Raw genomic sequence first — 57,671 nt, forward strand, 5'->3', positions numbered from 1 at the left:
TTTGAGAACGGAAAGATGGATTGTTGATTGGATAGATATAAGATCTTTGTATGGAGTTCTGAAGGTACAGAAAGAAAAGACCGATACGGTCTTTTTTTTGTGCCATTTAAGTTGACAGTACGTAGTGAATTTTATAAAATAATATTAGATATTTTTAAAATATGAAATGATATGATTTGGGGTGTTTATATTGAAATATATATTCTTTGGGAGTTTGGTCATCTTATTGATTCCCCTCTTATCTTGTATATATACAGTACAACGGATAGAAAAAAACGCTTTACGGAATTCGGTGTTTGGATTACTGCTTTCACAGACAGGAACGGTTATGCTGTATGGTATGGCGTTGATGACAGTCGATGAGAAGCTGGCATTGTTTTTTTATGCGCTTTTTTATTTTTGTGTTGATTTTATGACGTTGTTGCTTTTTATTTATAGTCGTGTATATGCTGACACCTATCGGCATAAAGCATGGATGCGTCCGGTAACGTATATCCTGTTGCTTACAGATGCGATTGTGTTATTTTCAAATCTTAGAGTGCAGAATGTATTCCATGTGGCTCCGATGACAGACCGGTTTGGTAATGTTTATTATGGTGTAAAAAGCTATGGTATCTTGTATGGGGGTCATACATTGATTTGTTATGCATTTGCTGCGGCATGTCTGATTGTTCTGCTTGTCCGCAGGTCAAAATGCCCAAGAATTTTTCAAGTAAATTATTCTTCAATCATTGTTACGCTTATATTGACCGCAATTGCAAATATTATGTTTTTCAAGTTTGAATGCATTTACGATTTTTCATTGATCGGATATACCGCATTATGTTGTGCAATCACTTATTTTACATTCTTTCATATTCCGTCAGGGCTTGTAGAAAAAATGCTGGCCTTGTTTATTAAGACTATCGATGACGGAGTTGTCTGTTATGATGTAAAAGGAAAATGCATTCATGCAAATGAACAGGCAAAGAAGATTCTTCATGTGTCTGAGCTTTCTGTACTTGATAAAAAGCTGCAGGGCTGGCTGAATGGAAAAAATCTTCGGGATATTCATGATATTGCATGGAAAGAACAATTTCGAATAGACGGAAAAGTACATTTCTTTCAGTTTCAATATAAGAAGATGATATATGAGAATCACGAGATTGGAAGCTTTTTTTTGTTACATGACCGAACGGAAGAAGTGGAGCGTGTGAAATCCGAACAGTATAAGGCAAACCATGATGCATTGACAGGTATTTATAATCGGGAATATTTTTATGAGTGCGCAGAACAGATGTTACGGGAGAATTCAGATACAGCGTTTTATATTGTTTGTAGTGATATCCGTGATTTTAAGATTGTGAACGATGTATATGGAAGTAAAAAGGGGGATGATATTTTAATAAAACAGGCAGAAAGTCTGAAACAGAAAACTCCGGCAGGTTGTATTTATGGGCGGTTGGAAGGCGACCGGTTTGCACTGCTTTTGCCAAAGGAATTATTTCAGGAAAACATATTTCGACGGGAGATTTCGCGAATTGAGCAGATAGAAGGTAATTCCAGTTTCAGGTTGCGTATGTATATGGGAATCTATGAAGTAGATGATAGGAATACACCGGTTGCAGTTATGTGTGATCGGGCTATTATGGCAATCAAAACCATCAAGGATGATGTTGCAAACCGTATCAGCTATTATGATAAGGAACTGCGGGAGACGGTATTAAAGGAACAGGAAATTATTAGTCAGTTCCATGAGGCATTAGAAAGTGGGCAGTTCTGTTTTTATATTCAGCCGCAGATCTTGTCCGATGGTGTTGTACGCGGAGGAGAGGCGTTGGTGCGTTGGATTCATCCGGAACATGGAATGATTCCGCCGGGAGAATTCATTGAGTTATTTGAACGCACGGGGCTGATCAGTGAACTGGATCTCTATATCTGGGAGAAAGCCTGTATTCAGTTACGTGACTGGTGCAGACAGGGACATGCAGATTTTTATTTGTCAGTAAACATTTCACCACGTGATTTTTATTATATGGATATCTATAAAGTGTTTACCCAACTGGTACAAAAGCATGGCTTCGAAGCGAAGAATCTTCATCTGGAAATCACGGAAACGGCAGTCATGTCGGATACGAAAAAAGTAATCCGTCTGGTAAACAAACTGCGGCAGTATGGGTTTAAGGTGGAGATGGATGATTTTGGAAGCGGATATTCTTCTTTGAATATGTTGAAGGATATCAAGATGGATACAATCAAACTGGATATGGGATTTTTACGTAAGACCAGAAATAATGAACGAAGTATGTCAATCGTAAGCAATGTTATTCATTTGTCGAAACGACTGGGGATGGAGGTTGTTACCGAGGGAGTAGAAACCAGCGAACAGGTGGATGCATTAACCATGATGGGGTGCGATGTATTTCAAGGATATTATTTTGCAAAACCAATGTCGGTTTGGGATTATGAAGACAAATATATTTCAACCGAAGGATAGGGGAGATAGGATTGAAGAGTGCGATGTTAGCGATTATGCTGATTATGATTGTTTTGTTGGTATATCGCATTATTATGATCAAGCAGATAGAACAGACACAGGTTGCGAAGGATGTGGTACGGCTTCATATTGTAGCTGCATCAACCATTTTGTTTTATGCCATGACGATTCTGGATATCAATGATACAGTTGCATTGGCGTCGTATGGCTTGTATTTTTGGTGCAGTGATTTCCTGTTGATATGCTTTTTTATTTATATTAATGATTTTACACAGGAGACGTTTGTCAACAAACGTGGAGGTTTAATCCTTGGGATATTGATAGCGATTGACGGGATTCTGTGTGGCATTAATGTATATAATCAGATGTTATTTTCGGTTGTATTATCCGGAGATAAAGCAGAGGGATATTATTACAAAGTCACCTCAAGAACGTGGCTATATTCATATCACAAGTTGTTCGTGTATATGTTTGCAGTTATGACATTTCTGCTGTTAGCCTATGAAATCTATAAGGCGGCACGAATTTATATGAAACAGTATTATGCAATTTTGTATTGCTTTTTGCTCATGATTGCAACAAATGTTGTTTATGAGGTGCTCAACCTGGAGTTTGATTACTCTGTGTTATTTTACGGAATTACCGCTGCCGGCATCTATTATATTACATTTCAGTATGTGCCGAAGGGGTTGGTGGAGAAAACACTTGTTATGGTGGTACAAAACTTCACAGATGGTGTTGTCTGCATGGATATCAAAGGACGATGCATCTATGCCAATGTGTATGCCAGACAGGTATTTCATGTAGATAAAGATACTCGTGTGATCGAGAACTATTACCGGTCGTGGAAGGGTGATCGTAAACCGGAAGAAATCGAGGAATGCAGTTGGCAGGGCGAGACAGAAATCAATGGTAAACAGAATTTTTTTGCTGCACGATATCGGGGAATCTGGGATGAAGACAATCGTTTTATTGGTTGTTATTATGTACTGCATGATGAAACAGAACATCGGAAAAAACTGGAGGAAGAACGCTACAGGAGTAATTATGATTCGCTGACAGGTCTGTTCAACCGTGAGCATTTTTATGAAACTGTTGAGCAGCAGATCGTCGCAAATCCAAATGTGAAGTATAGCATTTTGTGTGCTGATATACAGAATTTTAAAATTATCAATGATGTGTTTGGAATTGAACGCGGGGATGCGGTGTTACGGTCATTGGCAAATATGTTCCGGAATCTGGCAACGGGCGATACCTTACTGGCGCGACTTTCCGCAGACCGGTTTGCAGTTTGCGTACGTGATGAAAAACTGAACCATGAGCGGTATCTTGAAGAACTGGATATGATCAGCCGTATTGGAGATAATAATTCTTACCACGCACGGATTTATACCGGAATCTGTCCAATCCGGAACATCAAAACACCGATATCTGTCTACTGTGACAGGGCATTTCTGGCAATTGAATCGATTAAGGGGGATTATCAGCAGTCCATTGCATATTATGATGATGAATTGCGAAAACAGATGCTGGAGCGACAGCATATGGTCAGTGATTTTCGCTCTGCAATAGCAAAACAGGAATTTCGGCTATATTTGCAGCCACAGGTGGATGAGCAGGGAACAATGCTTGGTGCGGAAGCACTGGTTCGTTGGTTCCGGCCGGTACATGGAATGATGTTACCGGAGGAGTTTGTGGATGTATTTGAGAAGTCGGGGCTTATCAGTGCGATGGATCAGTATGTATGGGATTTAGCCTGTAAGGAGCTGCAACGCTGGAAAGCACAGGGGAAAGAACAGTATTACATATCGGTAAATGTGTCGCCGAAGGACTTTTATTTTCTGGATATTTATACAACTTTGACAACCTTGGTGGAGTGCTATGAAATCAATCCGGATAAGCTGCATCTTGAGATTACCGAGACTTCAGTCATGAAGGATGCCACAAAGCATCTGGAACTAATTGATAAACTCAGGCAATATGGCTTCCATGTAGTGATGGATGATTTTGGACGGGGCTATTCGTCCTTGAATATGCTGCAGGATATGAATCTGGATGCAATCAAGATAGATATGGAATTTTTGCGTAGAAATGAAGATCCGGAACGGAGCCGGATGATTTTGGAAATGGTGCTGAATCTTGCAAAGGAGCTGGATATCCACGTAGTGACGGAGGGCGTCGAACAAAATGACCAGCTTCAGTATATGCGCGAGCTTGGATGTACGTTGTTCCAGGGCTATTATTTTGCAAAACCGATGCCGGTCGATCAGTTCGAAAAAACATATTTTTAACCTAAGCGAGCAGGGCCTCCCAGGCCTCGTAAAGTGCGGAGAGCGTTTCTTCCAGCTCTTCGCGCTTTTTTGACAGCTCGCCTAATTTTGCGGAGTTCGTTGCATATTCAGGATTTAAGAATTCCTCATCAATCTGTGCAATTGCTGCCTCTGTTTCTTCAATCTTTCGTTCTGTTTTTTTGATATCATTTTCTTTTTTACGAAGTCGTGCCTGTTCTTCCTTTTGTTTTTTGTAATCATCCTTGCCGGAAGGAGCGGCAGATGATGCTGTTACTATATTTGCCGAAGCATCCGTCTGTTTCGGCGCAGCTGCCTCGTACACTTGATCCTTGTGGCTTTCATAATAATCGTAATTTCCGATAAAGCTGTAAAGCTGTTCGTCTTTTAATTCCAAAATCCGGGTTGCAATCCGGTTGATGAAATAACGGTCATGGCTGACAACAAATACGGTTCCTGTATAACTGCGGATTGCATCCTCTAAGATACCCTTGGACTGGATATCCAGATGATTTGTCGGCTCATCTAAGATTAAGAAATTGGCAGGGGAGAGCATAAGCTTGGCGAGAGATACACGTCCTCGCTCTCCACCACTTAGATCTTCAATCTTCTTAAATACGTCATCTCCGGTAAATAAAAAGGCTGCCAGTACATTACGGATTTTTGTGTTTGTCAGATCCGGGTAAGCATCGCTGATTTCCTCGAAGATAGTCTTATGCAGAGAGAGTACCTGATGCTCCTGGTCGTAATAACCAATATGGACACGTGAGCCAAGGGCAATCGTTCCGGCATCCTTTGGCACAAAATGATTGACCATCTTTAAGATCGTTGTTTTTCCGGTTCCGTTTCCGCCGATTAAGGCAACTTTTTCGCCACGCTTGATATCGAAATCGAGATCTTTGAACAGACAGTTTGTGCCGAAGGATTTTGCCAGATGGGTGACAGTTAAGACGTCATTTCCGCTCTCGACGGATGGCTCCAGTGTTAATCGCATCTCAGATGCAACTTCGGTTGGTTTATCTAAAACTTCAATTTTATCCAGCATCTTTTCCCGGCTTTCCGCACGCTTGATAGATTTCTCCCGGTTAAACTGTTTTAGCTTTGTGATGACTGCTTCCTGATGCTTGATTTCCTGTTGCTGGTTTAAATAGGCTTTCATCATATTGGCACGGATTTCCGCGCGCTTGGACGCAAAGAAGGTGTAGTTTCCGTGGTAGATGGTCGCTTTTTTGTTGTCGATTTCAACGATCTGTGTCGCAATCCGGTCAATGAAATAGCGGTCGTGACTGACAACAATCACGCTGCCAGGATAGGATGACAGGAAGGATTCTAACCACGAAATACTTGGCATATCCAGATGGTTTGTCGGCTCATCAAGGATGATGATATCCGGCCGTGTCAGAAGCAGACGTCCAAGTGCAATCCGCATTTTTTGTCCACCGGATAATGTATTGATGTGACGGTCATAGTCCTCCGGACCAAAGCCGAGTCCTTTCAGGACGCCTGTGATTTCGCTCTCATAGGAATAACCGTTGTCCCGGTCGTATTTGCTGCTCAAACGGTTGTAGGTCTCCAAAATCTTTTCTAATTGCGCACCTTCGGCATGCTTCATATCCTGTTCCAGACGACGGATGTTCGCCTCTAAATCAAGGATGTACTGTTTGGTTGCAAGCATTTCACCATAGATGGTATTGTCAAAGGAGATATCCTGATGCTGGGACAGATAACCGATCGTTGTATCTTTGGCGATAACAATCTGTCCGCTGTCAGCCGATTCTTCCCCCATGATGATTTTAAGGAGCGTCGTCTTCCCGGAACCATTGATACCGACAATCGCAATCTTTTCTTTTTCGTTGACATGGAAGTTGATATCTTTTAAAACTTCCTTTGTGCCGAATGCTTTTGATATATTTTGGCATGCTAACAGCATGATAAATTCCTCCTGCGTGTTTCAAACAAATTCTACCAGAGCATTTTATCAAAAAGCAGGGGGACTTTCAATCATACATTGAAATAAGGACTAAAAAATGGTATACTAAAACATAATTATGCGAACAAATGTTTTGAAATTCCCGGGAAAAGGAAGTGAATGTTTTGTTATTTGGAAAAACGAGTCAGGCAAAAAAAGAGATAGAGGCGCTATTTCATGAAGTCCAGATCAATCTGGAGAACAACTATAAGGATCTGGCGATTACCGCGCGGAAGCAGGCTGAGATAAAGCTGGCAGAATATCAGACAGCAGGGGAGTTAAAGGAGAAGGAATATAAGAAGTTAAAAGAACAGCTCGACGAATATACAAAACGAATGGAAGGATATCATCATTGATATGCAGCAGGGAATTGGTAGAAAAATAGCAGTTGCGATTGGCATGTTTGCTGTAGCCGGACTTTTGATTGTACTGTATCGTTGGATGAATGTACGTGAGGGTATATCGAAAGGGGATTCGCTTGCGGATGGACAGACAACGTACAGTTTTGCGATGGGAACATCTGTGTCGGTCAGTCTGTATGGGGCACAGGATACAGAGTATGCGAAGCTTGAACAGGCAATCAAAGAGCTGGATGAACAGGAAATCTCGTGGCGGCAGGAGGGTAGTGCCCTGTATAAGCTGAACCACACATATATGGCAGGGAAGGCTACGGAGGTTTCGGATACTTTGTATCTGGCATTGACGCAGGCGAATAACATATGCCGGGACAGCGGGGGCGCATTAGATATTACAATTCGTCCGCTGGCAAACCTCTGGAATATTGAGTCGGCAACCGAGGAAGATTTTCGTGTCCCGACGGATACAGAGATAGCGGAGATACTCGCAAAGACCGGATATGAGGCAGTGACGATTGATGCATCGAAGAATGTGACGATTGACAGGCCGGATATGGTGCTTGATCTTGGCGCAGTTGGCAAAGGATTTGCGCTTGATATTGCGGAACAGATATTAAAAGAGGATTCTGTAAGCGGCGGAACGATCAGTGTTGGTGGAAGCGTGCTCGTGTATGGAGCAAAACAGGATGGCAGTGCATTCCGGGTTGGTATCCGTGATCCGCAGGGTGACGCGGAGGATAGGATCGGATATCTGGAGTTTGCTTCGGACAGTAACACCTGTGTATCTACCTCCGGTGATTATGAGAAATATATTGAAAAGGATGGTACACGGTATCATCATATTTTAGACCGCAAAACCGGATATCCGGCGGAGTCAGGACTTTCTTCCGTGACGGTTGTATGTCAGAATGGCCTGTATAGTGATGCATTGTCGACGGCGTGCTATGTGCTCGGTTATGAGAAGTCCTTGCCACTGTTACAGAAGTACAAGGCAGAGGCAGTATTTATTGATAAGGAAAACCAGGTGACCGTGACGGATGGACTGAGGGAACAGTATCATTCGGCTCAGGCTGCACAGAAATAAGATAGAAGGCGAAAAGAGATGTTAAAAATGAAGTGGCTGGAACATTTGAAAACGATTACCGCACATAAGATCATGGTAATGCGACATTGCTTTGCGGTTGGATTATACAAGCAGGGGCTGTTGCATGACCTGTCCAAATATTCGTGGACGGAGTTTTCGATGGGTGCGAAATACTATCAGGGAAACCGCAGCCCGAATGATGCGGAGCGTGAGGACAAGGGATATACCTCTTCGTGGCTGCATCACAAGGGAAGAAATAAGCATCATCTGGAGTACTGGGTGGACTATAATGTAGATAAGAGTGATACGGAGCATTTGCTGGTTGGCTGCAAGATGCCAAAGGAATATGTAATTGAGATGTTTTGTGACCGTGTGGCAGCCTGCAAGATTTATAACAAGGACAAATATTATGAGAAACAGCCTCTCGATTATTATATGAATGGCAGATCGAGACGCCTGTTGCACCCGGATTCCGCGAAGCTTCTGGAGAAGTATCTGAACATGCTTGCGAAAAAGGGAGAGGCATACACGTTCCGTTATATTCACAATTACGAGGTAATTCCGCTGCGTCGGAAGAAACTGGCGAAATACCTGCCATTTTTGAAATATTTGTTTCCATATGGAGAAGATTACTAGGAGATAAGATGAAATTTACACATTTACATGTGCATACGCAGTATAGTCTGTTGGATGGTTCCGCAAAGATCAAAGAGCTGGTTCCACGTGCGAAAGAGCTTGGCATGGATGCTCTTGCAATCACAGACCATGGTGCGATGTACGGCGTGATCGAATTTTATAAGACATGTAAGGCAAATGGAATCAAGCCGATCATCGGCTGTGAGGTGTATGTGGCACCGGGTTCCCGGTTTGACCGAGAGGTGGTAAAGGGAGAAAACCGATATTACCATCTGGTACTGCTTGCAAAAAACAACGAAGGATATCACAACCTCTGTAAGATTGTGACACGTGGCTATACAGAGGGTTATTATTATAAACCGCGTGTGGACATGGAGGTGCTGGAGAAATACCATGAAGGTATCATTGCACTTTCGGCATGTCTGGCTGGTGAGGTCGCGACAAATCTGCGTCAGGAGCAGTATGAGAAAGCAAAGGAAGCAGCGTTGCGCCATCTGAAGATCTTTGGCGAGGGAAACTATTATCTGGAAATGCAGGATCACGGGATTCCGGATCAGCGTACGGTCAACATGGGTGTGATGCGGTTGTCTAAGGAAACCGGTATCCCGATGGTTGTTACGAATGATTCCCATTATATCAACAAAGAGGACTGGGAGGCACATGATATCCTGCTCTGTATCCAGACAGGAAAGACGGTCAATGATGAGGATCGTATGCGCTATGAGGAAGGACAGTTTTATCTGAAATCCCCGGAGGAGATGGAAGCACTGTTTCCGTATGCAAAGGAAGCACTGGAGAACACGAACAAGATTGCAGATATGTGTAATGTCGAGATCGTGTTTGGCGAGCGCAAGCTTCCAAAATATGATGTGCCGGATGGATATGATTCCTTCTCTTATTTGACGATGCTCTGCGAGGAGGGTGCAAAAAAACGATATCCGGAGGTTACAGATGAGGTAAAGAACCGTCTGCATTATGAGCTGGATATGATCAGGCAGATGGGCTTTGTTGATTACTTCCTGATCGTGTGGGATTTTGTCAATTATGCGAAAAGTCATGATATTCCGGTAGGACCGGGACGAGGTTCGGCAGCGGGCTCAATCGTGTCTTATTGCCTGTATATTACAGATATCGAGCCGCTCAGGTATGAGTTGCTTTTTGAACGGTTTTTAAATCCGGAACGTGTATCGATGCCCGATATAGATATTGATTTCTGCGTCAACCGAAGGCAGGAGGTCATTGATTACGTTGTACAAAAATACGGTAAGGAAAAGGTTGTCCAGATTGTCACGTTCGGTACGATGGCAGCGAAGATGTGTGTGCGTGATGTTGGACGTGCGATGGCACTTCCGTATAGTCTGTGTGATAAGGTTGCAAAAGCAATTCCGAACAAGGTTCCGGGCGTGAAGGATGTTACCCTTCCGGTGGCACTTAAAGTAAGTCCGGACTTAAAGGAAATGTATGAGAATGAGCCGGAGGTGACAAAGCTGCTTGACATGGCGATGAAGCTGGAAGGTCTGCAGCGGCATACCGGTGTACATCCGGCAGGTGTGATCATCGGTCAGAAGCCGATAGAGGAATATGTACCGCTCGCACGAAGTGTGGATGGAGGTATAGTCTGTCAGTATGAGAAGGATCCGGTAGAAGAGCTGGGACTTTTGAAGATGGATTTCCTGGCACTGCGAAACCTGACGGTTATCAAGGATGCACTGGATCGTATCGAAGCTGATCATGGTGTGAAGATCAATATGTCTGAGCTTGATCTGACGGATCCGGCAGTTTATGAGTTATTATCGGAAGGAAAGACCGACGGTGTATTCCAGCTGGAGAGTGCTGGTATGAAGTCTTTCATGAAGCAGTTAAAACCAAAAAATCTGGATGAAGTAATCGCTGGAATTTCGCTGTACCGTCCGGGACCGATGGATTTTATCCCGAAGTACCTGGCAAACAGGGAGCATCCGGAAAGTATTGTTTACGATACACCGAAGCTTGAGAAAATCCTGAAATCAACCTATGGTTGTATGGTATATCAGGAGCAGGTTATGCAGATCGTAATGGAGCTTGCCGGATATTCGATGGGACGTTCTGATCTGGTGCGCCGTGCGATGGCAAAGAAAAAAGCGGATGTCATGGATAAGGAACGGCAGTATTTTGTATATGGTAACGAGGAGTTAAACGTGCCGGGCTGTGTCAAAAACGGCATTCCGGAATCGGTAGCCAATAAAATCTTCGACGATATGGTCGATTTCGCAAACTATGCATTTAACAAGTCTCATGCGGCAGTGTATGCGGTTGTCGCATATCAGACGGCATATTTAAAGATTTATTACCCGGTTGAATACATGGCAGCGTTGATTTCATCTGTCCGTGAAAATACAGAAAAGATGAGTGGCTATATCCAGACCTGTAAATCACTGGGAATTAAGATTCTGCCACCGGATATCAACAAGGGAAGCGGAGATTTCCTGGTCGATGGAAATGCAATCCGGTTTGGACTATCGGGATTGAAAAGTATCGGCGATGGTGTGACGGAGGTTGTGCATCAGGAGGTTGTTGCAAACGGTCCTTTTACAAGTCTGGAGGATTTTTGTACCAGACTTTCAGGAAAGGAAGCCAATAAGCGTACGATTGAGAGCTTCATACTGGCAGGGGCATTTGACTGCTTCGGACATAACCGCCATCAGATGATGATGGTTTATCCGGCAGTGTTAGAGCAGACAGCGAAAGAAAAGAAAAATGCCATGAACGGACAGATGTCATTGATGGATTTCCTTGGAGAGGAAGAAAAAACAGAGTTTCAGGTACGTTACCCGGACGTGGAGGAATATCCGAAGGATGAGCTGCTTGCAAAGGAAAAGGAGATTCTTGGTATCTATGTAAGCGGACATCCGCTTGAGGATGATCTGGATATTATAGAAGAATATACAACCGCGAAGTCGACAGCATTTCTGGCAGATACCGATGAGGACGAGAATCCGGAGGCAGACGTGGAATTTGATGAACGTGAGCGTGTTGTGGATAAATCCGGCTACACGATCGGCGGTCTGCTCACAGAGATTACAAAAAAGACAACACGCAATGGTGATGAGATGGCATTTCTGACAATCGAGGATTTGTATGGGACGGTTGAGGTTGTTGTGTTCGCCAGAGATTACCGGCAGAATAAAAACCGGTTTGTGAAGGATGCAAAGGTACTGATCAAGGGAAATGCATCGGTCGATGAGCGGGGCGGAAAGCTGCTTTTTTCAAAGATGACGACCTTTGATGAAATCCGTCAGGAGCGCATGGCAGTTGGTAAGGAACTGTGGCTTCGTTTCACAGAAATGGAGAAATATATGCAGCAGGAGCAGGCACTCTATGCGACGCTCCGGCAGTATCCGGGACGGGTGATCGTGAAAGTATTGATCAAACCAAACGGAGAAGGACAGGAGCAAAATATCAAGCTCAAGCAGCTTCCGGATTTATACCGGGTTGATGCCAGTGAGGATTTGGTAGAGAAATTAAAGCAGATCTATGGAGAGGCAAATGTCATTCTCTTAGATAAGGAAGGAAACGGAGAAAAATCGTGATAACGTCAGCGTCTAATGATAAAATCAAAGAAATTAAAAAGCTGATCAAATCCGCCAGCAGGCGCAGAGAAACTGGGCTTTATATCGTTGAGGGCATTCGTATGGTACGGGAGATCCCGGCAGGTGCGATCCGGACACTGTATGTGGCGGAGAGTATGACAGACAAATTCGCTGATATCTGCAATCAGACACATGCAGATGTAGAGATTGTAAGAGATTCCGTATTTCAGAGTATGTCAGATACGAACACACCACAGGGAATTCTCGCAGAGGTGTACCAGACATCCAGAACCGAGGAGGATTTATTTGTAGGCAATGTGGAACCATTTTTACTGATTATTGAACGCTTGCAGGATCCGGGAAATCTTGGTACAATCATACGAACCGCAGAGGGTGCTGGTGTAAACGGAATTATTCTAAGTGCAGATACGGTTGATATGTATAATCCGAAGGTGATCCGCTCTACGATGGGCTCTGTTTTCCGGATGCCAATTGTGGTGGCAGACGATCTGGCGGCTGCGATTGATCGTGTGAAAACACGTGGAATCCCGGTTTACGGGGCGCATTTGAATGGAGCGGCTTTCTATGAGAAAGATTTTTCTGGTGGATGTGCGTTCCTGATCGGAAACGAGGGAAATGGTCTGTCGGATGAAATCAGCGCAAAAGCGGATGATCTGATCCGGATTCCGATGTGCGGGCAGGTGGAATCGTTAAATGCGGCGATTTCAACTGCGGTGATCGCATACGAGGTATTGCGACAGCGAAGCACAGGAAAAAAATGAAAAAGTTTGGAATATTACAATATAGGCACGCATATATTGTAAATGTACAATATTAAAAATTCACAGTTTATATGGGGATATAAACGAGGCTGTGAACATTGACAAGAGGGAGGAAAAAATATGACAGAGAAGATTTTGAACAACAATCAGGTGGTAGTAGCAGGAGAAATCGTATCAGATTTCCGATTCAGCCATGAGATATTCGGTGAGGGATTCTATATGGTGGATTTGGTAGTCAGCAGATTAAGCGATGCGCATGACGTGATTCCGTTGATGGTTTCTGATCGCCTGTTTGATGTAGAAAAATCCCACATAGGGGAAAAGGTACTGGCGAAGGGGCAGTTCCGGTCGTATAACAAGCACGAGGAGAACAAGAACCGTTTGATCCTGTCTGTGTTTGTACGTGAGATCGAGGTAATCGATGCGGTGGACGACAAGGAAAACAAACCAAATCAGATATACCTGGATGGATACATATGTAAAGAACCGATTTACCGTATGACACCACTTGGCAGAGAAATCGCGGATATTCTGCTCGCTGTGAACCGTGCGTACGGAAAATCAGATTATATTCCATGTATCTGCTGGGGCAGAAATGCCAGATTTGCAGGGAAACTTGCAGTTGGCGAACATGTGGCAATCTGGGGGCGCATCCAGAGCCGGGAATATCAGAAAAAAGTTGGAAATGATGAGATAGTAAATAAGGTCGCATATGAGGTGTCAGTCAGTAAGATGGAATGTTTGGAATAATGATTGACAGACCTGTATAACGATGATATACTATCCTTGATTTTGATTGAGTAGAGGTGCGGAATTCAAGAGTACTTTGCGGGATGACTTAGAGCAGTGGATCGCATGGAAAAGGGGAAACCGCCGAAGGACGACAGATGTCTAAGCACTGGAATCCTGGTTGTGCAATGAAGAGTTGTATGACTGTCATTTGTAAGCATGCAGATGGAGCGCTACCGGAATTGAGACATTTCAAGCTGGCACTTTATCGGGGTGCCAGCTTTATTTATGGTTATACCTTATAAAATTTAGGAGGAAGAGAAAGATGTCAATTTTTACAGGTTCAGCAGTTGCGATTGTTACACCATTTAAGAAAAATGGTTCGGTGGATTATGATAAGTTTCGTGATGTGATCGAGTACCAGATTGCAGGTGGAACAGACTGTATCGTTGTATGTGGAACGACAGGCGAGTCCTCAACATTATCCCATGAGGAGCATCTGGATTGTATCCGTTTCTGTGCAGAGGTTGTCAATAAGCGGATCCCGGTTGTTGCGGGCACAGGCTCTAATTGCACAGAGACAGCGATTTATCTGTCTCAGGAAGCAGAAAAGTTTGGTGTGGATGGTCTGCTTGTTGTAACACCATATTACAACAAGGCAACACAGAAGGGGTTGATCGCACATTATACAGCCATTGCGAACAGTGTCACACTTCCAATCATCATGTATAATGTACCAAGCAGAACCGGTACGAACATTCAGCCGGAGACAGCTGTTTATCTGGCAAAGAATGTAAAGAATATCGTAGCAATCAAGGAGGCAACTGGTAATCTGTCACAGGTTGCACGTCTGGTAAGTCTGGCAGACGGATGTCTGGATGTATATTCCGGAAATGATGATCAGGTTATGCCGATCCTGTCTCTTGGTGGAAAGGGCGTTATCTCTGTACTTGCAAATGTAGCTCCAAAGGAGACACATGATATGGTACAGAAGTACTTAGACGGTGATGTGGTTGGTGCCAGAGAGATTCAGATCAAGGCAATCCCTCTGTGTGAAGCATTGTTCTGTGAGGTAAATCCAATTCCTGTCAAGAAGGCAGTGGAACTGATGGGACTTTGCGAAGGCAATCTTCGTATGCCATTGACAGAGTTAGAGCCGGAGCATACAGAGCAGCTGAAGAAGGCTATGGTAGATTTCGGAGTAAAAATTCAGTAATACATATAGACAGACCGGGAGGAAAAACAAATGATTCGTGTTATTATGCATGGTTGTAACGGTAAGATGGGGCAGGTCATCACAGGACTTTGCAAGGAAGATCCGGATGTGGAGATTGTGGCAGGAATCGATGTTGTAGACAATAGAGAAAACGGATATCCGGTATTCACAGATATCAATGCATGTGATGTCAAGGCGGATGTGATTATTGACTTTGCGGCAGCAGTTGCAGTTGATAAGCTGCTTGATTATGCAGTAGAAAAGCAGGTTCCGGTTGTGCTTTGTACAACCGGACTTTCACCGGAGCAGCTCAATAAGATTTCTATCTGCTCGGAGAAGGTAGCAATCTTAAAATCAGCGAATATGAGCCTCGGAATTAATACATTGATGAAGCTTCTGAAGGATGCGGCAAATGTATTTGCACCGGCCGGTTATGATATAGAAATCGTAGAGAAACATCATAACCAGAAGGTTGATGCACCATCCGGAACAGCGCTGGCGCTGGCAGATGCAATCAATGATGCGAGAGATAATGCGTACGAATATGTTTATGATCGTTCCCAGGTAAGAAAGAAACGCGACAAGAAAGAACTCGGTATCTCTGCTGTACGTGGAGGTACGATTGTCGGTGAACATGAAGTAATCTTTGCAGGCGTGGATGAAGTAATTGAGTTTAAGCATACTGCTTATTCGAAGTCCGTGTTTGCGAAGGGTGCAGTGGAAGCGGCAAAGTTTCTGGCAGGAAAGCCGGCGGGCTTTTATGATATGGCAGATGTAATTGGATAAACGAGAGGAATCGGTATGTATCAGGATGAAATTATTTTGTGCAGTGCCTCTAAGTATACGCAGAAATATTATTTGAACGAAGATTTTGATAATCTGCCCGCCGAAGTAAAAAAAGAACTCCGTATCTTATGTACGTTGTTCACGGAGGATGTCGGTGGAATCATTATGCTTGTGTTTGACAGTATGGGGAATTTAAATATCGTAACAGATGCGGCAGAGGAGGATATTCTGTATGATGAGATCGGCTGTGGTTTAAAGATCAAGCAGATCAGAAAGGAAAAAAAGGAATTGTTTGAGCAGCTGGAGCTGTATTTTCAGACATTTTTCCTTAGTTAAGGGAGCACATATGTTATTTGCAGTAGATGTAGGAAACACAAATATTACAGTAGGACTGTTTGATGGTAAGAATCTGATCAAGACATTCCGGATCACAACCGGTACGGCACGTACATCCGATGAGTATGGTGTATATTTTGTGGATTGGCTGAAGGTACGGGGTATACAGACTTCAGAGATTGATGCGGTTATTATTGCGTCGGTTGTTCCAAAGGTTATGCATTCCCTGACGAGCGGTATCATTAAGTACCTGAATATTCAGCCAATTATCGTAGCGCCGGGAATCAAGACAGGAATCAACATTGCGATTCCCGAACCAAAGACACTGGGTGCCGATCGTCTGGTCGATGCCGTGGCAGCGTATGAGTTGTATGGCGGCCCGGTGATTGTCGTTGATTTTGGAACTGCGACAACGCATGATCTGGTATTGGAAGGCGGTGTATTCCATTCAGGTGCGACTTCACCGGGAATCAGACTGGCAGCGGCTGCACTCTGGTCCGGAACAGCCAAGCTTCCGGAGATTGAGATCAAGAGACCGGATACGATTCTGGCAAAGGATACGGTCAGCAGTATGCAGGCAGGTGTGTTCTATGGCTATGTTGGACAGACAGAATATATTATCCGCAGAATCAAGCAGGAGTCCGGGTTGGATAACATCAAGGTTGTGGCAACCGGAGGATTAGGCAAGCTGATTTCTGAGAATACGGATTGTATTGATTATTATGACGCGGACCTGACACTCAAAGGTTTGCAGTTGATCTATGAGAAACAATAAAGGACGAAACAATGGATTTTACCGGTAAAATTGCATTGGCACCAATGGCAGGTATCTGTGACCTGCCATTTCGTCTCTTATGCAAAGAGATGGGCTGTGATATCGTATACACGGAGATGGTGAGTGCCAAGGGCATGTATTATAACAATAAAAATACAGGACCACTGCTTATGACGAAGCCGGAGGAGGAGCCAATCGGCGTACAGATTTTTGGCAGTGAACCGGAACTTATGGCTTCTCAGGCAAAGCGATTGGAAGATAAGGGATTTTCTTTTATCGATGTCAATATGGGATGCCCGGTGCCGAAGATCGTCAATAACGGTGAAGGATCCGCACTGATGAAACAGCCGGAACTGATCGGAGATATCGTCGATGCATTGGTGCATGCGGTTTTGCTTCCGGTCACAATCAAAATCCGGGCAGGTTTTGATGCGGACCATATCAATGCGCCGGAGGTGGCAAAGATTGCCGAACAGGCAGGAGTAGCTGCGATTGCGGTGCATGGCAGGACGAGAGAACAGTACTATCATGGACAGGCAGACTGGGATGTGATCCGTCAGGTAAAGGAGGCTGTTTCTGTACCGGTAATCGGAAATGGAGATATTACCTGTGCGGAGGATGTGCTTGCGATGCGTGAACAGACAGGCTGTGACAGTGTGATGATTGGAAGAGCAGCGAAGGGAAATCCGTGGATTTTTCAGGATATTTCCCATTTCCTTGCTACGGGAGAGCATATGGCAAAGCCGAGTGTGGAAGAACGAAAGGCGATGATGCTGCGCCATGCGTCTCTGATGGTGGAATACAAAGGAGAATTTACCGGAATTCACGAGATGCGGAAGCATGTGGCATGGTACACGCAGGGAATGCCAGATTCGGCGAAGCTGCGCGCAAAGATCAATATGGTGGAAACATACGATGCGCTTGCAGCTATGGTGCAGGCATTGTAAGTTTCTTAGAAACCGGAATTGAAGTATAAGCAGCGTGATATTGCTCACTTGTCATGGAAACAATGTAATTTCTGGCGTAAGCCTTACAGATACCACAGGACGCGAGTTTGTCCGCTGCTTTGTTGTATGCGATGGCAGCAGATATCTCATCCGGATATGTGCCGACGATGATATCTCCGTTTACATGGATCTTTGTCTGATATTGTGTCTGACCGGAGGCAGATTCTTTCTTCTGTACACCGGCATACCGATTGATGATCTCGATGTTAGAATAGCGGAAATCAAGTACATCTCCGTTTACCATACGATAATCCCTGCCATAGACGGAAAATGGCCGGATGCCGTAACGGGACAGGATGCTGTATTGGCTGCCGTAGTCGGTGACAAAGAGATAGCCACCTTTTTTCTGGATTTTTTTAGAAGCATAGAAGAATAAATCATCGCGGTCGAATTTCAGGGTTTCCGTGGCTGACAGATAGTATTCAAAATATTTTTTGCGCAGATAAATCGGCGTTTTGAAATAAATCCCATTATCACGGAAATTAATGAGAGACACGAATTTGTTGTGGGAAAGGCAGGAAAACAGGCTGTATTCAGACAGAGTGATTTCTGGGTGATCCAGGATCAGACGGGCTTCTTTGTAGGTGCAGGAAGCGAGTTCCTCTGTGTCAAAGCTGCCAAGGCTGATATGCTTAGTATGAAAAGTGATGGAAGCACGGTAATAGAGGCTGCCATTTTTTTTGAATGCAGTATAAATACCTGGTAAATTAGCCATAATGTGATGTAGCCCCGTCCTTTCTCAAACAATAAGTGTTAACGACAGTGTGATAATAAATCTGCAATCAGTATAATCACAATATGGATAAAAGTCCAGTCTGACAATCGAAAAAAGTCGTGAAAAAGTCGCGAAATTACTTGACCGGATTGTATTCTTGAATTATAATCATGAGAGTGTAAATGTAACTTTTTTGTAACAATTTTATCACAAATTTTCAGACCATATATGTGGATATTTATGAGGTGAATAGGAACAATATGGATACAGAAAAAATAGCAACGATAGAATTAAATATGGAAAAACCGAAAAAAAATCCTGCGTTGGATAAGCTGAAAAGTTTTGTACAGCAGTATGGAAAGTATGTGGGTGCCGGAATTGTGGCACTTGCACTGGTGGTTGTCAGTGGAGTTTCCCTGGCAGACCGGCTTGCCAACCGTGATGTTGCAACAGGTGTTATGATGACGGTTGCAGATCTGACAAAGGATAAAGAGGCTTTTTCCGGCGATTTGTTTGCATGCACAGCAATCTCTTATGGAGATATGGTAGATGTGAATTATGAGACGGATCAGCTGGCACAGCTCGAACGTGCGGAGCAGCAGATAGATGAGATCCTGACAGCAAGAAGAGAAGACAAGCGGGATCAGGCTGCGTTGGAAGCTTTGACGGCCGTGCATAGTGTGGAAGAAAATATCGGCGAATATGATCCGGATGCAGTTGTTGTTGCAGCTGCGAATACTTCGGACAGCACAACAAGCACAACACCGTCTGCAGCAACGACACCTGTGTATGTTGCGGCCGATGCAAATGGATCATATCAGTATTTGGGAGAGTATTTGTTGACAGCATATTGTCCATGCCCGATCTGTTGTGGTAAGTATAGTAATATGGAGAATCCGGTTACAGCGAGTGGCGCGAGACCGACTGCCGGGCTGACGATTGCAGCACCGTCTAATTTCGCATTTGGAACGAAAATCATGATTGATGGACAGGTTTATGTGGTTCAGGATCGAGGCGGCGCAATTACAGGCAATCATTTTGATATTTATTTTAATACACATCAGGAAGCATTGAATTTTGGTAGAAGAATAACCTCTGCCTATTTGGTAGTTGAATAAAAAGGAGAAGAAGATGGAACTGGTTTACAGAAGTACAAGAAATGCACAGGAAGAAGCAACCGCTTCTATGGCGATTTTGAAAGGACTTGCAAACGAAGGTGGCTTGTTTGTACCGGATCAGATTCCGGCATTTGATAAGAGCTTAGAGGAGCTTTCCAAGATGGATTACCGCGAGGTTGCATATCAGGTTATGAAGCTGATGCTGACAGATTTTACTGAGGAAGAGCTTCGCCACTGTATTAACAGTGCATATGATTCCAAGTTTGATACAAAGGAGATTGCACCACTTGTACATAAAGCTGGTGCGTATTATCTGGAACTGTTCCATGGCGCAACGATTGCGTTTAAGGATATGGCACTTTCCATTCTTCCGTATCTGCTGACAACTTCAGCCAAGAAGAATAACGTGAAGAATGAGATCGTGATTCTGACTGCAACTTCCGGTGATACGGGTAAGGCTGCACTTGCCGGTTTTGCAGATGTACCGGGCACGAAGATCATTGTATTTTATCCAAAGCATGGTGTAAGCCCGATTCAGGAGAAGCAGATGGTAACCCAGAAGGGTGACAATACATGTGTTATCGGTATCACAGGTAATTTCGATGATGCGCAGACAGGTGTGAAGAAGATGTTCTCTGACAAGGAACTGAACGAGTATCTGGCATCTAAGGGATATCAGTTTTCTTCTGCAAACTCCATCAATATCGGACGGCTTGTGCCACAGATGGTATATTATGTATATGCATATACAAGACTCGTTGCAAATGGCGAGATTAAGGCTGGTGACAAGATTAATGTCGTTGTTCCGACCGGAAATTTTGGAAATATCTTAGCAGCCTACTATGCAAAACAGATGGGGCTTCCAATCAATAAGTTTATCTGTGCATCCAATGAGAATAAGGTTTTGTATGATTTCTTCCGCACAGGAACCTATGACAGAAAGAGAGAATTTATCCTGACAACTTCTCCTTCTATGGATATTCTGATCTCCAGCAACCTGGAGCGCCTGATCTACCGTATCGCAGGCAATGATGCAGAGAAGAATAAGACACTGATGCAGGCGTTAAACGGAGAGGGTGCTTATACGATTACAGACGATATGAAGGAGCAGCTGGCAGAGTTCTACGGAAATTATGCATCTGAGGCAGAGACAGCAGCTACGATTAAGCGTGTATATGAGTCCGATCAGTATATTATGGATACCCATACAGCCGTAGCGGCATCTGTATATGACAAGTATGTGAAGGAGACTGGCGACACAACTCCAACCGTGATTGCAAGTACAGCAAGTCCATACAAGTTCACGAGAAGCGTTATGGACGCCATCGATAGTGCATATGACAAGCAGTCTGATTTTGAACTCGTAGATGAGCTTAATAAGCTTTCCGGTGTGAAGGTACCACAGGCAATCGAAGATATCCGTCAGGCAGAGGTTCGTCATAACATCGTCTGCGACAAGGAAGACATGCTTGCAGAGGTAAAGAATTTTTTACATATCTAATCACATAGACGCGTGTATGACACGCGCGGCAGTTCATTCGCACCATCCTGCCGTTAAACAAAACTAGGGCAAGCCATAAATGATGAATTTATGTTGCGGGTGCTTTGTGCGCCCGCATTTTTTGTTATGGTGACGAGGAAAATGCACGCATTTATGCGATGCATTTGACGACCACGAATCAGAGCAAGATGCGCAGAGCACATCTTGGCTCTGTATGAAAGGAGTTTTAACATGTATACATTAAAGACAAATGCAAGCTTTGACAGTGCACATTTTCTTGCAGGGTATGAAGGAAAGTGCTCAAACATTCATGGGCATCATTGGACAGTTGAAATTGAGGTAGGAAGTAACAGTCTGGAGATTGGTGGAAAACACCGTGGCATGATAGTGGATTTTTCTAAATTAAAAACGGATCTGAAGAATATTGCAGATGCACTGGACCACTGCCTGATCGTAGAGATTGGAAGCCTGAAGCGCAAGACGCTGGATGTTTTGGAAGAAGAACATTTCAAGGTTGTGGAAGTGATGTTCCGTCCGACTGCGGAGAACTTCGCAAAGTTCTTTTATGATGAGATGAAAGGAAAGGGCTATCATGTCTTAAAGGCAACGGTGTATGAGACACCGAATAACTGTGCCGCATATATGGAGTAATATGGGAGATTATAAAGTAGTAGAAAAGTTTGTCAGTATCAATGGCGAAGCAGCACATGCCGGAGAACTTGCATGTTTTATACGGTTTGCCGGATGCAATCTTGCCTGTGGATACTGTGATACAAAATGGGCGAATGAACCACAGGTGCCATATGAGAGTATGAGCGAGGAAGAAATCTATGCGTATATTAAATCATGTGGCGTAAAAAATGTGACACTGACAGGAGGTGAACCATTGATTCAGCCGGAAATCGAGGCATTGATCACTTTTTTGGCAGAGGATACGGATTTGCGTGTGGAAATCGAAACAAACGGAAGTGTGGACATCTCCGGGTATGATGCACGTCCGGAGAATGTCTGTATGACACTCGACTACAAGCTTCCGGACAGTGGGATGGAACGGTTTATGCGCACGGAAAACTATGTGTGGCTGAAAAAGCAGGATGTAGTGAAGTTTGTCGTTTCCTCGACAAAAGATCTGGAAACTGCAAAGAAGATTATTGTGACATATGATCTGTGTACGAAGGCAACCATATATTTAAGCTCTGCATTTTCGGCGATCACCCCGGCGCAGATCGTAGATTATATGATACAGGAAAACATGAAGGATGTCCGGTTACAGCTTCAGATGCACAAATACATCTGGGATCCGGAAAAAAAAGGAGTATAAGATGGCAATCGATAAAGAAGCAATCAAAGAACATATCCGCGGGATTTTAGTTGCCCTTGGCGATGATCCGGACAGGGAGGGGCTGAAAGAGACACCAGACCGGGTTGCCCGTATGTATGAAGAAGTGTTTGAGGGAATGAACTATACGAACGATGAGATTGCAGATATGTTCAATAAATCGTTTGAACGTCCGGGCAAGGACACGAGTGACATGGTATTGGTCAAGGATATTGAGGTGTTCAGCTACTGTGAGCATCATATGGCACTCATGTATGACATGCATGTGTCAGTTGCTTATATTCCGAAGGGAAAGGTGCTTGGTTTAAGCAAGATCGCACGGATTGCAGATATGGTCGCAAAACGCTTACAGCTGCAGGAAAGAATCGGCACGGATATCGCATATATTATGAGTAAGGTGACCGGAAGTGAGGATGTGGCAGTTGTGATCGAGGGAAGCCATAGCTGCATGACAGCCAGAGGAATCCGGAATGCAAGTGCGAAGACATTTACAACAACATTTACCGGTGAGTTTGAGAAAAATGAGACATTGCAGAACAAGCTGATGATGTTACTGAAATAGAAGTTAACAATAGAAGATGTAAACAGAGGATAAGAAGGAGTGATTATTATGCAGCACAAGAAGAACAAAGAAGCAGCTGTTGTTGTATTTAGTGGAGGACAGGACAGCACGACCTGTCTGTTGTATGCGAAAAAGCATTATAAGAAGGTGTATGCCGTATCGTTTGATTATCACCAGAGACATGTGGCAGAGCTGGATGCAGCAAAGGAAATCTGTGAGAAGCTGGATGTGGAGCAGACGATCATGGATATGACGCTGTTAAATCAGCTTGCACCGAATTCCCTGACCAGGGATGATATGCAGGTGGACAGTGACGCACCGGAAGAGGGCACACCGAATACATTTGTCGATGGAAGAAATATGTTGTTCCTGACATTTGCGGCTGTATTTGCAAAGCAGAAGGGTGTGACCGATATCCTGACTGGCGTATCTCAGAGCGATTTCTCTGGATACCCGGATTGCAGAGATGAGTTTATCAAGTCCTTAAATGTATCGCTCAATCTGGCAATGGATTATGAGTTTGACATTATCACACCTCTGATGTGGATTGACAAAGAAGAGACATGGGAGCTCGCTGATAAACTTGGCGGATTTGATTTGGTTCGCAATATGACATTAACATGTTATAATGGAATCAAGGGCGATGGTTGTGGCAACTGCCCGGCATGTAAGCTTCGGAAAAAGGGTTTGGATGCCTATCTTGCAAGAAGATAAATAAAGCACGCGGATGCGTGCGCATGTCAATTACGCTGACGCGTGGTGCTATACGAAAAAGATAATGGAGGGAAGCCATGAAACGCTTATTATTTATTATCAATCCGAAAGCCGGACGAACGGCAATCAGAAATGATTTGTTTGAGATTATCATGGTATTTTCACAGGCTGGATACGAGGTTGTGACATATCCGACGCAGGGACCGGAAGATGCAGAGCGAAAGGTACGTGTAGATGGCGCAGATTATGACCTGATTGTGTGCGCGGGTGGTGATGGTACACTTGACAACACCGTATGCGGGTATTCCAAGATGGGGCTGAAAAAAGTGCCGCTTGGCTATATTCCGGTTGGAACCACGAATGATTTTGCACGAAGCCTTCGTATCTCAAGAAAACCAATTGAAGCAGCAAATCAGATCGTGGATGGAAAATGTACCAAGATAGACGTCGGACAGTTTGCAGAGAAGTCGTTCATCTATATTGCGGCATTCGGTATCTTTACTGACGTGTCCTACAGCACGAACCAGTCATTGAAGAAGGCAATCGGACATTCGGCATATATCATTGAAGGAATTAAAAACATCGGGAATTACAAGGGCTTCAATCTGACCGCACAGTTCGATGAGAAGACGATCACTGGAAAATATCTGTACGGCATGGTGACAAATACCCTTTCGGTCGGTGGGTTCAAGCTGCGGGGTGCCAAGCATGTAGTGTTGGATGATGGGAAGTTTGACTGCCTGTTTATCAAGATGCCATCGACACCGACGGAGATGCAGCAGATTATCCGCGGACTTTTGCAAAACGAAGTTGAGGATAACGAAATGTTCTTCGAGTGCAAGGCTTCGCGCGTCGTTGTAGACGGCGAACAGGAAATCGCATGGACGCTTGATGGAGAATTCGGCGGAAGCCTGAAGCATGTGGAAATCCAGAACCAGAGGCAAGCGTTGGATATTATGCTGCCACAGATGAATATCGAGGAGATGGCACATCAGCCGAGGGATGACGAAGAAACCGCATACACTGACGAGGATGATATTGACCTTGAGGATTTGTATAGCCGGTATGCATTACAGGATATAGAACAAAATGCGCAACGAACACAGGAAAAGCAGACGGAATCGGACGAGGATGTATAGGCATCTGCAATCAGGTTCCAATTCTTTACATTTTCTTTAAAATAGAATATAATAAGAATAATGCACACGTGCATAATTAACAAAAGGATAAAATTTAGGAAGCTAAATTGAAAGGGGAAAATGATGGGAAAATATTTCGGAACAGACGGATTCCGCGGTGAGGCAAATGTTGATCTGACAGTGGAGCATGCGTATAAGGTCGGAAGATATCTCGGATATTATTTTGGTAAGGAGAAACAGGGGGATGAACGGGCGCGAATCGTCATTGGAAAAGATACGAGACGTTCGAGCTATATGTTTGAATATTCTTTAGTTGCAGGACTGACAGCGAGTGGCGCAGATGTGTATCTGATGCATGTCACGCCAACGCCAAGTGTTTCCTATATCGTGCGTGCGGATGAGTTTGATTGTGGAATTATGATTTCTGCAAGCCACAATCCATTTTATGATAACGGAATCAAGATCATCAACAGCCATGGTGCGAAGATGGATGCGGCTGTTGAGAAGGAAATAGAAGATTATATTGATGGACTGGTACCGGAGATTCCGTTTGCAACCAAAGAAAAAATCGGACGGACGACCGATTATTCGATGGGTAGAAACCGTTATATTGGTTATCTGATGACACTTCCAACACGTGCATTCAAGAATCTGCGTGTCGGATTAGACTGTGCAAATGGTGCGTCTTCGACTGTAGCGAAAGCAGTTTTTGATGCGCTTGGAGCAAAGACCTATGTGATCAACAACACACCGGACGGTACGAATATCAATACGAATTGTGGATCTACCCATATTGAAGGACTTCAGAAGTTTGTAGTAGAGAATAATCTGGATGCCGGATTTGCTTACGATGGCGACGCAGATCGTTGTCTGGCTGTCGATGAGAAGGGCAATCTGGTCGATGGCGATGCTATTATCTATATCTGTGGAAAGTATCTGCGCGACCGCGGCAGACTGAACAATAACAAAGTTGTTACAACAGTTATGTCCAACCTTGGTTTATATAAGGCACTGGATGCGGAGGGCATCGGCTATGAGAAGACCGCAGTTGGAGATAAATATGTCTATGAGTGTATGATGGAAAATGGATATATCCTCGGCGGCGAGCAGAGCGGACATATCATTTTCTCGAAAAATGCAAGAACCGGTGATGGTGTTCTGACTTCTCTGAAGCTGATGGAAGCGATGGTGGAGGAGAAGATGCCTCTGTCTGAGTTGACACGCGGTCTAACAATTTACCCACAGCTCCTGGTAAATGTCAAGGTTACAAGCAAGAAGGACGTTATGGAAGATTCAGATGTGCTTGCAGCTGCGAAGAAGGTTGAGGAAGCACTTGGTGATGATGGACGAATCCTGCTTCGCCAGAGTGGTACAGAGCCACTGATCCGTGTGATGGTTGAAGCCAAGACAGATGCAATCTGTAAGGAACATGCAGACGCGGTAGTCGAAGTTATCCGTAGAAAGGGATATGAAGTACAGTAGGAGTTTATGAAAAATAACATCAGAAAACTTGAGACATCGCTTGTTTTTTTTCTCAAGGCAATTTTGAATTTGATATTGTTTTTTACTTTATATGGTATTTATGCGAAATCTAACTGGCAGCTGTGGAATCTGTCGAGAACATCCGGTATTACAATTGCGGCGTATATTGTGATGCATTATATGTTTTCGACGATTTACGGTCATTACGACATTGGCAAGCGGAAGAGTAAGCCGATTGTATTGTCATTATTTTTGAACCAGATTTTTACTGATGTGATTTCAGTGATCGTGTTGTCAATTATGAATACAAACCAGATGAATAATCATAGCTTCGTATTTGAACAGCCATATTTGTTGATACCAATACTGGCGATTCAGTTTGTGATGATTATGATATTTGTATATGGTGGGAATCATTTATATTTCAGAATTTACCAGCCGGAGGATTGTATTATTATAACGTCTTCACAACAAAGTTTAAATGAAATTGTGAGGGGGGTTCTGAAATATAAACTGCAATATAAAGTTAAACGTGTTGCGGATTACCGGGATGTGAACCTTAAGCAATATATTCTGGAACATGATACGATCTTTATCTATGACGTTCCTGTGCAGGACCGGACGCAGATATTAGAGTATTGTTATCAGAATATGAAAAATGTATATTTTAATCCGGATATGCATGATGTAATCGAAAAGAGTGCCAAGCATTTTATCTTAGATGATGTGTCAGTATACTGTAATTATTCCAAGGGACTTACCTTGGAACAGCGTTTTATCAAACGGGCGATGGATATTGTGATTTCTGTGATTGCGTTGATTCTTACATCACCGATTATGCTGGTGGTTGTGATTATGATTAAGCTTGATGATCGCGGAAGCATTATTTTCAAGCAGAATCGTGCAACGCGCGATGGAAAGATATTCTCGGTGTATAAGTTTCGGACGATGCGTGAAAATGTGGAGAATTATTCGGTTGTAGAGGATGATGAGCGTGTGACGCGTGTCGGAAAGTTTCTGCGGAAATACCGGCTGGATGAGATCCCGCAGTTTTTCAATGTATTGAAAGGTGACATGAGTGTGGTTGGACCAAGACCGGAAATGTTGGCAAATGTATTCAACTATACATCGATTCTGCCGGAGTTTGAATACCGCCTGCGTGTGAAGGCGGGTATTACCGGGCATGCACAGATTGCCGGAAAGTATAACACATCCCCGAAAGACAAACTGATTCTGGATCTGACGTATATTGAAGAGTACAGCTTCTGGCTGGATATCAAACTGTTGTTCCAGACGTTGATTGTTCTGTTCAAGAAGGATAGTACAGAGGCGTTTCACAGAGGGGAAGAACTGGTATTTGAAGAGTATCAGCCGCCAGAACAGGTAAAAGTTTCGGAGACTTCGATGGAAGAATGCGAATAAGAATAAAATAAAAAGAAAGAACTGTTCACGAAAACTTGTGTACAGCTCTTTCTTTTTCTATATAACAGAATTGAAATGTTTACAGGTTCTGCGCATACTCCTCAAATATGTAATCGTACATAGATGGCAGACCGACGAACTCACAGCCATAACGATAGCCGGTGTTGCCAATTGGTGTTACATACAGAATCTTCACAACGGATAAGATTACTTCTTCCCGGTTCTCGAATTCAATCGTTGCATTGAAATAATAATTGACCGGAAGCTTGGACAGGGACATAAAGCCGATACCAGCTTTGGATATATCGAAGACCTCGATTTCAGCATCAAGATTCTCGATTTTCACACCATCCTGCTTAAATAAATTAGAAACTTCCAATTTGAGTTTGATTGGAAGTCTGACGTTCTTTCTTTTTTCCTGCATACGAACCCTCCAGCTTGGAATTTTTATTAGATTGGCACTATTATATCAAAAAAACAAGTGAAACGCTATATAAATTCACGAAAACTCGAAAAAAACACATAAACTGTTTGATACTTTAAGTTATCTAGGTTATAATAAGCAAGGTTTGAAAAAAATATCAAAAAAAGAAGCAATATGCAGATAATGAGCAATGCGACGGCTGTGCTTGCACAAGCCGGCATATTGCGAAATACACATGGAGCCGCTAGGCGACATGATATTATAATGAGAGGAACGTGCGATATGAGTGATGTAATGGAACACTATCAGGATGATGGCCTGCACGAAGAATGCGGAGTCTTCGGCATGTATGATTTTGACGGACACGATGTGGCTAGAACGATCTACTATGGATTGTTCGCTTTGCAGCACCGGGGACAGGAGAGCTGTGGTATTGCGGTATCGGATACCGAAGGCCCAAAGGGCAAAGTGCTGTCTTCCAAAGGTATGGGACTTGTAAATGAAGTCTTCACGCAGGAAGACTTAGATAAGCTCAAAGGCAATATCGGTGTTGGACATGTACGATATTCGACAGCCGGTGCGAGTACCAGAGAGAATGCACAGCCGCTTGTACTGAATTATATCAAGGGTACCCTCGCTCTGGCACATAACGGGAATCTCGTCAATGCACCGGAGCTTCGAAGAGAACTCGCACATGATGGTGCAATCTTCCAGACGACGATCGACTCCGAGGTGATTGCATATCATATTGCCAGGGAACGTGTAAAGACATCTTCGGCAGAAGAAGCAGTTCAAAATGCCATGAAGAAGCTGGTCGGTTCCTATTCCCTGATTGTCATGAGTCCGAGAAAACTGATCGGTGCCCGTGATCCGTTTGGGTTCCGCCCGCTCTGCATCGGAAAACGCGACAATGCATATGTACTTGCATCCGAAAGCTGTGCCCTTGACACGATCGGAGCAGAGTTTATCCGGGATGTAGAACCCGGTGAAATGGTTGTTATATCGCCGGAGAAGGGGATTGAGAGCCATAAGGACATGTGCCAGAAGGAACATGGCAGATGCGTATTTGAATACATTTATTTCGCAAGACCGGACAGCGTGATTGACGGCATGAGCGTGTATCAGTCCCGTATCATCGCAGGAAGATGTCTCGCAAAGGACAGTCCGGTTGAGGCAGATTTAGTTGTTGGCGTACCGGAATCCGGAAATGCAGCTGCACTTGGATATTCGCTCGAATCCGGTATCCCATATGGAACCGCATTTGTAAAAAATGGCTACGTCGGAAGAACCTTTATCAAGCCGAAGCAGAGCCAGCGGGAATCCAGTGTGCGCGTGAAACTGAATGTCCTGAAGGATGCAGTCGAGGGAAAACGTGTTATCATGATTGACGATTCCATCGTGCGTGGGACGACAAGTGACCGGATCGTCAGCATGCTCAAGGAAGCCGGTGCGAAGGAAGTGCATGTGCGGATTTCATCCCCACCATTTTTGTATCCATGTTATTTCGGAACGGATGTGCCGGATAGCGACCAGCTGATCGCATACAATCGTACAATCGAGGAGATCCGTCAGATCATCGGTGCGGATTCGCTTGGATACTTGAAGCTGGAACGACTGCCGGAACTGACCGGAGGCAGACAGTTCTGCCAGGGATGTTTCACAGGAAAATGGCCAATTGATCCACCAAAAGAAGATATTCGTGGCGAATATGACGCATAAGGTGTATAATAGAAGAACATATGAGGAAAATATATAAATATTTGGAGGTTTTTATGAGCAGAGATAAGTATGTAAGCCCACTTTCAGAGAGATACGCAAGCAAGGAGATGCAGTATATCTTCTCCCCGGACATGAAGTTCAAGACATGGAGAAAATTATGGATCGCACTTGCTGAGACCGAAAAAGAGCTTGGATTAAAAGATGCCGATGGCAACCCACGTATCACAGACGAGCAGATTGAAGAACTGAAAAGCCATGTAGAGGATATCAACTACGATGTGGCAAAAGAGCGTGAAAAACTCGTGCGCCATGACGTTATGAGCCATGTGTATGCTTATGGCAAACAGTGCCCGAAGGCAGCAGGGATTATCCATCTGGGTGCAACAAGCTGCTATGTTGGAGATAACACAGATGTCATCATTATGACTGAGGCAATGAAGCTTGTCCGTACAAAGCTGATCAATGTGATCAATGAGCTTGCAAAGTTTGCAGATACATACAAGGATCTTCCAACACTGGCATTCACACATTTCCAGCCTGCACAGCCAACGACAGTTGGAAAGCGTGCAACACTCTGGATGCAGGAGCTGTTGCTGGATTTAGCAGACCTTGAATATATGATCGGTCAGCAGAAGCTGCTTGGGTGCAAAGGTACAACCGGTACACAGGCAAGTTTCCTTGAGCTGTTTGAGGGTGACCATGAGACAGTCAAGAAAATTGATGGAAAGATCGCAGAGAAGATGGGATTTGCAGCATGTTATCCGGTTTCCGGACAGACTTATTCCAGAAAGGTCGATGCAAGAGTTTTAAATGTACTTTCCGGTATCGCAATGTCTGCCCATAAGTTCTCAAACGATATCCGTCTCCTGCAGCACTTAAAGGAAGTGGAAGAGCCGTTCGAGAAGAACCAGATTGGTTCCTCTGCGATGGCGTATAAGCGGAATCCTATGCGGAGTGAGCGTATCGCATCCCTGTCAGACTATGTGATGGCAGATGCCTTAAATCCGGCAATCGTGGCTAGTACACAGTGGTTTGAGCGTACACTGGATGATTCTGCGAACAAGCGGATCTCTGTACCGGAAGCATTCCTTGCCATCGATGGTATTCTGGATCTTTACTTAAATGTCGTAGACGGACTTGTCGTATATGACAAGGTGATCTACCAGCACTTCATGAAGGAGATTCCTTTCATGGCGACGGAGAATATCATGATGGATGCCGTAAAACGTGGCGGAAACAGACAGGAGCTGCATGAGAAGATCCGTGAGTATTCGATGATCGCGGGTGAGCAGGTCAAGAAGTATGGAAATGAGAATAATTTGGTAGAGCTTATTGCCTGTGATTCTGCATTCGGCATGACACGCGAAGAGATTGAAGCATTGCTTGATCCGAAGAACTTTGTTGGACGTGCTCCGGAGCAGACAGCGGAGTTTCTGGCAGAGCAGATTCAGCCAATTCTTGATGCAAACAAAGATATCCTCGGTGTAAAGGCAGAGATTAACGTATAAGATGCATAATCATTGATGCGTATTGATTTTATTGTAAAAATAAAGTAAAATAAAAAGGTCGGCTGTGGTCGGCACACTATTAATTGCAAAGTGATAAAAACGGAGGTAACAGGTTAGACTATGGTACAGGCAGTAGTAGGCGCCAATTGGGGTGACGAAGGAAAAGGTAAAATTACAGACATGCTCGCAGAGAAGGCAGATATTATCGTGCGTTTTCAGGGTGGAGCAAATGCAGGTCATACAATCGTAAATAACTATGGAAAGTTTGCATTGCATACACTTCCTTCTGGCGTATTTTATGACCATACAACCAGCATTATCGGAAATGGTGTTGCACTGAATATCCCGGTACTGTTCAACGAAGTAAAATCAATTACAGACAAGGGAGTTCCGATGCCGAAGATTCTCGTATCGGACCGTGCACAGATGGTAATGCCATATCATGTATTGTTCGATGCATATGAAGAGGAGAGACTGGCAGGAAAGTCTTTCGGCTCTACAAAGTCTGGTATTGCACCGTTTTATTCAGATAAATATGCAAAGATTGGTTTTCAGGTAAGTGAGCTGTTTGACGATGAGGCAGCCTTGCGCGACAAGATTGAGCGTGTGATCGCATCGAAGAACGTATTGTTAGAGTATCTGTACAAGAAGCCGCTTCTGACCGTGGATGAAGTGTACAACACATTGATGGAGTACAAGGAGATGGTTGCTCCGTTCGTATGTGATGTATCTGCTTATTTGTATCAGGCAATCAAGGACGGAAAGCATATCCTCTTAGAGGGACAGCTCGGTTCCATGAAGGATCCGGATCACGGTATCTATCCGATGGTAACATCTTCTTCCACACTGGCTGCTTATGGCGCGATTGGAGCAGGTATTCCTCCATATGAGATCAAGCAGATCGTAACAGTATGTAAGGCATATTCATCCGCTGTTGGAGCAGGTGAATTTGTCAGTGAGATATTCGGAGAAGAAGCGGATGAGCTTCGCCGCCGTGGTGGTGATGGAGGCGAGTTCGGTGCGACAACCGGACGTCCAAGACGTATGGGATGGTTTGACTGTGTGGCATCGAAGTATGGCTGTCGTATCCAGGGTACAACCGATGTTGCATTTACAGTATTGGATGTACTTGGTTATCTCGATGAGATTCCGGTCTGTGTCGGCTATGACATCGACGGAGAGGTAACAACGGACTTCCCGACAACTGCAAAGTTAAAGAAAGCAAAGCCGGTATATAAGGTGCTTCCGGGATGGAAACAGGATATCCGGGGAATTAAGAAGTACGAGGATCTTCCGGAGAACTGCCGTAAGTATATCGAGTTTATCGAGGAACAGATTGGATTCCCGATTACGATGGTTTCCAATGGACCGAAGAGATCCGATATTATCTATCGTGGATTTAACAACTAAATTTAACAACTAAGAAATAAAAGACAAAGGCTGTTGCACCATCGCTTTGGTGCAGCAGTTTTTCTAATTATGGAAACATGAAGCGTATGAAAGCATGAAATCGTATGTTTTCGGGCATGGGAAATGGAGATGTTTATTCTATGAGAAATCTGACAATGTTGATGGACTATTACGAACTGACGATGTCCAACGGATACTTTGAAAAAGGATTTAAAGATAAGATGGTTGTATTCGATATGTTCTACCGGAAGAATCCGGACAACGGCGGTTTTGTTGTATCTGCCGGATTAGAGCAGTTGATTGAGTATATCGAGGATATGCATTTCTCGAGGGAAGATATCGAGTTCCTTCGGAGCAAGGGCGAGTTCTCGGAAGGGTTCCTGCAGTATCTGGCGGATTTTAAGTTTACAGGAAATATCGATGCGCTGCCGGAGGGAACAATCTGCTATCCAAATACTCCGCTTGTCACGGTGACGGCACCGGTGATCGAGGCACAGCTGATCGAGACGATGCTGCTTCTTACGATGAATTTCCAGTCACTCATTGCGACGAAAGCATCCCGTATCTGCCGGACGGCAGCGGAGAGCGGTGCGGTCGTGATGGAGTTCGGTGCGAGACGTGCACATGGGGGTGATGCGGCAATCCTCGGTGCGAGAGCTGCGTATATCGGTGGCGCGGCTGCGACGGCAACGGTCATGGCAGATGAGCAGTTTGGTGTGCCGGCGATTGGTACGATGGCACATAGCTGGATACAGTTTTTTGACAATGAATATGAAGCATTTAAAGCGTATGCAGAGGTGTATCCTGACAACTGTACCCTGCTGATCGATACCTATGATATCTTAAATAGTGGTCTGGTGAATGCCATCCGCGTGGCAAAGGAAGTGTTGGAGCCTGACGGAAAACGCCTGAAAGGTGTGCGTATCGACAGTGGCGATCTGGCGTATTTCTCCAAGAAAATCCGCAAGACACTTGATGCACATGACATGCAGGATTGTAAGATCGTTGTGTCGAACAGTGTGGACGAATTCCTGATGCAGTCACTGAAGAAACAGAATGCAAGCATCAATTCTTACGGTGTCGGAGAGCGTATGATCACCTCAAAGTCTGATCCGGTTTTTGGCGGTGTGTATAAGCTTGCCGCTGTGCAGAACGATGCTGGGGAATTTGTACCGAAGATCAAGATTTCCGAGAACGTTGAGAAAATCACAAATCCGGGCAGAAAGAAACTGTGGCGAATCTACAGCAGGGAGACCGGGTATGCACTGGCAGATTTGATCACGATGTACGATGAGGTAGTAAATGGAGATGAGCCATTTGCCTATGTCGATCCAGTGAAGCCTTGGAAGAAGATGAGATTTGAAAATGTGGATGTGAAGGAATTACAGGTACCGATTTTCCGAGATGGAAAACTTGTTTATGACAAGCCGGAGCTTGATGCAATCAAGGCATATGTGACAGAACAGCTCGACCACCAGATTTGGGAGGAGGAGCAGCGGTTTACGAATCCGCACATCCATTATGTCGATCTGTCGAAAAAACTGTATGAAGTGAAAGAGGAGATGCTTTCACAGGGACAAGGGGAGCTTCACTAAAAAATATTTAAAAATAAGCGGTATCCGTTGACAGAAATTATCAGAAATATTAAGATAATTATATATGTTTCAGGATATGACATAGAATTAGGAGAAGGAGAGGAAACTCTCTACAAAGAATATGAGAAAATTTGACACCAGAACCCAATATTTCCGTTATGAAGTGCTGCGCGAGGTTGCGCGTATGGCGTGGGATGGCACACTGCTCGAAGGAATCCTGGATATTCCGATGAAGATTATTCCGGGCAAAAAGCCGACGATGCGGTGCTGTGTATTCAAGGAACGCGCAATCGTGAGTGAACAGGTTAAGATGGCAATGGGCGGCAATCCGGACAATGATAATGTGATTGAAGTCATGGAGATTGCCTGTGATGAGTGTCCGGTTGGCGGATATGAAGTCGGACAGCATTGTCGTGGATGTCTGGCACACCGGTGTGCGGATGCCTGTAAGTTTGGTGCTATCACGATTGATGAGCATCAGAAGGCGCATATTGATAAATCAAAGTGCAAAGAGTGCGGAGCCTGTGCGAAGGCATGCCCGTACAGTGCGATTTCCGATTTCAAGCGTCCATGTCAGCAGGCATGTAAGATTGGCGCCATCACAATGAATGAAGATCAGGAAGCGAAGATTGATAACGACAAATGTATTGCTTGCGGTGCATGCGTATATCAGTGCCCGTTTGGTGCCATCAACGAAAAGTCGTATATATTGCAGGTCATTAATATGCTAAAGGATAGTGACCACGGAAAGAACTATAAAGTCTATGCAGCGGTTGCACCTGCGATTGCCGGTCAGTTTATCTATGCGAAGCGCGGACAGGTCATCAGTGGAATCAAGGCGCTTGGCTTTGATGAGGTTGTGGAGGTTGCGCTTGGCGCAGATATGACAACCTGGCATGAATCACAGGAGCTACGGGAGAAGGGTATGCTGACTAGCTCGTGCTGCCCGGCATTCGTGACTTATGTGGAGAAGAATTTCCCGGATATGCTGCCGTATGTATCTTCGACATTGTCACCGATGGCGATGATCGGTAAACATATCAAGGAGCAGGACCCGACAGCAAAGGTTGTATTTATCGGACCATGTACTGCAAAAAAGATGGAGATCCGTAAGGAAACGGTTGCACCGTATATTGACAGTGCACTGACTTTCGAGGAACTACAGGCAGTGCTTGACAGCCGGGAGATTGACATTACGACATTGGAAGAGGAAAGTCTGGAGAATGCTTCTTACTTTGGACGTATCTTTGCTCACACAGGTGGCTTGAGCAGTGCTGTAAAGCAGGGTATGAAAGAACAGGGAGCAGAGGACTTTGAATTGAAACCGGTTGTCTGCGACGGTATAGAAGAATGTAAGATTGCGTTGCTCAAGCTGCGCAGAAATATGTTGGATGGAAACTTTATGGAGGGCATGGCGTGTCAGGGTGGCTGTGTCAACGGAAACGGAAATCTGACGCATATGGCGAAGAGCCGTATGGATGTAGAAAAATATGGTAAGGAAGCTGCTGATAAGACGATTGAAGGTGCGATATCAGAGTTTCACCTGCAATAAAATGTAACAGGGGGATAAACCATGGATCAGGTACAGGAAAGTTATGATGAATTTAATTTGAATTTCAGAATAGAAGATACTGTAATTGTAAATCAGACGGAGATGGAAGGATTCAATGCATTTTTCCTTGGAAACCAGTCCACCTGTCAGCAGAGCGTCGTGGAAGGTGTGCGCGTCTTGTCGTACAAGATTCCGGCAACTCTGCCGCTCGGTCAGTTTTTGAAGAAGCAGTTGTACAAGGGTGAGTTTCTCTCAATCTTGTCCAATATATTAAATCAGCTGTTGTACTTCGAAGACCGCAACATGCCGGTCAAGAAGGTGCTTCTGAACACGAAGTATATGTATATTGAACTGTCAAATCTGCATGTACAGCTGTTGTATATGCCGATTGAGAAGGATTTTGCGGATTGTAACGTCTGTGAGTTTGTGCAGAATTTTATTAGTAAGATCCGGTTCGCAGATATGCAGTGTGTAAACTGTGTTGATCAGATCCTGCATTATCTGGACAGCCGTTTGATGTTTTCCTTGCGAGAGTTCTATACATTTATTATTGAACTTCAGAAGGAAGAAATTCTGAAAGATGATATCGATCTTGGCGAAGGCGAGACAACGGTTTTGCAGCAGATGAGCTATAGCAACATTACTCCATATCTCGTTCGCTCGAGAACAAACGCGCTAATTCCAATTGAGAAGACTGAGTTCGTAGTCGGAAAGTCTTCCGAGTGTGATTACCAGATTCCGGATAACCGGAAGGTAAGCCGGAAGCATTGCAGTTTCCGTATCAGCAACGGAGAATGCTATATCCGCGATGAAAATTCAACAAACCATACCTATGTAAACGGAAAGATGATCCAGCCAGGATTTGATGTCATGCTGAAAAACGATGACTATATCCGTATGGCTGATGAAGAGTTTAAATATTGGGTAAGATAATTGAATAAGAAGTAGATATAAAAGAGCACGGCGTTTGAGGGGTTACCTCCGTTTATGAAACACCGTGCTTTTATATAATTATTCATCTGCCAGATAATGCCGCATGGATTTTAATGCATTTTTCTCTAACCGGCTGACCTGTGCCTGAGAGATTGCAATCTCGTCGGCAACTTCTGTCTGGGTTTTCCCTTCAAAGAAACGAAGCCGGATGATGTTTAACTCCCGCTCATCGAGTCGGTGCATCGCTTCCTGCAAGGCGAGAGACTGTACCCAGTTTTCTTCTTTGTTCTTCTTGTCTTTGACCTGATCCATCAGATATAAAACATCCTGCCCTTCCTGATATACAGGTTCAAATAAAGACATCGGTGTTGCGATGGCATCTAAGGCAGTGACAATGTCTTCTTTAGGAAGATCAAGCTCCTGTGAAATCTCGTCAATGGTTGGTTCCCGATCATTTTTCTTTGTGAGGATATCCCGCGTGTAGATTGCTTTATACGCGATGTCACGCAGTGACCGGGAGACGCGGATTGCGTTGTTGTCCCGCATGTAGCGGCGGCACTCGCCGATGATCATGGGAACCGCATACGTCGAAAATTTGACATCCAGTGTCTGGTCGAAATTATCTAACGCCTTGATCAGTCCGATACACCCGACCTGAAAGAGGTCGTCCGAACTTTCTATATTATTTCCTGAAAATCTCTGAATCACACTTAGTACAAGCCGGAGGTTCCCCCGGATGAATTCTTCTCTGGCACTTTTGTCGCCGGCGTTCATACGGACAAATAATGCACGCTTTTCTTCTTCGCTAAGTAATGGAAGCTTACTGGTATTGACACCACAGATTACTACTTTATTTCCAGCCATGATTCGATATCTCCTGTAACCGTTATAGTCTGATACCTAAAAGGATGCACGAATTTGAGACTGGATATACAGGTAGAAACTTCCAAATTGGAGAAATTGGATTTTGCAAATCGTAAGCCAGTTATTATTGTTTAAAAAATTGCCTGAAATATTGAAACTATGGGAAGAATGTGATAAAATACCTAAGTTTGTTGTAGTTGAGTATGTATATAGAGATGAGGAAAGAGATATGCAGATTACAAGAGAAGATGTAAGAAACGTAGCAATTATCGCCCATGTCGATCATGGTAAGACAACCCTCGTGGACGAACTGTTGAAGCAGAGTGGTGTATTCCGTGACAATCAGGAAGTCGCAGAGCGTGTCATGGATTCAAATGATATCGAGCGTGAGAGAGGTATCACAATTCTCTCGAAGAACACCGCAGTTACTTATAAGAATACGAAGATCAATATTATCGACACACCGGGCCATGCTGATTTCGGTGGCGAAGTAGAGCGTGTCTTAAAGATGGTAAATGGCGTTATCCTCGTGGTAGATGCATTTGAAGGTGCGATGCCACAGACGAAGTTTGTGCTGAAGAAAGCGTTGGAACTGGATCTGAACGTAATCGTGTGTATCAATAAGATTGATCGTCCGGAGGCAAGACCGGCAGAGGTAGAAGAGGAAGTATTAGAGCTTTTATTAGAGCTTGATGCGAACGAGAAGCAGCTTGACTGCCCATTTGTTTACGCATCTGCAAAGGCAGGTATCGCATCACTTTCACCGGATGAACCGGGTACGGATATGCAGCCATTGTTCGAGACGATCTTAAAATATATTCCGGCACCAACGGGTGATCCGGATGCAGGTACACAGATTCTGATCAGTACGATTGATTATAATGAGTACGTTGGACGTATCGGTGTCGGTAAGGTAGATAATGGTACGATCAAGCTGAATCAGGACGCAATCATCGTAAACCATCATGAACCGGACAAGTACCGTAAGGTAAAGATTGGTAAGTTATATGAGTTTGAAGGTCTGAACAAGGTGGAGGTTAACGAGGCGAGCGTTGGCTCCATCGTTGCAATCTCCGGTATTTCAGATATCCATATCGGAGATACAATCTGTTCACCGGATGATCCGGAGCCGATTCCGTTCCAGAAGATCTCTGAGCCGACGATTGCGATGCATTTTATGGTTAACGATTCGCCGCTTGCAGGCAAGGAAGGAAAGTTCGTTACTTCCCGTCACCTGCGTGACCGCCTGTTCCGTGAGTTAAATACCGATGTATCCCTTCGTGTGGAGGAGACAGACACCACGGAGAGCTTCAAGGTATCCGGACGTGGCGAGCTTCACTTGTCGGTATTGATCGAGAATATGCGCCGGGAAGGCTATGAGTTCGCAGTAAGTAAGGCAGAGGTTATCTACAAGGAAGATGAGAAGGGCAAGAAGTTAGAGCCGTTTGAAATCGCTGTCATTGACGTGCCGGATGAATTCTCTGGTACGGTCATCAATATGCTGAATCAGCGTAAAGGTGAGCTGCAGGGCATGGCACCGACCGGAAATGGTACAACGAGACTGGAGTTTTCTATCCCATCCCGTGGACTGATCGGTTTCCGTGGTGATTTCATGACTGCCACTAAGGGAAATGGTATCATTAATACCATGTTTGACGGTTATCAGCCATACAAGGGTGATATGAATTATAGAAGTCAGGGTTCTCTGATTGCGTTTGAGTCAGGAGAGAGCATTACCTATGGTCTGTTCAATGCACAGGAGCGTGGAACACTCTTTATCGGACCTGGTGAGCAGGTCTATGGTGGTATGGTTGTTGGACAGTGTGGTAAGGCAGAGGATATCGAAGTAAATGTCTGCAAGAAGAAGCAGCTTACGAATACACGTGCATCTGGTTCTGATGATGCACTGAAACTGACACCTCCAAAGATTCTTTCTCTGGAGCAGGCACTTGATTTCATTGATACAGATGAGCTTCTGGAGATCACACCGAAGTCCATACGTATCCGTAAGAAGATTCTGGATCCGACGCTTCGTATGCGTGCAAAGCGTGCAATGCAGAGCAATTAATCTGTAAAAACTGAATTATAAGAAAAGAATGTGAGAATTTCGTTAAAATTGTGCAATATTTACGAAATTCTCTTCTTTTTTTATGGAAGATTTTTAAGCAGTGTGGTAAAATAAAAATAACGTGTGAATAGCAGAATTGCGTTTCACGAATAAAGCAGGAGGAGGTATATATGGCTTTAACAGTTTGGCTGATCATTACGGTTTTTTTGATCATTGTGGAAATCATTACACTGGGACTGACGTCGATCTGGTTCGCTGGCGGCGCGCTTATCGCGGGGCTGATCTCGCTGACCGGAGCACATTGGCTTGTACAGATTCTTGTATTTGCAGTGATTTCAGCAATCTTATTTGTATTTACCAGACCGATTGCAACGAAGCATTTTATGAAGAACATCGAAAAGACGAATGTGGATAGTCTGATCGGAAAGGAAGGCATTGTAAAACAGGAAATCGATAATATCGAGGCACAGGGCGTCGTGAAATTAAATGGCATGGACTGGACAGCACGTTCTGTGGATGGAACGAAGATTCCGACAGGCGAAAAGGTGCTGATCGATAGTATTGATGGCGTGAAGCTGATGGTTGTTAGAAAAGAAAATTCATAATTGGGAGGAACAAAATGAACGGAGCACAGATTTTAGGTATTTTTCTTGTTATTTTAGTCGTGATCGTGATTTGTAGTTCGATTCGCGTAGTACCACAGGCACATGCATATGTAATTGAACGTCTGGGAACGTACAATACGACATGGTCAGCAGGCCTTCATTTAAAGACACCTTTGATTGACAAGGTGGCACATCGCATATCCATGAAGGAACAGGTTGTTGACTTTGCACCACAGCCGGTAATCACAAAAGATAACGTTACGATGCGGATTGATACGGTCGTATTCTTCCAGATTACAGATCCAAAGCTGTTTGCATATGGTGTAGAAAAGCCGATTATGGCGATCGAGAATCTGACAGCGACAACACTTCGAAATATCATTGGTGAGTTGGAGCTTGACCAGACTCTGACATCGAGAGAGACGATCAACACAAAGATGCGTGCGACTTTGGATGAGGCGACAGATCCATGGGGAATCAAGGTAAATCGTGTCGAGCTGAAAAACATCATTCCACCGGCAGCCATTCAGGATGCGATGGAGAAACAGATGAAGGCAGAGCGTGAGAGACGAGAGCAGATTCTGATTGCAGAAGGTGAGAAGAAGTCAGCAATTCTTCGTGCAGAAGGACAAAAAGAGTCTTTGATTCTTTCCGCAGAGGCAGAAAAGCAGTCAGCAATTCTCCGTGCTGAGGCAACAAAGGAAGCAACGATCCGCCGTGCAGAAGGTGAGGCAGAAGCAATTCTTAAAGTACAGCAGGCGAATGCAGATGGTATCAAGTTCTTAAACGAGGCTGCACCGGATCAGGCAGTTCTTACATTGAAGAGCCTTGAAGCTTTTGCCAAGGCAGCAGATGGAAAGGCTACGAAGCTGATTATTCCGAGTGAGATTTCCGGCATTGCGGGACTTGCATCTTCCCTGACGGAAATCGTAACCAAAGACAAAGAGTCATAGGCAGGAGGAGATTTTGTATGAGTGATAAAATATCTGCACAACAGGAATTACTGAAAGAACTTTATAACTACAGTGCAAATATCATTCCGGGAACGGAAACACTGATTACAGAGCTCAGACATAATCGGCAAACCGATACGGATGAGTTGTTCAATCTGGTGATTCAGGGAATCAATTGGGAGATTGAAGTCTTCAATAATTGCGAAAATCTGATCAACGAGAAGGAACAAAAAATAGATAAAGCCAAAATGGCGTCCGCGGTTGGACGCCTGGGTAAAGTGTTGCAGGAAAAGGATGATATCAAGCTTGCAGCGTCTCTGGAGGTGGATTTTTTACCGTTTTTAAAGACAATGAAGAATGTAGCAGAGACAATGAATGTGTAAAAATATGTAAAATTTAGTATTATTTACCATTCGATTGAGCTTTTTGAAGAAAAATTTATAAAAATTGCCTAAAAGTGTTTCACTTTTTTAGGTTTAATGCTATAATACAAACATATTATGCTAAAAGGGGTGACATTATGATTAAAAAAGAAATGATAGCTATGCTTTTAGCAGGCGGACAGGGAAGTCGTCTGGGTGTTTTGACTTCCAAGCTTGCTAAGCCGGCGGTTGCATTTGGTGGAAAATATAAGATTATTGATTTCCCACTCAGCAACTGTATTAATTCGGGGGTTGATACTGTCGGCGTGTTGACACAGTATAGACCACTCCGGCTTAATCAGCACATCGGTATCGGTATCCCGTGGGATCTGGATCGAAGCATCGGTGGTGTAACTGTGCTTCCTCCATACGAGAAGAGTGCAAACAGCCAGTGGTATACAGGTACTGCGAACGCAATCTATCAGAATCTTGAGTATATTGACTACTACAATCCAGACTATGTACTGATCCTTTCTGGAGATCATATCTATAAGATGGATTATGAGGCAATGCTTGACTATCACAAGACAAGCAAGGCCGATATTACATTGGCAACCTATCAGGTACCAATAGAGGAAGCAAGCCGTTTCGGTGTTGTTATTACAGACGATACCGGATGTATTCAGGAGTTTGAGGAAAAACCGGAGCATCCACGCAGCAATAAAGCATCTATGGGTATTTACATATTCAACTGGAAACTGCTTCGTGAAGCTTTGACAGCACTGAAGGATCAGCCATCCTGTGACTTTGGTAAGCATATTATTCCATATTGCCATGAGCGCGGAAGTAAGATTTGTGCTTACGAGTACAAGGGATATTGGAAGGATGTGGGAACACTTGGTTCTTACTGGGAAGCAAATATGGAACTCGTAGATATCATTCCGGAGTTCAACCTCTACGAGGAGTTCTGGAGAATCTACACAAAGAGTGATCAGCTTCCACCACAGTACATTGATCCGGAAGGATCTGTGACAGAGAGTATCGTTGGTGAGGCAACGGAGGTTTACGGTACTGTACAGCATTCCGTTATCGGTTCCGGCGTTACGATTGGAAAGGGCGCAGTTATCAAGAATTCCATCATTATGAATGGTGCAGTGATTGGTGACGGTGTTGTTATGGACAAGGCAATTATCGCAGAGGGAGTTCATATTGGAGACAACGCGGAACTTGGTGTCGGCGAGGAAGTTCCAAATGAGCTTGCACCACATATCTACTCATTCGGTCTTGTAACAATCGGAGAGAATTCCGTGATCCCGGCAGGCGTTAAAATTGGTAAAAATGTTGCCATCTCTGGTGAGACAACCATTGACGAATATCCGGATGGATTGTTAAAGAGTGGATCCAGTATTATAAAGGCAGGTGAGTAGAATGAGAGCAATCGGTATTATTTTAGCAGGTGGAAATAGCAGCAGAATGGGAGAGTTGTCCGCGAAGAGAGCGGTTGCAGCTATGCCGATCGTGGGAAGCTATCGCGCAATTGATTTCACACTTTCCAACATGACAAACTCTCATATCCAGAAGGTAGCTGTTTATACACAGTATAATTCACGTTCTTTGAACGAGCATTTGAATTCCTCCAAGTGGTGGGATTTCGGTAGAAAGCAGGGAGGACTTTACCTGTTTACACCAACGATCACAGCGACAAACAGTTATTGGTATAAGGGAACTGCAGATGCGCTGTATCAGAATATCAATTTCCTGAAATCTGCGCATGAGCCATATGTGGTTATCGCCAGTGGTGATGCAGTGTACAAGCTGGATTACAACAAAGTACTGGAGGAGCATATTGCAACAGGTGCGGATATTACAGTTGTATGTAAGGATATCCAGCCGGGCGAAGATGATATCAATCGTTTCGGCGTTGTTAAGCTTGCAGATGATAATCGTGTAATCAGCTTCGAGGAGAAGCCAATCGTGGCAGAGACTAATACAGCATCCATCGGTGTCTATGTTGTAAGACGACGTCAGTTGATTGAATTGCTGGAGGCATGTGCCGCAGAAGGCAGAAGCGATTTTGTAAACGATATTCTTGTTCGTTATAAGAACGTAAAGAAGATTTATGCATATAAACTGGATTCTTATTGGAGAAATATCGGTACAATTGATTCTTACTTCAAGACCAACATGGACTTCCTGAAGAAAGATATTCGTGATTACTTCTTCCGCCAGCATCCGGATGTATATTCAAAGGTAGAGGATTTACCACCAGCAAAATACAACGGGGATGCAGTTGTCAGCAACAGCTTGATTGCAAGCGGAAGCATTATCAATGGTACGGTAGAAGATTCCGTTCTTTTCAAAAAAGTTTATATCGGTAATAACTGTGTCATCAAGAATTCTATTATTCTGAATGATGTACATATCGGAGATAACTGTTATATCGAGAATTGTATCGTGGAGAGCCGTGATACACTTCGCGCAAATACAGTACATACCGGTGATCCAAACGAGATTAAGGTCATCGTTGAGAAGAATTTTAGATACGCATTATAATTTCACAAAAAGAGTTGCGTAAAAGGGGGACTAATATGCAAATCACAGATGTAAGGGTACGTAAGGTTACAAAAGAAGGTAAGATGCGCGCAGTTGTTTCGATTACGATTGATGATGTATTTGTAGTGCATGACATCAAGGTAATTGAAGGAGAGAAGGGACTGTTTATTGCGATGCCGAGTCGAAAGGCGTCGGATGGTGAATATCGGGATATCGCACATCCGATTAATTCTGAGACTAGAGACCGAATCCAGAGTCTCATTCTTGAGAAGTATCAGGAAGTAGCGTCTGAGTCTGAGGATGAAGAGTAAAATAGCAAAGGGCTGTTGCGTCTGCGACAGCCCATTTTTTCAAAATAAGTAAGGAGACGTAAGAGGGCATGGAAGAAGAATATAGCGTAAGTGTGACACAATTGATTCAAAAGATGAATCTGATCAATCATACGCCTGAAATTGATACTGATCATATATTGATTAAAGATCCAAACATGAACCGTCCGGCAGTTCAGCTGGCGGGATTTTTTGAACATTTTGATTCAGCACGTATTCAAATATGTGGAAATGTCGAGTTTGCGTATATTTCAAATATGCATACGGAGGAAGAGAATATTCAGATATTTGAAAAGCTATTTGCATTCAAGATTCCGTGTCTGATCTTCTGCCGGAATATCAAGCCATATGATTATATTATCGAGACCGGTAAGCGGTGCGGAATCCCAATTTTGACAGATACTTCGGAGACAACATCTGACTTTGTGCATGAGGTTGTAAAGTGGCTGCATGTGGAGCTTGCACCACGTATTTCCATTCATGCGGTTTTGCTGGATGTATATGGTGAGGGTGTTATGATCACAGGAGACAGCGGTCTTGGTAAGAGTGAGGCAGCGCTGGAGATGATCCGGCGCGGACATCGTCTTGTATCGGATGATGTCGTAGAAATCAAGAAGGTTTCGGATGAGACACTGATTGGTACGGCTCCGGATATTACGCGGCATTTTATCGAACTTCGAGGAATCGGAATTATCGATGTCAAGAGTATGTTCGGTGTAGAGTGTGTCAAGCATACGCAGAGCATTGATCTGATTGTGAATCTGGAAGAGTGGGATAAGGATGCAAATTATGATCGCCTGGGATTGGAGGACCAGTACACAGAGATTCTAGGAAATAAAATCGTCAGTCATTCCATTCCGATCCGACCAGGACGAAATATTGCGGTTATTGTAGAGGCAGCAGCTGTCAACCACAGACAGAAGAAGATGGGATATAATGCTGCACAGGAATTGTATAACCGTGTAACACAGAATATAGCGAAGAATTCACATAATATCTAAGAGAAATAAGGAGGATATAGAGGAACATGGCAAAGTATGTATTTGGTGTAGATATTGGAGGAACAACAGTTAAGATTGGTCTTTTCACAGCAGAAGGAACGATGGTTGATAAGTGGGAGATCACAACACGCACTGACGAAGGCGGAAAGTATATCTTGGGCGATATCGCGGCATCCATTGAGGATAAGCTTGCAGATAAGCAGATTGAAAAGAGCGAAATAAAGGGTATCGGAATGGGCGTTCCGGGACCAGTCAAGGCAGATGGAACTGTTCTTCGCTGTGTAAACCTTGGATGGGGAATCTTTAATGCAGCCGATGAATTATCCAAGATCATCGGACTTCCTGTCAAGGTTGGTAATGATGCAAACATGGCAGCGCTCGGCGAGATGTGGCAGGGTGGAGGAAAAGGCTTCAGCAACATCGTAATGGTAACACTTGGAACTGGTGTTGGCGGCGGTATTATCTTAGACGGAAAGATGCTTTCCGGTGTGAATGGTGCTGGCGGCGAGATCGGACATATCCAGGTGAATGATGATGAGACAGAGGTTTGCGGCTGCGGCAGAAAGGGTTGTCTGGAGCAGTATACTTCTGCAACAGGTATCGTAAGAATGGCAAATACACTGCTTAACACAACGGATCGTCCATCTGCACTTCGGAATGTGCAGTATGTATCTGCAAAGGAAGTATTTGATGCAGCAAAGCAGGGTGATGAGCTTGCAGCAGAGATTGTAGACAGACATGGTAAATGCCTTGGTAAAGCATTGGCGCAGATTGCATGTGTTGTTGATCCGGAAGTATTTGTTATCGGCGGTGGTGTGTCTAAGGCTGGATCTATCATCACAGATACAACAGAGAAGTATTTCAAGGAATATGCATTCCATGCATGCAAGAACACAAAGTTTACACTTGCAACGCTTGGAAATGATGCAGGTATGTATGGTGGAGCCTGTGCAATTATGAATGATTAGTGTAACCTAATCGTGAAAATGACGAAGGGAAGCGGTTTTCCTTAGGATTTTTCTATATATTTTCACATTGAATAAATTTTGCCCATAAGTTATGATAAATCAGAGCTTATGGGCTTTTTTATGTTTTTTTGCGAGGACAGTATGAGTTTGAAGATAGAAGAAATTAAAATATTGGAGCAGGAGCCGATGTGCAAACACACGACTTTTCGCGTTGGTGGGGCAGCAAAGTATTTTGCTATGCCGAAAAATACGGAAGAGATACAGATGCTGATCGCGTATTGTAGGGAACAGGCGCTGCCCTATTGCGTGCTTGGAAATGGAAGCAATGTCTTGTTTACAGATGCCGGATATGATGGCATGATTATCCAGATTGGAAGCGCCATGAGTGAAATCCAGATAGATGGAACAGAAGTATATGCGCAGGCGGGAGCGATTCTGGCACGTGTGGCGAATCTGGCATATGAGGCAGGTCTTACAGGCATGGAATTTGCTGCAGGCATACCAGGAAGTATCGGTGGTGCAATCGTGATGAATGCCGGTGCCTATGGTGGTGAGATGAAGGACATCGTATCGTATGTGGAGATATTGTCTACGGATGGTACGATACGTAAATATATGGTTGACGAGATGGAGTTTGCCTATCGGCACAGCATTATCGATGCAGATAAGATTGTAGTTGGAGTCGGATTGTCATTGGAAATTGGAGATAAGATAGCAATCCTTGACCGGATGAATGAACTGGCAGAGGCAAGACGAAGCAAACAGCCACTGGAATATCCGAGTGCAGGCTCGACGTTCAAACGCCCGGAAGGGTATTTTGCAGCGAAGCTGATTGATGACAGTGGACTGCGTGGATTTCGTGTTGGCGGGGCGATGGTATCGGAGAAACATTGTGGTTTTGTTGTAAATGCCGGACAGGCGAGTAGTGCAGATGTGCTGGCAGTGATGCAGCATGTGCAGGAAGTTGTGAATGAGAAGTACGGTGTGATGTTAGAACCGGAGGTAAGAATTATCCCATGAGATTTGTAATAGTAACAGGAATGAGCGGAGCGGGAAAATCAACGGTGTTGAAGATGTTAGAGGATATGGGATTCTTCTGTGTCGATAATCTTCCGGTCATGTTAATTGAAAAATTTGCAGAGATCGCGCATGATGATAAGCTGGAGGTTGATAATGTCGCAATCGGTGTGGATATCCGAAGCGGGCAGGCACTTGGCGAGATGTCAGTATGTCTGGAAACCTTGAAGAAACGGAACTTTACGTATGAAATTCTCTTCCTCGATGCAAATGAACCGGTGCTTGTAAAAAGATATAAAGAGACACGAAGAGCACACCCGCTGTCAAAGCATGGAAGAATCAACGAAGGCATTGTCAAGGAACGCGAGAAGATTGAGTTTTTGCGCCAGCGTGCAGATTATATTATTGATACAAGTAATCTGCTTACAAGAGAGTTAAAGCAAGAGATTGAGAAGATATTTGTGGAGGGCAAACAGTACAACAATATTATCGTGACTGTGATGTCCTTTGGGTTTAAGTATGGGATTCCAAGAGATTCTGATCTTGTATTCGATGTGCGATTCCTGCCGAATCCGTATTATGTTCCGGAGCTCCGGCCACAGACGGGAAATGATAAACCCGTTTCTGATATGGTGAAAAATTGTAAGGAATATACTGCATTTATGGATAAACTTACAGATATGCTGGAATTCCTAATTCCGAATTATCTGAAAGAGGGTAAGAATCAGTTAGTCATTTCCGTGGGATGCACCGGAGGAAAGCATCGGTCAGTGACAGTGGCAAATGCATTGTACGAGACATTACAGAAGCTTCCATATACGGTACGCCTGTATCATAGAGATATCGGCAAAGACCGTATCGTGAAAGGGGAATAGATATGTCGTTTTCATCGAAGGTGAAAGCGGAACTGCTTTCCCATATCAGTACAGGCAGGCATTGCCGGATGGCAGAGCTTGCTGCCATGATTGTAATGTCCGGTGAATACCGGGATGGTGTCTGGACGATGCGTGGGGAAAACACTATTTTGCAGGAGAAAATCACGAAGCTTACGACGCTTTTGGGTGTAGATATCAATACGCCAGATGGCAGACAGATGCTGAAGCTTATAGATCATGGCGATTATTTGTCCGTGAATCCGATTCTGGTTGAGCGGAGTTGTTGTAAGCAGGCATTCATCCGCGGAGCATTTCTGGCAACTGGATCTCTGACTGATCCGGAGAAGGGATATCATTTTGAAATCGTCTGCGACCATGCGGAGCAAGCAGTTATGCTGACCAGATTGATTCGTGATTTTTCGATTGAGCCGAAGCAGATCCAGCGCAAGAAATATTATGTAGTTTACATCAAGGATGGATCGATGATTGTCGATCTGCTAAATGTCATGGGAGCACATGTGTCCCTGATGGATATGGAAAATATACGTATCTTAAAGGATATGCGTAATTCCGTTAACCGACGTGTGAATTGTGAGACGGCGAACTTAAATAAGGTCGTAAGTGCTGCTGTCAAGCAGATGGAAGACATCACGTATATTGAACAGACAAAAGGATTAAAATACCTTCCAGAGCATTTGCGGGAGATCGCAAGTCTGCGTATGGAAGAGCCGGATACGAGTCTGGTGGAGCTTGGTAAGAAATTAAATCCGCCGATTGGAAAGTCCGGAGTCAATCATAGATTGAAAAAAATAAGTGATATAGCCAATGAGCTAAGGAGGAACCAAAATGATCAGTAAGACAGTTGTTGTGAATTTACCAGCAGATGCAGAGGCAAGACCGGTGGCTGTGCTTGTGCAGATTGCAAGTAAGTATGAGAGTAAAATTACGATTAATTCTCAGAATCGAAAAATCAATGCGAAAAGCATTATGGGAATGATGAGCCTCGGATTTGGAAATGGGGATACGCTTGAAATAGAGGCAGCTGGACCGGATGAGGAGACTGCTGTCGAGGAGATGAAAAATTATATTGAATCTGTCAAGTAGTCTTTATTGCATAAGGATTTTAACTATGGTATTATATAGGTAATTATGCAGGGGAAAGACCACAAAGGAGGATATCAGATGGGAAAGCTTAGCAGTTTTTTTAGCAAGATTCCGTTTTTGTCTGGTCTTGGCGGTAAGAAAAAATCGGCCAAGAGCAACGTGGAACTTCAATATGATAAGGCAATCAACCTGATGGAAAACGGAAATGCCGAGGACGCCGTAGAGATATTCGAAAAGATCGTTGATATCGCGATTATGGATCCGAATTATAAGAATTTCGGTACGGATGCCTTGAAAATATTAGGGGAGTTGTATGAAACAGGAAAGTATAGTAACTGTATTGTTGATGTGGATTTAAATAAGGCAACACAGTACTATGAGAAATATACGAATCTGAGTAAAGATGGTGAGATGATTTATAAGCTGGCGCAGATGCTGCTGGATATCCAGAATTTTTCAAAGGCTATTACATTCTTTGAGAAGGCAACGGAATGTGGCATTAAGGCGGCGTATATGAATCTCGGTAGTATCTATGAGAACGGTCTGAATCGTGTTGACCAGTATGGAAATAAGAGTGATTTTGTCGTACCGGTGGATTACGAGAAAGCGATGTCCTGGTACAAGAAACTTGCGGATATGGGTGATACGAAGGCAAAATCGGCTTATGAACGTGTCGAGTACGCAAGCCAGCATACAGATAGTATTGAGTTTGAAGAGAAGGATAAGCTCTATACAGAGATCGCGGAAGCGAGACGTGCAAAGGGCAAGGAACCGAAATACAAGGCGATTGATCCGGCGCGTCTGCAGTATCAGTATACATATGTACATAATCAGGTTGATGGATATATCCACAAGCTTCCGAAGGACTGGGTGAAGACGATTAACAGTGATACCGATGAGGAGTATTATGCACCAAGTCTTACATACAAGGACTTTGCGATGTATGTAAGCTATGACAGTATTCCGAGAGATTCCAAGAAGACGCTGGAGAATTATCTTCGTTATTGTAATGATGCATTTGACGAGGAATTGCAGTTGAAGGCATATATCACAGAGTATGCAGATGGTATCTGTACGACGTTCTATCACAAGGAGATGGAGAAGGGTATTGTAACATTTGCCTTCTATCAGGGTAAGCGGCTTGCATGTATGCGTTTTGTATGTGCATCCATGGAGATTATCGAACAGTATGAGGAGATTATCTTCGAGACAGCGAACTCGTTTGCGTTCGTCGACCCGACACTTGTCAGTGACCAGAGTCTGAACCGTAAGGATAACCAGTATTACAGTGAGGCACTGTATTGTTATTATTTGGAGGACTATGAGGGCGCGATGGCGGCTGCGAAGCAGGCGTTGAAGCTGGGAAGTATCAAGGCTAGTTATCTGTTGATTGAATTGTATTACGATGAGGATTCACCGTATAAGGATCTCGAGAAGACAATTAGTTATGCAAAGCAGTTGTTTGATGCGACGAAGGATCCGGATCTGGCATTCCTGCTCGGTAACATCTATGATCAGAAGATGAAAGATTACATGAAGGCGCTCAATTGGTATGAGACAGCACATCGTCTCGGACATCGACGGGTTGCATTCTATCTGGGACGTTTTTATTACTATGGTGTGCTTCGTACGAAGCGGGATGGTATCAAGGCGTTAGAGTATTTCAAGGAAGCACAGGCAAATGGTATTCTGGAGGCGGAAGCGTATATCAAGGATATTCAGGAGCTTGGCAACGAGGATCTGCAGCGCTCTGTAGAAACATGGGAGCGTTCGGTAGAAGCCGGAAGCGGACCTGCAGCTTTGAAGGTTGCGCTGTATAAGCAGAGCCAGGTGTTCTATATTGCTAATTCCTATGAGATCGAGAAAGCATTTTTGGAAGCCCTTGGTCTGGGAAGTTATCAGGCAGCTTACGAGCTTGGTAAGATCTACCAGCAGCAGGAGGCGGACGAGAATTATCATGGAGAGATTAAGAGTATCAAGTATTTTGAGAAGGCTTACGACCATGGATATGAGGATTTTGATAAGGACAACCTCTTCAAGGTAATTGAGTATAAGGCCGGCAAGACAGACGATATGAGCAAGCAGATCGAGCTTTATATGCACAGTGCAAAGCAGGCGTATGTTCCGGCTGTGAAGAAGATTGTAGAGATGGTAGCCTATATTACACCGGGCATTGTGGATCTGTATAACGAGTTGTGCGAGATTGCGGAGACAGGCGATGACAGTGCGATTATCTCCATGAATATGCTGGAGAAGAAGTATACAGACCTTGTAATCAAGCAGCCGACGAGTGGACAGAAGGTTATCGAGAACAAGTTCTTCCGCCTGTGTGTTCCGAAGGAGAGTACGGCTGTGATTAATGATGAGGGTGGTACGATTAAGCTTGCAGATTCCGTTGTGGAGTTTGCAGTTGCGGAGATGCCGGTCAGTGCAGATCAGGAGGAGGATTATCTGAAGATCTACAAGTTGATCCTGTCAGAGTATCTGCCGGACGAGAATGCTGAGATTATCATTGCGAACTCCCGTATGATTGGTTCCGGTATGCGTGAGACAAAGAACAATGTACATTCTTACAGTATCCTGCTGATCAGCTCGAAGAACCAGTATCTGTTTAAGCTGAGTTCCAGAGATCGCCGTGAGATGATGATGTTCAAGGATAAGGTGCTTGAGATTGCGAAATCTCTGGTTGAGACCGGGGAAATCTATGTTGCGACTGAGGAAGCAAAGAAGAAGATTGGACTTTCGTTTCTGCTTCAGTCGAACGACAGTGGATTCCTTTCGATTGGAAAAGCAGAATAAGTTTACAGTTTATGAAACGCCATGCGTTTGGGATTCCCCAATCGCGTGGCGTTTTTTGTTATGGCGACGAGGAAAATGCACGCATTTATGCGGTGCATTTGACGACCGCTAATCAGAGCAAGATGCGCAGAGCGCATCTTGTCTCTGTATGAGCGAATCCCCGCGCATCCTGTTAATTTTGTATCTAGCCATGTGGTCAACTCATATATGATGTATTGAAATTAAGAAGTTCTAAGATGTTCTGATATAGGTAATAAACATGCACGCAACCGCCGCCAATTCGCCGTCCATGGCTCAGTGGCGGCTTACCTGAACATCGTGTTCAGGTATTGCTGTGTATCAAACAGAACATCAAGAACTTCTAAATTCCAAACATATTATATATGAGTTTGACCGCATGGTTAGATACATTTTATTAAATTGGTGTGCGCGGGTGTTTGCAAGCGTGAAAACCCACCCTGGAAGCTGATTGGTAAGTGACGGAGAGAAAACTGGGCGTGAGGAGTAGGATACGAGCGGAAAAAACCACGTCGTGGGCGTAGAAAGAGAAAAGTAAGCGAGAAACCCCAAACTGGAAGCTAATAGGCAGGTGGAGGAGAGAAAACTGGGCGTGTGGAGTAAGAAACGAGAGGAAAAACCCATGGCGTGGGTTTGGGGAGAGAAAAGCAAGCGAGAAAACCCAAACCGGAAACTAATAGGCAGGTGACGGAGAGAAAACTGGGCGTGAGGAGTGGAATGCGAGCGGAAAAACCCACGATGTGGTGACACCCGGGGTAGAGGAAAGCAAACGAAAAAATGACAAAGAAAGTTGTCAAAATATATTGACAAGAAAACTTGTCATATGCTATATATAGATCGTGCACAAATGACAAGAATAGTTGTCAAGTATAAAAAGAGTGAGTATAAATAACCGGGCAATGCAATTATGTAAGGGCGCGGAAGAATGGAGTGTGTGATATGGAGATTGGAACTGTTAAAGCGGATAAGAAGCTGAAAATCTATACGATCAAGGGTAAGCGTGTGGATAGAGAGGATTTCCAGCTGGGCGCCCATGTGGGCGAGGCAGTACCGATTGAGGCATCCGGTGAGAATATAAAAAAAGCTGTAGACAAGGCACTGGTAAGTAACGGAAAGGTGTGCGGCATTTATCAGGAGAAAAAACTGGTCGGAATATATGTGTTTGAGAGGATTGAGGATTATTTTATAGAAGCCGGAGAGACAGAAGCTATGGCGGGTGAACGGCGGATGGAGAGTCAGGAAGCTGTCAGGAAATTGAAAGAGATTTTTGAAGATAGCAAAGCTGCGATGAAGCTTATTTTATGGTATCTGCCGGATGCGTTGTCCGACCAGAAAAATAAGATTGAGGATATGATCCGCAACTACATGAAAGGCTGTATGAGCGACGGATTCTGGGCTGGAATCGAGTGGGGAGATGAACTTGTTTACAAGAAGAATATGGATCCAAAGGAGAAAAAGAATGTTGCATTCGGATATCTTCTTGGGGCTGTTGTCGGGTTCGCTGTTGGCTGGATGGCAATGGATAATATTGCTTTTGGAATCTGCTATGCAGTGATATTTTCAAATCTGTACGGAAACATGATTTTTGGAGGAGTGAAAAATAAAAAGGTGTGGGAAAACTTTGTGTTTGTGAATCCGAAATATCATGGTGGAGAGGAGAATCACGATGCCACTGAATAATCATTTGAAGGAATACCGGTCGAAGCTCGGAGTCAATCAGCAGGAGATGGGTGCTTTGGTGCAGACATCGCGCCAGACAATCAGTCAGATTGAACGTGGCGATTATTCGCCGTCGGTCACATTAGCGTTGAAGCTTGCAAAAGCATGCGGCGTGACTGTGGAAGATATCTTTGAATATACGGAGGGTGCGGAAGATGAGTAAAGATAAGAAAACGAAGGAAAAATCAACAAAAAAGGCATTAATCATTTTGATTTCCGCGTTGGCAATTTGTTTTCTGGCGGGATATATTGTAGGTAAAATCATGGGAAAGGTAGAAAAGACGCAGAGTTTCGACGCGGTTGTTACAGCAATCCGAGCATTTGCGTTTGATGCGATTCCGATACTTTTCGCGGTTGTATCGTTTCTTGGATGCTTGCTTCCGGTAATCGCGTATACAAGATGTAGCGCATTATATAAACAGTTACAGAAAGATCGTGAAAATGATGATCTGTGGGATACGTTGGAGGATAAGTTGAATGTACCGATGATCATGTCAAACATTTTTTCGATTATAGAGCTTTGTCTGTTTTTCTGCTTCTTATATGATGTAGAAAAAGGATATGGAAAAGTGAGCGGATATCAGTCCGCGATGTGGGTGATTGCTGTTGCGTTGTTCGTGATAACGATGGCAATTGAGATTCTGATTCCGAAACTTACTGTTGATATTGAGAAAAAGTTAAATCCGGAAAAACGTGGAAATGCATTAGACTTCCAGTTTCATAAGGTGTGGATGAGTTCTTGTGATGAAGCAGAACGGTTGATTGTGTACCGTGCAGGGTATCAGGCATTTTTGAGCACACATGTAGTATGCCTGATCTTGTGTATTGTCACATTTATCTTTACATTTTTGTTTAAGACAGATATTATGGGATTTGTATATGTATGTATGATTCTGCTTGTGAACAATGTAAGTTACATGATGCGTGCAGCGAAGCTGGAGCGACGCGGGTAGGCAAGCTGGTTATTGCTGAACTAGGAGCGGCTACGCTGGAATTGGAGAAGACATGTGCTTACGAAGGAAATAATGGAAGCAGAGTAAAGATTGAAAAATGGAGGAAACGAATATGGGAATGAATTCAATTGATGCAGAAGATGATCAGTTTGCATATCGGTATGATACGCAGTTGCTGATCGACCGGAGAGATAGGGATTTGGACGAGGATGAGATCGCAGATTATATCACGGATCATATCGAGGGAAACAGCTTGATCGCGGCTGGAGACGAGGATCTGGTGAAGATTCATTTTCATACGAATGAGCCTTGGAAGGTGCTGGAGTATTGCAGCACAGTTGGCGAGATCTACGATATTGTTGTTGAGGATATGATCCGTCAGTCAGCAGGACTGCAGGGGTAGATGCCGATAGGAGAAAACAATGACAGGAAAACTGAAGATATGTAATTTCGGTAAAAACATGTTGCAGATATTTTATGTGACAACGTTGCTTGCAGCCATCTATCTGATTCTTGGCTTTTGCGGATTCTATGAGCGATGGTTTGCGAATGGTCCGGCAGGAATTACGGTAGAGAAAAAATACTGGCTGATCCGTCTGTGTATTATCTTCCTGGTTGAGATTACGATATTCTGGATTGGAATGATCAGCGTGTATCTGACATCACAGCAGCTGGGAATCCGCTGGCGTGTGTTGGGGCTTATATGTGGCTGGATTCCGATTGCGCATCTTGTGATGCTGCATATCATTATTCGGACGGTAAGACGGGAAGTAAAGTTCGAGAAGCTGCGTGCGAAGCGAAATGCTGCGCGGGCAGATAAGCAGATATGTAAAACAAAATATCCGATACTTATGGTGCATGGCGTGTTCTTCCGGGATTTTGAACACTTAAATTACTGGGGCAGAATACCGGCGGAGCTTACGGAAAATGGTGCGAAGATCTATTACGGAAACCATAACAGTGCCGCGGCTGTGCGGGATAGTGCAAAGGAATTAGAGGCACGTATCAGGCAGATTGTCGAGGAAACCGGCTGTGAGAAGGTAAATGTGATCGCGCATTCCAAAGGTGGACTTGACACGAGGGCGGCGATTGCACTTACTTCCGCAGGAGATTATATTGCGTCACTTACGACAATCAACACGCCACACAGAGGCTGTGAATTTGCCGATTATTTATTAGACAATATTCCGGAGGCACAGCAAAAGGCGATTGAAAAAGCATACAACGTAGGGGCGGAAAAGCTTGGAGATACGAATCCGGATTTCATGGCGGCTGTGCATGATCTCACTTCGACAAACTGTGCGGAATTTAATGAAGAGGCAAAGGATGCACCGGGGATTTATTACCAGTCTTTTGGCTCGAAATTGAATCGTCCATCATCCGGACGATTCCCGCTCAATCTGTCGTATCTGCTTGTTAAGCGGTTTGACGGACCGAATGATGGCCTGGTTGGAGAGAAGTCTTTTGCCTGGGGAGAAGACTACCAGTTCCTGACTGTAAAGGGCAAGCGGGGAATTTCACACGGCGATGTGATCGACTTGAACCGTGAGGATATTCCGGGATTTGATGTGCGCGAATTTTACGTGCAGCTTGTATCAAAGCTTAAAGAACGAGGGTTGTAGAAACGGGAGAAAACGTCTGATTTTAACTTTGACTCCGTTGGGTACGAAGTTAGTTAAGAAAAAAGAATGTGGAATATCAAAAACAAAGGGGAACGAGAAATCGTTCCCCTTTACTATGTTACCGATTAGCTTCCGGTACGATAATTTCTTACCGCTCTGCAATCGGTGTATATGCGCGGTTTTCCGCAATCGACTTGTAAGCCGGGCGGATGATCTTGTTGGCATTGATCAGCTCTTCGATACGGTGGGCGCTCCAGCCGGCGATACGGGCAACGGCAAACATTGGCGTGAAGAGTTCTTCCGGCAGATCAAGCATGGTGTACACGAACCCGCTGTAGAAATCAACATTCGGGCTGACACCTTTATAGATCTTGCGTTTGTCTGCGATGACTTCCTTCGCAATCTCGGCGACATCCATATAAAGTTTGTATTCTTTTTCCTTGTGCTTTTCCTCAGAAAGTTTTCCGACGAAAGTCTGGAATACATTCGCACGTGGATCGGAGATGGAATATACGGCATGTCCCATTCCGTAGATCAGTCCGGAACGGTCGAAAGCTTTCTTGTCCAGAATATCACACAGATACTGACGGATTTCATCTTTATCATCCCAGTCGCGGACGTGCTCTTTCAGATCGTCAAACATACGCTTTACCTTGACATTGGCGCCGCCATGCTTTGGACCCTTCAAAGAGCAGAGGGAAGCGGCGACCGAAGAATAG

At 44.1% G+C, this 57,671-nt stretch carries 52 protein-coding genes and 1 riboswitch (1 of these 53 running past the window's edge); of the genes, 47 read left to right on the forward strand and 5 right to left on the reverse strand.

The features are described from left to right. Positions 1-181 precede the first annotated feature (181 nt). On the forward strand, positions 182-2,476 hold the full coding sequence (locus tag ACZQK9_RS00005) for an EAL domain-containing protein (protein WP_483269261.1): 2,295 nt from the start codon (positions 182-184) through the stop codon (positions 2,474-2,476). An 11-nt stretch (positions 2,477-2,487) separates the two neighbouring features. Continuing rightward, positions 2,488-4,767 carry an EAL domain-containing protein gene (locus tag ACZQK9_RS00010; RefSeq protein WP_483269262.1) on the forward strand — a complete coding sequence of 760 codons (2,280 nt, stop codon included), beginning with the start codon at positions 2,488-2,490 and terminating at the stop codon, positions 4,765-4,767. Position 4,768: 1 nt separating this feature from the next. Here the strand turns inward: ACZQK9_RS00010 and ACZQK9_RS00015 are convergent, their stop codons facing one another. Then, complete coding sequence (locus ACZQK9_RS00015; RefSeq protein ID WP_483269263.1) at positions 4,769-6,694, reverse strand: ABC-F family ATP-binding cassette domain-containing protein; 1,926 nt, start codon at positions 6,692-6,694, stop codon at positions 4,769-4,771. A 164-nt stretch (positions 6,695-6,858) separates the two neighbouring features. Between ACZQK9_RS00015 and ACZQK9_RS00020 the strand changes: the two genes are divergently transcribed. The 11 genes from ACZQK9_RS00020 (at position 6,859) to dusB (ending at position 17,949) form a co-directional block, all read left to right on the forward strand. Continuing rightward, positions 6,859-7,089 (forward strand): hypothetical protein, encoded by a 231-nt coding sequence (locus tag ACZQK9_RS00020; protein ID WP_178016393.1) that lies wholly within the window; start codon positions 6,859-6,861, stop codon positions 7,087-7,089. 1 nt (position 7,090) lies between these two features. Then, positions 7,091-8,173 (forward strand): FAD:protein FMN transferase, encoded by a 1,083-nt coding sequence (locus ACZQK9_RS00025; protein ID WP_216507076.1) that lies wholly within the window; start codon positions 7,091-7,093, stop codon positions 8,171-8,173. A 27-nt stretch (positions 8,174-8,200) separates the two neighbouring features. Beyond that, positions 8,201-8,809: a DUF5662 family protein gene (locus ACZQK9_RS00030; RefSeq protein WP_178016796.1), complete on the forward strand. Its 609-nt coding sequence runs from the start codon at positions 8,201-8,203 to the stop codon at positions 8,807-8,809. Positions 8,810-8,817: 8 nt separating this feature from the next. Then, entirely contained in the window at positions 8,818-12,378 is a 3,561-nt protein-coding gene (locus tag ACZQK9_RS00035) for a DNA polymerase III subunit alpha (RefSeq protein WP_216507075.1), read from the forward strand. Further along, positions 12,375-13,160, forward strand: a complete 786-nt coding sequence (locus tag ACZQK9_RS00040) for a TrmH family RNA methyltransferase (protein ID WP_178016396.1) — start codon at positions 12,375-12,377, stop codon at positions 13,158-13,160. The genes ACZQK9_RS00035 and ACZQK9_RS00040 overlap by 4 nt, the downstream gene beginning before the upstream one ends. 120 nt (positions 13,161-13,280) lie before the next feature. Beyond that, the gene (locus tag ACZQK9_RS00045) at positions 13,281-13,910 is read left to right on the forward strand and encodes a single-stranded DNA-binding protein (protein WP_178016397.1); all 630 of its coding nucleotides are present in this window, start codon (positions 13,281-13,283) and stop codon (positions 13,908-13,910) included. Between the two features lie 43 nt (positions 13,911-13,953). Further along, positions 13,954-14,133, forward strand: a riboswitch (Lysine riboswitch). Between the two features lie 81 nt (positions 14,134-14,214). Further along, positions 14,215-15,105 carry a 4-hydroxy-tetrahydrodipicolinate synthase gene (gene dapA, locus ACZQK9_RS00050; protein ID WP_483269264.1) on the forward strand — a complete coding sequence of 297 codons (891 nt, stop codon included), beginning with the start codon at positions 14,215-14,217 and terminating at the stop codon, positions 15,103-15,105. Between the two features lie 30 nt (positions 15,106-15,135). Further along, a complete protein-coding gene (gene dapB, locus ACZQK9_RS00055; protein WP_178016399.1) occupies positions 15,136-15,891 on the forward strand; it encodes a 4-hydroxy-tetrahydrodipicolinate reductase in 756 nt (251 codons plus the stop codon). 15 nt (positions 15,892-15,906) lie between these two features. Further along, a complete protein-coding gene (locus ACZQK9_RS00060; RefSeq protein ID WP_178016400.1) occupies positions 15,907-16,227 on the forward strand; it encodes a DUF6145 family protein in 321 nt (106 codons plus the stop codon). 10 nt (positions 16,228-16,237) lie between these two features. Further along, entirely contained in the window at positions 16,238-17,002 is a 765-nt protein-coding gene (locus ACZQK9_RS00065; protein WP_216507073.1) for a type III pantothenate kinase, read from the forward strand. 11 nt (positions 17,003-17,013) lie between these two features. Continuing rightward, the gene (gene dusB / locus ACZQK9_RS00070) at positions 17,014-17,949 is read left to right on the forward strand and encodes a tRNA dihydrouridine synthase DusB (protein WP_216507072.1); all 936 of its coding nucleotides are present in this window, start codon (positions 17,014-17,016) and stop codon (positions 17,947-17,949) included. On the opposite strand, the gene ACZQK9_RS00075 is transcribed toward dusB, so the two are convergent. Further along, positions 17,930-18,724, reverse strand: a complete 795-nt coding sequence (locus tag ACZQK9_RS00075) for a hypothetical protein (RefSeq protein WP_178016403.1) — start codon at positions 18,722-18,724, stop codon at positions 17,930-17,932. The two genes, dusB and ACZQK9_RS00075, sit on opposite strands and share 20 nt — an antisense overlap. A gap of 260 nt (positions 18,725-18,984) precedes the next feature. On the opposite strand from ACZQK9_RS00075, the gene ACZQK9_RS00080 reads away from it, so the two are divergent. The 9 genes from ACZQK9_RS00080 to ACZQK9_RS00120 all read left to right on the forward strand — a co-directional run bounded on the left by ACZQK9_RS00080 (position 18,985) and on the right by ACZQK9_RS00120 (position 28,001). After that, positions 18,985-19,842 carry a 3D domain-containing protein gene (locus tag ACZQK9_RS00080; protein WP_483269265.1) on the forward strand — a complete coding sequence of 286 codons (858 nt, stop codon included), beginning with the start codon at positions 18,985-18,987 and terminating at the stop codon, positions 19,840-19,842. A gap of 13 nt (positions 19,843-19,855) precedes the next feature. Next, positions 19,856-21,343, forward strand: a complete 1,488-nt coding sequence (thrC, locus tag ACZQK9_RS00085) for a threonine synthase (RefSeq protein WP_216507069.1) — start codon at positions 19,856-19,858, stop codon at positions 21,341-21,343. A 231-nt stretch (positions 21,344-21,574) separates the two neighbouring features. Then, positions 21,575-21,994 carry a 6-carboxytetrahydropterin synthase QueD gene (gene queD, locus ACZQK9_RS00090; RefSeq protein WP_178016405.1) on the forward strand — a complete coding sequence of 140 codons (420 nt, stop codon included), beginning with the start codon at positions 21,575-21,577 and terminating at the stop codon, positions 21,992-21,994. A 1-nt stretch (position 21,995) separates the two neighbouring features. After that, positions 21,996-22,664, forward strand: coding sequence for a putative 7-carboxy-7-deazaguanine synthase QueE (gene queE, locus ACZQK9_RS00095; protein WP_483269266.1), 669 nt, complete (start codon positions 21,996-21,998; stop codon positions 22,662-22,664). Position 22,665: 1 nt separating this feature from the next. Then, the gene (gene folE, locus ACZQK9_RS00100; protein ID WP_178016407.1) at positions 22,666-23,244 is read left to right on the forward strand and encodes a GTP cyclohydrolase I FolE; all 579 of its coding nucleotides are present in this window, start codon (positions 22,666-22,668) and stop codon (positions 23,242-23,244) included. A 48-nt stretch (positions 23,245-23,292) separates the two neighbouring features. Further along, positions 23,293-23,958 (forward strand): 7-cyano-7-deazaguanine synthase QueC, encoded by a 666-nt coding sequence (queC, locus tag ACZQK9_RS00105; RefSeq protein ID WP_178016408.1) that lies wholly within the window; start codon positions 23,293-23,295, stop codon positions 23,956-23,958. Between the two features lie 77 nt (positions 23,959-24,035). Next, positions 24,036-25,097: a diacylglycerol/lipid kinase family protein gene (locus ACZQK9_RS00110; RefSeq protein ID WP_216507067.1), complete on the forward strand. Its 1,062-nt coding sequence runs from the start codon at positions 24,036-24,038 to the stop codon at positions 25,095-25,097. 123 nt (positions 25,098-25,220) lie between these two features. Next, positions 25,221-26,579, forward strand: coding sequence for a phosphoglucosamine mutase (gene glmM / locus ACZQK9_RS00115; RefSeq protein ID WP_483269267.1), 1,359 nt, complete (start codon positions 25,221-25,223; stop codon positions 26,577-26,579). A gap of 6 nt (positions 26,580-26,585) precedes the next feature. Further along, a complete protein-coding gene (locus ACZQK9_RS00120) occupies positions 26,586-28,001 on the forward strand; it encodes an exopolysaccharide biosynthesis polyprenyl glycosylphosphotransferase (RefSeq protein WP_178016411.1) in 1,416 nt (471 codons plus the stop codon). Positions 28,002-28,080: 79 nt separating this feature from the next. Here ACZQK9_RS00120 and ACZQK9_RS00125 read toward each other — a convergent pair whose 3' ends face one another. After that, positions 28,081-28,425: a PilZ domain-containing protein gene (locus ACZQK9_RS00125; RefSeq protein ID WP_178016412.1), complete on the reverse strand. Its 345-nt coding sequence runs from the start codon at positions 28,423-28,425 to the stop codon at positions 28,081-28,083. Positions 28,426-28,707: 282 nt separating this feature from the next. Here ACZQK9_RS00125 and purF point away from each other — a divergent pair, with 282 nt between their 5' ends. The 6 genes from purF to ACZQK9_RS00155 all read left to right on the forward strand — a co-directional run bounded on the left by purF (position 28,708) and on the right by ACZQK9_RS00155 (position 37,142). Beyond that, positions 28,708-30,144, forward strand: a complete 1,437-nt coding sequence (gene purF / locus ACZQK9_RS00130; protein WP_177987167.1) for an amidophosphoribosyltransferase — start codon at positions 28,708-28,710, stop codon at positions 30,142-30,144. A 53-nt stretch (positions 30,145-30,197) separates the two neighbouring features. Further along, positions 30,198-31,652: an adenylosuccinate lyase gene (gene purB, locus ACZQK9_RS00135; RefSeq protein WP_178016413.1), complete on the forward strand. Its 1,455-nt coding sequence runs from the start codon at positions 30,198-30,200 to the stop codon at positions 31,650-31,652. A gap of 120 nt (positions 31,653-31,772) precedes the next feature. Next, positions 31,773-33,062: an adenylosuccinate synthase gene (locus ACZQK9_RS00140; RefSeq protein ID WP_178016414.1), complete on the forward strand. Its 1,290-nt coding sequence runs from the start codon at positions 31,773-31,775 to the stop codon at positions 33,060-33,062. 140 nt (positions 33,063-33,202) lie between these two features. Beyond that, a complete protein-coding gene (locus ACZQK9_RS00145; RefSeq protein ID WP_483269268.1) occupies positions 33,203-34,657 on the forward strand; it encodes a nicotinate phosphoribosyltransferase in 1,455 nt (484 codons plus the stop codon). A 121-nt stretch (positions 34,658-34,778) separates the two neighbouring features. Then, positions 34,779-36,209: a 4Fe-4S dicluster domain-containing protein gene (locus ACZQK9_RS00150; protein WP_178016416.1), complete on the forward strand. Its 1,431-nt coding sequence runs from the start codon at positions 34,779-34,781 to the stop codon at positions 36,207-36,209. A gap of 21 nt (positions 36,210-36,230) precedes the next feature. Continuing rightward, positions 36,231-37,142 carry an FHA domain-containing protein gene (locus tag ACZQK9_RS00155; protein ID WP_483269269.1) on the forward strand — a complete coding sequence of 304 codons (912 nt, stop codon included), beginning with the start codon at positions 36,231-36,233 and terminating at the stop codon, positions 37,140-37,142. A 78-nt stretch (positions 37,143-37,220) separates the two neighbouring features. Here ACZQK9_RS00155 and sigG read toward each other — a convergent pair whose 3' ends face one another. Next, entirely contained in the window at positions 37,221-38,006 is a 786-nt protein-coding gene (gene sigG, locus ACZQK9_RS00160; protein ID WP_178016418.1) for an RNA polymerase sporulation sigma factor SigG, read from the reverse strand. 229 nt (positions 38,007-38,235) lie between these two features. Between sigG and typA the strand changes: the two genes are divergently transcribed. The 19 genes from typA (at position 38,236) to ACZQK9_RS00255 (ending at position 56,952) form a co-directional block, all read left to right on the forward strand. Next, positions 38,236-40,074 carry a translational GTPase TypA gene (gene typA / locus ACZQK9_RS00165; RefSeq protein ID WP_483269270.1) on the forward strand — a complete coding sequence of 613 codons (1,839 nt, stop codon included), beginning with the start codon at positions 38,236-38,238 and terminating at the stop codon, positions 40,072-40,074. A 170-nt stretch (positions 40,075-40,244) separates the two neighbouring features. Continuing rightward, complete coding sequence (locus ACZQK9_RS00170; protein ID WP_483269271.1) at positions 40,245-40,679, forward strand: NfeD family protein; 435 nt, start codon at positions 40,245-40,247, stop codon at positions 40,677-40,679. Positions 40,680-40,693: 14 nt separating this feature from the next. Then, positions 40,694-41,632 (forward strand): SPFH domain-containing protein, encoded by a 939-nt coding sequence (locus ACZQK9_RS00175; protein ID WP_483269272.1) that lies wholly within the window; start codon positions 40,694-40,696, stop codon positions 41,630-41,632. Positions 41,633-41,649: 17 nt separating this feature from the next. Continuing rightward, a complete protein-coding gene (locus ACZQK9_RS00180) occupies positions 41,650-42,015 on the forward strand; it encodes a DUF8042 domain-containing protein (RefSeq protein ID WP_178016422.1) in 366 nt (121 codons plus the stop codon). A 137-nt stretch (positions 42,016-42,152) separates the two neighbouring features. Next, positions 42,153-43,421, forward strand: a complete 1,269-nt coding sequence (locus ACZQK9_RS00185; RefSeq protein WP_177970640.1) for a glucose-1-phosphate adenylyltransferase — start codon at positions 42,153-42,155, stop codon at positions 43,419-43,421. Position 43,422: 1 nt separating this feature from the next. Further along, complete coding sequence (gene glgD, locus ACZQK9_RS00190; RefSeq protein ID WP_178016799.1) at positions 43,423-44,547, forward strand: glucose-1-phosphate adenylyltransferase subunit GlgD; 1,125 nt, start codon at positions 43,423-43,425, stop codon at positions 44,545-44,547. Positions 44,548-44,582: 35 nt separating this feature from the next. Then, the gene (gene spoVG / locus ACZQK9_RS00195) at positions 44,583-44,858 is read left to right on the forward strand and encodes a septation regulator SpoVG (RefSeq protein ID WP_178016423.1); all 276 of its coding nucleotides are present in this window, start codon (positions 44,583-44,585) and stop codon (positions 44,856-44,858) included. Between the two features lie 68 nt (positions 44,859-44,926). Next, positions 44,927-45,877, forward strand: a complete 951-nt coding sequence (gene hprK, locus ACZQK9_RS00200; RefSeq protein ID WP_178016424.1) for an HPr(Ser) kinase/phosphatase — start codon at positions 44,927-44,929, stop codon at positions 45,875-45,877. A 26-nt stretch (positions 45,878-45,903) separates the two neighbouring features. Then, positions 45,904-46,845 (forward strand): ROK family glucokinase, encoded by a 942-nt coding sequence (locus ACZQK9_RS00205; RefSeq protein WP_483269273.1) that lies wholly within the window; start codon positions 45,904-45,906, stop codon positions 46,843-46,845. A 141-nt stretch (positions 46,846-46,986) separates the two neighbouring features. After that, positions 46,987-47,865: a UDP-N-acetylmuramate dehydrogenase gene (gene murB / locus ACZQK9_RS00210; protein ID WP_483269274.1), complete on the forward strand. Its 879-nt coding sequence runs from the start codon at positions 46,987-46,989 to the stop codon at positions 47,863-47,865. Continuing rightward, on the forward strand, positions 47,862-48,737 hold the full coding sequence (gene rapZ / locus ACZQK9_RS00215; RefSeq protein WP_178016427.1) for an RNase adapter RapZ: 876 nt from the start codon (positions 47,862-47,864) through the stop codon (positions 48,735-48,737). Before murB ends, rapZ begins: the two co-directional genes overlap by 4 nt. Before the next feature lie 2 nt (positions 48,738-48,739). After that, on the forward strand, positions 48,740-49,594 hold the full coding sequence (whiA, locus tag ACZQK9_RS00220) for a DNA-binding protein WhiA (RefSeq protein ID WP_178016428.1): 855 nt from the start codon (positions 48,740-48,742) through the stop codon (positions 49,592-49,594). Next, on the forward strand, positions 49,584-49,841 hold the full coding sequence (locus tag ACZQK9_RS00225) for an HPr family phosphocarrier protein (protein ID WP_178016429.1): 258 nt from the start codon (positions 49,584-49,586) through the stop codon (positions 49,839-49,841). The genes whiA and ACZQK9_RS00225 overlap by 11 nt, the downstream gene beginning before the upstream one ends. A gap of 78 nt (positions 49,842-49,919) precedes the next feature. Then, positions 49,920-52,640, forward strand: a complete 2,721-nt coding sequence (locus ACZQK9_RS00230) for a tetratricopeptide repeat protein (RefSeq protein ID WP_483269275.1) — start codon at positions 49,920-49,922, stop codon at positions 52,638-52,640. Between the two features lie 957 nt (positions 52,641-53,597). Next, entirely contained in the window at positions 53,598-54,338 is a 741-nt protein-coding gene (locus ACZQK9_RS00235; protein ID WP_483269276.1) for a hypothetical protein, read from the forward strand. Continuing rightward, positions 54,325-54,540 (forward strand): helix-turn-helix transcriptional regulator, encoded by a 216-nt coding sequence (locus ACZQK9_RS00240; RefSeq protein ID WP_117781281.1) that lies wholly within the window; start codon positions 54,325-54,327, stop codon positions 54,538-54,540. Before ACZQK9_RS00235 ends, ACZQK9_RS00240 begins: the two co-directional genes overlap by 14 nt. After that, entirely contained in the window at positions 54,533-55,330 is a 798-nt protein-coding gene (locus ACZQK9_RS00245; RefSeq protein ID WP_483269277.1) for a DUF3169 family protein, read from the forward strand. The genes ACZQK9_RS00240 and ACZQK9_RS00245 overlap by 8 nt, the downstream gene beginning before the upstream one ends. Positions 55,331-55,442: 112 nt before the next feature. Continuing rightward, complete coding sequence (locus tag ACZQK9_RS00250) at positions 55,443-55,733, forward strand: hypothetical protein (RefSeq protein ID WP_178016432.1); 291 nt, start codon at positions 55,443-55,445, stop codon at positions 55,731-55,733. Between the two features lie 19 nt (positions 55,734-55,752). Further along, positions 55,753-56,952 (forward strand): esterase/lipase family protein, encoded by a 1,200-nt coding sequence (locus ACZQK9_RS00255; RefSeq protein ID WP_483269278.1) that lies wholly within the window; start codon positions 55,753-55,755, stop codon positions 56,950-56,952. 148 nt (positions 56,953-57,100) lie between these two features. Here the strand turns inward: ACZQK9_RS00255 and ACZQK9_RS00260 are convergent, their stop codons facing one another. Further along, positions 57,101-57,671: the 3' portion of a citrate/2-methylcitrate synthase gene (locus ACZQK9_RS00260; protein ID WP_483269279.1), read on the reverse strand. The gene runs 794 nt beyond the window's last position; 571 of the gene's 1,365 nt are visible here — the last part of the coding sequence; its start codon lies off the right edge, out of view; its stop codon occupies positions 57,101-57,103.

The organism is Wujia sp. (genome assembly GCF_056872695.1).

What these genes read in the sequence shown, in the direction of transcription:
- ACZQK9_RS00015 (WP_483269263.1), bottom strand. Translation starts at nt 6,694, where the DNA reads ATGCTGTTAGCATGCCAAAATATATCAAAAGCATTCGGCACAAAGGAA.
- ACZQK9_RS00025 (WP_216507076.1), top strand. Translation starts at nt 7,091, where the DNA reads ATGCAGCAGGGAATTGGTAGAAAAATAGCAGTTGCGATTGGCATGTTT.
- ACZQK9_RS00030 (WP_178016796.1), top strand. Translation starts at nt 8,201, where the DNA reads ATGAAGTGGCTGGAACATTTGAAAACGATTACCGCACATAAGATCATG.
- ACZQK9_RS00035 (WP_216507075.1), top strand. Translation starts at nt 8,818, where the DNA reads ATGAAATTTACACATTTACATGTGCATACGCAGTATAGTCTGTTGGAT.
- ACZQK9_RS00045 (WP_178016397.1), top strand. Translation starts at nt 13,281, where the DNA reads ATGACAGAGAAGATTTTGAACAACAATCAGGTGGTAGTAGCAGGAGAA.
- dapA (WP_483269264.1), top strand. Translation starts at nt 14,215, where the DNA reads ATGTCAATTTTTACAGGTTCAGCAGTTGCGATTGTTACACCATTTAAG.
- dapB (WP_178016399.1), top strand. Translation starts at nt 15,136, where the DNA reads ATGATTCGTGTTATTATGCATGGTTGTAACGGTAAGATGGGGCAGGTC.
- ACZQK9_RS00060 (WP_178016400.1), top strand. Translation starts at nt 15,907, where the DNA reads ATGTATCAGGATGAAATTATTTTGTGCAGTGCCTCTAAGTATACGCAG.
- ACZQK9_RS00065 (WP_216507073.1), top strand. Translation starts at nt 16,238, where the DNA reads ATGTTATTTGCAGTAGATGTAGGAAACACAAATATTACAGTAGGACTG.
- dusB (WP_216507072.1), top strand. Translation starts at nt 17,014, where the DNA reads ATGGATTTTACCGGTAAAATTGCATTGGCACCAATGGCAGGTATCTGT.
- ACZQK9_RS00075 (WP_178016403.1), bottom strand. Translation starts at nt 18,724, where the DNA reads ATGGCTAATTTACCAGGTATTTATACTGCATTCAAAAAAAATGGCAGC.
- ACZQK9_RS00080 (WP_483269265.1), top strand. Translation starts at nt 18,985, where the DNA reads ATGGATACAGAAAAAATAGCAACGATAGAATTAAATATGGAAAAACCG.
- thrC (WP_216507069.1), top strand. Translation starts at nt 19,856, where the DNA reads ATGGAACTGGTTTACAGAAGTACAAGAAATGCACAGGAAGAAGCAACC.
- queD (WP_178016405.1), top strand. Translation starts at nt 21,575, where the DNA reads ATGTATACATTAAAGACAAATGCAAGCTTTGACAGTGCACATTTTCTT.
- queE (WP_483269266.1), top strand. Translation starts at nt 21,996, where the DNA reads ATGGGAGATTATAAAGTAGTAGAAAAGTTTGTCAGTATCAATGGCGAA.
- folE (WP_178016407.1), top strand. Translation starts at nt 22,666, where the DNA reads ATGGCAATCGATAAAGAAGCAATCAAAGAACATATCCGCGGGATTTTA.
- queC (WP_178016408.1), top strand. Translation starts at nt 23,293, where the DNA reads ATGCAGCACAAGAAGAACAAAGAAGCAGCTGTTGTTGTATTTAGTGGA.
- ACZQK9_RS00110 (WP_216507067.1), top strand. Translation starts at nt 24,036, where the DNA reads ATGAAACGCTTATTATTTATTATCAATCCGAAAGCCGGACGAACGGCA.
- glmM (WP_483269267.1), top strand. Translation starts at nt 25,221, where the DNA reads ATGGGAAAATATTTCGGAACAGACGGATTCCGCGGTGAGGCAAATGTT.
- ACZQK9_RS00120 (WP_178016411.1), top strand. Translation starts at nt 26,586, where the DNA reads ATGAAAAATAACATCAGAAAACTTGAGACATCGCTTGTTTTTTTTCTC.
- ACZQK9_RS00125 (WP_178016412.1), bottom strand. Translation starts at nt 28,425, where the DNA reads ATGCAGGAAAAAAGAAAGAACGTCAGACTTCCAATCAAACTCAAATTG.
- purF (WP_177987167.1), top strand. Translation starts at nt 28,708, where the DNA reads ATGAGTGATGTAATGGAACACTATCAGGATGATGGCCTGCACGAAGAA.
- purB (WP_178016413.1), top strand. Translation starts at nt 30,198, where the DNA reads ATGAGCAGAGATAAGTATGTAAGCCCACTTTCAGAGAGATACGCAAGC.
- ACZQK9_RS00140 (WP_178016414.1), top strand. Translation starts at nt 31,773, where the DNA reads ATGGTACAGGCAGTAGTAGGCGCCAATTGGGGTGACGAAGGAAAAGGT.
- ACZQK9_RS00145 (WP_483269268.1), top strand. Translation starts at nt 33,203, where the DNA reads ATGAGAAATCTGACAATGTTGATGGACTATTACGAACTGACGATGTCC.
- ACZQK9_RS00150 (WP_178016416.1), top strand. Translation starts at nt 34,779, where the DNA reads ATGAGAAAATTTGACACCAGAACCCAATATTTCCGTTATGAAGTGCTG.
- ACZQK9_RS00155 (WP_483269269.1), top strand. Translation starts at nt 36,231, where the DNA reads ATGGATCAGGTACAGGAAAGTTATGATGAATTTAATTTGAATTTCAGA.
- sigG (WP_178016418.1), bottom strand. Translation starts at nt 38,006, where the DNA reads ATGGCTGGAAATAAAGTAGTAATCTGTGGTGTCAATACCAGTAAGCTT.
- typA (WP_483269270.1), top strand. Translation starts at nt 38,236, where the DNA reads ATGCAGATTACAAGAGAAGATGTAAGAAACGTAGCAATTATCGCCCAT.
- ACZQK9_RS00170 (WP_483269271.1), top strand. Translation starts at nt 40,245, where the DNA reads ATGGCTTTAACAGTTTGGCTGATCATTACGGTTTTTTTGATCATTGTG.
- ACZQK9_RS00175 (WP_483269272.1), top strand. Translation starts at nt 40,694, where the DNA reads ATGAACGGAGCACAGATTTTAGGTATTTTTCTTGTTATTTTAGTCGTG.
- ACZQK9_RS00180 (WP_178016422.1), top strand. Translation starts at nt 41,650, where the DNA reads ATGAGTGATAAAATATCTGCACAACAGGAATTACTGAAAGAACTTTAT.
- ACZQK9_RS00185 (WP_177970640.1), top strand. Translation starts at nt 42,153, where the DNA reads ATGATTAAAAAAGAAATGATAGCTATGCTTTTAGCAGGCGGACAGGGA.
- glgD (WP_178016799.1), top strand. Translation starts at nt 43,423, where the DNA reads ATGAGAGCAATCGGTATTATTTTAGCAGGTGGAAATAGCAGCAGAATG.
- spoVG (WP_178016423.1), top strand. Translation starts at nt 44,583, where the DNA reads ATGCAAATCACAGATGTAAGGGTACGTAAGGTTACAAAAGAAGGTAAG.
- hprK (WP_178016424.1), top strand. Translation starts at nt 44,927, where the DNA reads ATGGAAGAAGAATATAGCGTAAGTGTGACACAATTGATTCAAAAGATG.
- ACZQK9_RS00205 (WP_483269273.1), top strand. Translation starts at nt 45,904, where the DNA reads ATGGCAAAGTATGTATTTGGTGTAGATATTGGAGGAACAACAGTTAAG.
- murB (WP_483269274.1), top strand. Translation starts at nt 46,987, where the DNA reads ATGAGTTTGAAGATAGAAGAAATTAAAATATTGGAGCAGGAGCCGATG.
- rapZ (WP_178016427.1), top strand. Translation starts at nt 47,862, where the DNA reads ATGAGATTTGTAATAGTAACAGGAATGAGCGGAGCGGGAAAATCAACG.
- whiA (WP_178016428.1), top strand. Translation starts at nt 48,740, where the DNA reads ATGTCGTTTTCATCGAAGGTGAAAGCGGAACTGCTTTCCCATATCAGT.
- ACZQK9_RS00225 (WP_178016429.1), top strand. Translation starts at nt 49,584, where the DNA reads ATGATCAGTAAGACAGTTGTTGTGAATTTACCAGCAGATGCAGAGGCA.
- ACZQK9_RS00230 (WP_483269275.1), top strand. Translation starts at nt 49,920, where the DNA reads ATGGGAAAGCTTAGCAGTTTTTTTAGCAAGATTCCGTTTTTGTCTGGT.
- ACZQK9_RS00235 (WP_483269276.1), top strand. Translation starts at nt 53,598, where the DNA reads ATGGAGATTGGAACTGTTAAAGCGGATAAGAAGCTGAAAATCTATACG.
- ACZQK9_RS00240 (WP_117781281.1), top strand. Translation starts at nt 54,325, where the DNA reads ATGCCACTGAATAATCATTTGAAGGAATACCGGTCGAAGCTCGGAGTC.
- ACZQK9_RS00245 (WP_483269277.1), top strand. Translation starts at nt 54,533, where the DNA reads ATGAGTAAAGATAAGAAAACGAAGGAAAAATCAACAAAAAAGGCATTA.
- ACZQK9_RS00250 (WP_178016432.1), top strand. Translation starts at nt 55,443, where the DNA reads ATGGGAATGAATTCAATTGATGCAGAAGATGATCAGTTTGCATATCGG.
- ACZQK9_RS00255 (WP_483269278.1), top strand. Translation starts at nt 55,753, where the DNA reads ATGACAGGAAAACTGAAGATATGTAATTTCGGTAAAAACATGTTGCAG.